51 protein-coding genes, 1 tRNA gene, 1 pseudogene and 2 riboswitches (1 of these 55 cut by a window edge) are annotated in these 55,729 nt (G+C 70.7%); of the genes and pseudogenes, 26 read left to right on the forward strand and 27 right to left on the reverse strand.

Annotated elements, in window-relative coordinates:
- Window positions 1-272: 272 nt before the first annotated feature.
- On the reverse strand, window positions 273-821 hold the full coding sequence (locus ACIHFE_RS31840; RefSeq protein WP_400112167.1) for a MarR family winged helix-turn-helix transcriptional regulator: 549 nt from the start codon (window positions 819-821) through the stop codon (window positions 273-275).
- A 143-nt stretch (window positions 822-964) separates the two neighbouring features.
- Here ACIHFE_RS31840 and ACIHFE_RS31845 point away from each other — a divergent pair, with 143 nt between their 5' ends.
- Window positions 965-2,260 carry an MFS transporter gene (locus tag ACIHFE_RS31845; protein WP_400112169.1) on the forward strand — a complete coding sequence of 432 codons (1,296 nt, stop codon included), beginning with the start codon at window positions 965-967 and terminating at the stop codon, window positions 2,258-2,260.
- An 81-nt stretch (window positions 2,261-2,341) separates the two neighbouring features.
- On the opposite strand, the gene ACIHFE_RS31850 is transcribed toward ACIHFE_RS31845, so the two are convergent.
- On the reverse strand, window positions 2,342-4,045 hold the full coding sequence (locus ACIHFE_RS31850) for a SpoIIE family protein phosphatase (protein ID WP_400112171.1): 1,704 nt from the start codon (window positions 4,043-4,045) through the stop codon (window positions 2,342-2,344).
- Window positions 4,046-4,311: 266 nt separating this feature from the next.
- Window positions 4,312-5,607 carry an NAD(P)/FAD-dependent oxidoreductase gene (locus ACIHFE_RS31855; protein WP_400112280.1) on the reverse strand — a complete coding sequence of 432 codons (1,296 nt, stop codon included), beginning with the start codon at window positions 5,605-5,607 and terminating at the stop codon, window positions 4,312-4,314.
- A 439-nt stretch (window positions 5,608-6,046) separates the two neighbouring features.
- Here ACIHFE_RS31855 and ACIHFE_RS31860 point away from each other — a divergent pair, with 439 nt between their 5' ends.
- Both ACIHFE_RS31860 and ACIHFE_RS31865 read left to right on the forward strand, forming a co-directional pair.
- Complete coding sequence (locus ACIHFE_RS31860; RefSeq protein ID WP_400112173.1) at window positions 6,047-6,808, forward strand: TetR/AcrR family transcriptional regulator; 762 nt, start codon at window positions 6,047-6,049, stop codon at window positions 6,806-6,808.
- 279 nt (window positions 6,809-7,087) lie between these two features.
- Entirely contained in the window at window positions 7,088-9,442 is a 2,355-nt protein-coding gene (locus ACIHFE_RS31865; RefSeq protein ID WP_400112174.1) for a sigma-70 family RNA polymerase sigma factor, read from the forward strand.
- Between the two features lie 280 nt (window positions 9,443-9,722).
- Here ACIHFE_RS31865 and ACIHFE_RS31870 read toward each other — a convergent pair whose 3' ends face one another.
- Window positions 9,723-11,876 (reverse strand): asparagine synthase-related protein, encoded by a 2,154-nt coding sequence (locus ACIHFE_RS31870; RefSeq protein ID WP_400112176.1) that lies wholly within the window; start codon window positions 11,874-11,876, stop codon window positions 9,723-9,725.
- 784 nt (window positions 11,877-12,660) lie between these two features.
- Here ACIHFE_RS31870 and ACIHFE_RS31875 point away from each other — a divergent pair.
- From ACIHFE_RS31875 to ACIHFE_RS31895, 5 genes are all read left to right on the forward strand, one after another.
- The gene (locus tag ACIHFE_RS31875) at window positions 12,661-14,112 is read left to right on the forward strand and encodes an MFS transporter (protein ID WP_400112178.1); all 1,452 of its coding nucleotides are present in this window, start codon (window positions 12,661-12,663) and stop codon (window positions 14,110-14,112) included.
- A 120-nt stretch (window positions 14,113-14,232) separates the two neighbouring features.
- The gene (gene lhgO / locus ACIHFE_RS31880; protein WP_400112180.1) at window positions 14,233-15,441 is read left to right on the forward strand and encodes an L-2-hydroxyglutarate oxidase; all 1,209 of its coding nucleotides are present in this window, start codon (window positions 14,233-14,235) and stop codon (window positions 15,439-15,441) included.
- 128 nt (window positions 15,442-15,569) lie between these two features.
- Window positions 15,570-16,289, forward strand: coding sequence for a tRNA (guanosine(46)-N7)-methyltransferase TrmB (gene trmB / locus ACIHFE_RS31885; RefSeq protein WP_400112282.1), 720 nt, complete (start codon window positions 15,570-15,572; stop codon window positions 16,287-16,289).
- Between the two features lie 110 nt (window positions 16,290-16,399).
- On the forward strand, window positions 16,400-17,791 hold the full coding sequence (locus tag ACIHFE_RS31890) for a PrsW family intramembrane metalloprotease (protein WP_400112182.1): 1,392 nt from the start codon (window positions 16,400-16,402) through the stop codon (window positions 17,789-17,791).
- A 103-nt stretch (window positions 17,792-17,894) separates the two neighbouring features.
- Entirely contained in the window at window positions 17,895-19,223 is a 1,329-nt protein-coding gene (locus ACIHFE_RS31895) for a YDG/SRA domain-containing protein (protein ID WP_400112183.1), read from the forward strand.
- Between the two features lie 124 nt (window positions 19,224-19,347).
- Here the strand turns inward: ACIHFE_RS31895 and ACIHFE_RS31900 are convergent, their stop codons facing one another.
- Together ACIHFE_RS31900 and ACIHFE_RS31905 are read right to left on the reverse strand one after the other, a co-directional pair.
- Window positions 19,348-19,542 (reverse strand): DUF397 domain-containing protein, encoded by a 195-nt coding sequence (locus ACIHFE_RS31900; RefSeq protein ID WP_400112284.1) that lies wholly within the window; start codon window positions 19,540-19,542, stop codon window positions 19,348-19,350.
- A 2-nt stretch (window positions 19,543-19,544) separates the two neighbouring features.
- On the reverse strand, window positions 19,545-20,396 hold the full coding sequence (locus ACIHFE_RS31905; RefSeq protein ID WP_400112185.1) for a helix-turn-helix domain-containing protein: 852 nt from the start codon (window positions 20,394-20,396) through the stop codon (window positions 19,545-19,547).
- A gap of 261 nt (window positions 20,397-20,657) precedes the next feature.
- Here ACIHFE_RS31905 and ACIHFE_RS31910 point away from each other — a divergent pair, with 261 nt between their 5' ends.
- The 3 genes from ACIHFE_RS31910 (at window position 20,658) to ACIHFE_RS31920 (ending at window position 21,989) form a co-directional block, all read left to right on the forward strand.
- Entirely contained in the window at window positions 20,658-21,113 is a 456-nt protein-coding gene (locus ACIHFE_RS31910; RefSeq protein ID WP_400112187.1) for an ATP-binding protein, read from the forward strand.
- Window positions 21,114-21,130: 17 nt separating this feature from the next.
- The gene (locus tag ACIHFE_RS31915) at window positions 21,131-21,580 is read left to right on the forward strand and encodes a nuclear transport factor 2 family protein (protein WP_400112189.1); all 450 of its coding nucleotides are present in this window, start codon (window positions 21,131-21,133) and stop codon (window positions 21,578-21,580) included.
- A 97-nt stretch (window positions 21,581-21,677) separates the two neighbouring features.
- On the forward strand, window positions 21,678-21,989 hold the full coding sequence (locus tag ACIHFE_RS31920) for a hypothetical protein (protein WP_400112191.1): 312 nt from the start codon (window positions 21,678-21,680) through the stop codon (window positions 21,987-21,989).
- Window positions 21,990-22,297: 308 nt separating this feature from the next.
- On the opposite strand, the gene ACIHFE_RS31925 is transcribed toward ACIHFE_RS31920, so the two are convergent.
- The 6 genes from ACIHFE_RS31925 to ACIHFE_RS31950 form a co-directional block, all read right to left on the reverse strand.
- Window positions 22,298-23,260 (reverse strand): aldo/keto reductase, encoded by a 963-nt coding sequence (locus ACIHFE_RS31925; RefSeq protein WP_400112192.1) that lies wholly within the window; start codon window positions 23,258-23,260, stop codon window positions 22,298-22,300.
- Between the two features lie 40 nt (window positions 23,261-23,300).
- Entirely contained in the window at window positions 23,301-24,773 is a 1,473-nt protein-coding gene (locus ACIHFE_RS31930) for an MFS transporter (protein ID WP_400112194.1), read from the reverse strand.
- Window positions 24,774-24,910: 137 nt separating this feature from the next.
- Window positions 24,911-26,089: a peptidoglycan DD-metalloendopeptidase family protein gene (locus ACIHFE_RS31935; RefSeq protein ID WP_400112196.1), complete on the reverse strand. Its 1,179-nt coding sequence runs from the start codon at window positions 26,087-26,089 to the stop codon at window positions 24,911-24,913.
- 11 nt (window positions 26,090-26,100) lie between these two features.
- A riboswitch (cyclic di-AMP (ydaO/yuaA leader) is annotated at window positions 26,101-26,236 on the reverse strand.
- Window positions 26,237-26,441: 205 nt separating this feature from the next.
- Window positions 26,442-27,881 carry a DEAD/DEAH box helicase gene (locus ACIHFE_RS31940; RefSeq protein ID WP_400112198.1) on the reverse strand — a complete coding sequence of 480 codons (1,440 nt, stop codon included), beginning with the start codon at window positions 27,879-27,881 and terminating at the stop codon, window positions 26,442-26,444.
- A 188-nt stretch (window positions 27,882-28,069) separates the two neighbouring features.
- A complete protein-coding gene (locus ACIHFE_RS31945) occupies window positions 28,070-28,273 on the reverse strand; it encodes a cold-shock protein (protein ID WP_400112201.1) in 204 nt (67 codons plus the stop codon).
- A gap of 167 nt (window positions 28,274-28,440) precedes the next feature.
- Window positions 28,441-29,232, reverse strand: a complete 792-nt coding sequence (locus tag ACIHFE_RS31950) for a DUF6227 family protein (RefSeq protein ID WP_400112203.1) — start codon at window positions 29,230-29,232, stop codon at window positions 28,441-28,443.
- 222 nt (window positions 29,233-29,454) lie between these two features.
- A riboswitch (M-box (ykoK) riboswitch) is annotated at window positions 29,455-29,628 on the forward strand.
- Window positions 29,629-29,918: 290 nt separating this feature from the next.
- Here ACIHFE_RS31950 and ACIHFE_RS31955 point away from each other — a divergent pair.
- The 5 genes from ACIHFE_RS31955 (at window position 29,919) to ACIHFE_RS31975 (ending at window position 32,992) form a co-directional block, all read left to right on the forward strand.
- A complete protein-coding gene (locus ACIHFE_RS31955; RefSeq protein ID WP_400112205.1) occupies window positions 29,919-31,565 on the forward strand; it encodes an NRAMP family divalent metal transporter in 1,647 nt (548 codons plus the stop codon).
- Between the two features lie 77 nt (window positions 31,566-31,642).
- A complete protein-coding gene (locus ACIHFE_RS31960; RefSeq protein ID WP_400112207.1) occupies window positions 31,643-31,894 on the forward strand; it encodes a hypothetical protein in 252 nt (83 codons plus the stop codon).
- Between the two features lie 114 nt (window positions 31,895-32,008).
- A complete protein-coding gene (locus ACIHFE_RS31965; RefSeq protein ID WP_400112209.1) occupies window positions 32,009-32,266 on the forward strand; it encodes a hypothetical protein in 258 nt (85 codons plus the stop codon).
- A 40-nt stretch (window positions 32,267-32,306) separates the two neighbouring features.
- Complete coding sequence (locus tag ACIHFE_RS31970) at window positions 32,307-32,660, forward strand: winged helix-turn-helix domain-containing protein (RefSeq protein ID WP_400112211.1); 354 nt, start codon at window positions 32,307-32,309, stop codon at window positions 32,658-32,660.
- Window positions 32,660-32,992, forward strand: a complete 333-nt coding sequence (locus tag ACIHFE_RS31975) for a hypothetical protein (protein WP_400112213.1) — start codon at window positions 32,660-32,662, stop codon at window positions 32,990-32,992. Before ACIHFE_RS31970 ends, ACIHFE_RS31975 begins: the two co-directional genes overlap by 1 nt.
- On the opposite strand, the gene ACIHFE_RS31980 is transcribed toward ACIHFE_RS31975, so the two are convergent.
- The 4 genes from ACIHFE_RS31980 to ACIHFE_RS31995 all read right to left on the reverse strand — a co-directional run bounded on the left by ACIHFE_RS31980 (window position 32,973) and on the right by ACIHFE_RS31995 (window position 35,458).
- Window positions 32,973-33,404 (reverse strand): hypothetical protein, encoded by a 432-nt coding sequence (locus ACIHFE_RS31980; protein ID WP_400112215.1) that lies wholly within the window; start codon window positions 33,402-33,404, stop codon window positions 32,973-32,975. The genes ACIHFE_RS31975 and ACIHFE_RS31980 overlap by 20 nt on opposite strands.
- Window positions 33,405-33,884: 480 nt before the next feature.
- Window positions 33,885-34,133, reverse strand: a complete 249-nt coding sequence (locus ACIHFE_RS31985; protein WP_390781371.1) for a hypothetical protein — start codon at window positions 34,131-34,133, stop codon at window positions 33,885-33,887.
- A gap of 211 nt (window positions 34,134-34,344) precedes the next feature.
- A complete protein-coding gene (locus ACIHFE_RS31990; RefSeq protein ID WP_400112217.1) occupies window positions 34,345-34,629 on the reverse strand; it encodes a hypothetical protein in 285 nt (94 codons plus the stop codon).
- A gap of 268 nt (window positions 34,630-34,897) precedes the next feature.
- Complete coding sequence (locus ACIHFE_RS31995; protein ID WP_400112219.1) at window positions 34,898-35,458, reverse strand: DUF5994 family protein; 561 nt, start codon at window positions 35,456-35,458, stop codon at window positions 34,898-34,900.
- Window positions 35,459-35,762: 304 nt separating this feature from the next.
- Here ACIHFE_RS31995 and ACIHFE_RS32000 point away from each other — a divergent pair, with 304 nt between their 5' ends.
- The gene (locus ACIHFE_RS32000) at window positions 35,763-36,239 is read left to right on the forward strand and encodes a DUF5994 family protein (RefSeq protein ID WP_004947874.1); all 477 of its coding nucleotides are present in this window, start codon (window positions 35,763-35,765) and stop codon (window positions 36,237-36,239) included.
- A 21-nt stretch (window positions 36,240-36,260) separates the two neighbouring features.
- Here ACIHFE_RS32000 and ACIHFE_RS32005 read toward each other — a convergent pair whose 3' ends face one another.
- From ACIHFE_RS32005 to ACIHFE_RS32015, 3 genes are all read right to left on the reverse strand, one after another.
- Window positions 36,261-36,683 (reverse strand): YjbQ family protein, encoded by a 423-nt coding sequence (locus ACIHFE_RS32005; protein ID WP_400112221.1) that lies wholly within the window; start codon window positions 36,681-36,683, stop codon window positions 36,261-36,263.
- A gap of 396 nt (window positions 36,684-37,079) precedes the next feature.
- Window positions 37,080-37,376: a hypothetical protein gene (locus ACIHFE_RS32010; protein WP_190108330.1), complete on the reverse strand. Its 297-nt coding sequence runs from the start codon at window positions 37,374-37,376 to the stop codon at window positions 37,080-37,082.
- A gap of 283 nt (window positions 37,377-37,659) precedes the next feature.
- Window positions 37,660-39,141, reverse strand: a complete 1,482-nt coding sequence (locus ACIHFE_RS32015) for a UDP-glucose dehydrogenase family protein (protein ID WP_400112223.1) — start codon at window positions 39,139-39,141, stop codon at window positions 37,660-37,662.
- Here ACIHFE_RS32015 and ACIHFE_RS32020 point away from each other — a divergent pair.
- Window positions 39,070-40,380, forward strand: a complete 1,311-nt coding sequence (locus ACIHFE_RS32020; RefSeq protein WP_400112225.1) for a UDP-glucose dehydrogenase family protein — start codon at window positions 39,070-39,072, stop codon at window positions 40,378-40,380. The genes ACIHFE_RS32015 and ACIHFE_RS32020 overlap by 72 nt on opposite strands.
- Window positions 40,381-40,426: 46 nt before the next feature.
- Here the strand turns inward: ACIHFE_RS32020 and ACIHFE_RS32025 are convergent, their stop codons facing one another.
- Window positions 40,427-41,257 (reverse strand): class I SAM-dependent methyltransferase, encoded by an 831-nt coding sequence (locus ACIHFE_RS32025; RefSeq protein ID WP_400112227.1) that lies wholly within the window; start codon window positions 41,255-41,257, stop codon window positions 40,427-40,429.
- Window positions 41,258-41,336: 79 nt separating this feature from the next.
- Window positions 41,337-41,537: a hypothetical protein gene (locus ACIHFE_RS32030; protein ID WP_361528436.1), complete on the reverse strand. Its 201-nt coding sequence runs from the start codon at window positions 41,535-41,537 to the stop codon at window positions 41,337-41,339.
- Between the two features lie 206 nt (window positions 41,538-41,743).
- On the opposite strand from ACIHFE_RS32030, the gene ACIHFE_RS32035 reads away from it, so the two are divergent.
- The gene (locus ACIHFE_RS32035; protein WP_351512411.1) at window positions 41,744-42,466 is read left to right on the forward strand and encodes a GntR family transcriptional regulator; all 723 of its coding nucleotides are present in this window, start codon (window positions 41,744-41,746) and stop codon (window positions 42,464-42,466) included.
- Between the two features lie 2,154 nt (window positions 42,467-44,620).
- Window positions 44,621-45,115, forward strand: a pseudogene (gene xerC / locus ACIHFE_RS32040) (tyrosine recombinase XerC); the annotation flags it as partial.
- Between the two features lie 257 nt (window positions 45,116-45,372).
- Here the strand turns inward: xerC and ACIHFE_RS32045 are convergent.
- Together ACIHFE_RS32045 and ACIHFE_RS32050 are read right to left on the reverse strand one after the other, a co-directional pair.
- Window positions 45,373-45,445: transfer RNA gene (locus tag ACIHFE_RS32045), tRNA-Lys, on the reverse strand.
- A gap of 29 nt (window positions 45,446-45,474) precedes the next feature.
- Window positions 45,475-46,560 carry a MupA/Atu3671 family FMN-dependent luciferase-like monooxygenase gene (locus ACIHFE_RS32050; protein ID WP_400112229.1) on the reverse strand — a complete coding sequence of 362 codons (1,086 nt, stop codon included), beginning with the start codon at window positions 46,558-46,560 and terminating at the stop codon, window positions 45,475-45,477.
- 358 nt (window positions 46,561-46,918) lie between these two features.
- Here ACIHFE_RS32050 and ACIHFE_RS32055 point away from each other — a divergent pair, with 358 nt between their 5' ends.
- The 5 genes from ACIHFE_RS32055 (at window position 46,919) to ACIHFE_RS32075 (ending at window position 51,774) form a co-directional block, all read left to right on the forward strand.
- Window positions 46,919-47,950 (forward strand): methyltransferase, encoded by a 1,032-nt coding sequence (locus tag ACIHFE_RS32055; protein ID WP_400112231.1) that lies wholly within the window; start codon window positions 46,919-46,921, stop codon window positions 47,948-47,950.
- Window positions 47,951-48,028: 78 nt separating this feature from the next.
- On the forward strand, window positions 48,029-49,174 hold the full coding sequence (locus ACIHFE_RS32060) for a nucleotide disphospho-sugar-binding domain-containing protein (protein ID WP_400112233.1): 1,146 nt from the start codon (window positions 48,029-48,031) through the stop codon (window positions 49,172-49,174).
- Window positions 49,175-49,186: 12 nt separating this feature from the next.
- The gene (locus ACIHFE_RS32065) at window positions 49,187-50,350 is read left to right on the forward strand and encodes a nucleotide disphospho-sugar-binding domain-containing protein (RefSeq protein ID WP_400112235.1); all 1,164 of its coding nucleotides are present in this window, start codon (window positions 49,187-49,189) and stop codon (window positions 50,348-50,350) included.
- Between the two features lie 11 nt (window positions 50,351-50,361).
- Window positions 50,362-51,123 carry an NAD-dependent epimerase/dehydratase family protein gene (locus ACIHFE_RS32070; RefSeq protein WP_400112237.1) on the forward strand — a complete coding sequence of 254 codons (762 nt, stop codon included), beginning with the start codon at window positions 50,362-50,364 and terminating at the stop codon, window positions 51,121-51,123.
- Between the two features lie 45 nt (window positions 51,124-51,168).
- A complete protein-coding gene (locus ACIHFE_RS32075; protein ID WP_400112239.1) occupies window positions 51,169-51,774 on the forward strand; it encodes an antibiotic biosynthesis monooxygenase family protein in 606 nt (201 codons plus the stop codon).
- Window positions 51,775-51,845: 71 nt separating this feature from the next.
- Here the strand turns inward: ACIHFE_RS32075 and ACIHFE_RS32080 are convergent, their stop codons facing one another.
- Genes ACIHFE_RS32080 through fabG form a run of 3 tightly spaced genes read right to left on the reverse strand, consistent with a single transcriptional unit; the run spans window position 51,846 to window position 54,216 of the window.
- Window positions 51,846-52,433, reverse strand: coding sequence for an antibiotic biosynthesis monooxygenase family protein (locus ACIHFE_RS32080; RefSeq protein WP_400112240.1), 588 nt, complete (start codon window positions 52,431-52,433; stop codon window positions 51,846-51,848).
- Between the two features lie 38 nt (window positions 52,434-52,471).
- The gene (locus ACIHFE_RS32085; protein WP_400112242.1) at window positions 52,472-53,410 is read right to left on the reverse strand and encodes an aromatase/cyclase; all 939 of its coding nucleotides are present in this window, start codon (window positions 53,408-53,410) and stop codon (window positions 52,472-52,474) included.
- A 14-nt stretch (window positions 53,411-53,424) separates the two neighbouring features.
- A complete protein-coding gene (gene fabG, locus ACIHFE_RS32090; RefSeq protein ID WP_400112243.1) occupies window positions 53,425-54,216 on the reverse strand; it encodes a 3-oxoacyl-ACP reductase FabG in 792 nt (263 codons plus the stop codon).
- 201 nt (window positions 54,217-54,417) lie between these two features.
- Here fabG and ACIHFE_RS32095 point away from each other — a divergent pair, with 201 nt between their 5' ends.
- Entirely contained in the window at window positions 54,418-54,843 is a 426-nt protein-coding gene (locus tag ACIHFE_RS32095; protein WP_400112245.1) for a nuclear transport factor 2 family protein, read from the forward strand.
- 190 nt (window positions 54,844-55,033) lie between these two features.
- On the opposite strand, the gene ACIHFE_RS32100 is transcribed toward ACIHFE_RS32095, so the two are convergent.
- Window positions 55,034-55,729, reverse strand: partial view of an FAD-dependent monooxygenase gene (locus ACIHFE_RS32100; RefSeq protein WP_400112247.1) — the final stretch only. Its footprint extends 900 nt past the window's final position; only the last 696 of its 1,596 coding nucleotides appear in the window; the start codon falls outside the window, past its right edge; its stop codon occupies window positions 55,034-55,036.

Genomic DNA, 55,729 nt, shown 5'->3' on the forward strand with positions numbered 1-55,729 from the left:
ATCCGATTTCTCGTTTCCGGCCCCCTGTCGGAGCGGGGTTTCTCGCCTTTCCGCTTTCGCGTCCCGGCGTGATCACTACTTTAGCGGATTTCCCCCGCGACTCCTAATCGGAGTCCGTTCCGGAATTCGGGCACGCCGAAATCCATCCCGTTCAAGGGCCGTGCAGTAGAGATTGCCGCCGGTTGCGGCGAGAGATGCCGCCTTAGAACCCTGGGGGCTCCGTGGCAGCTCGGAGAACATTACGGATCGGCGGAACCGGTGTCAACCCCGGTTCAGTCAAGGTCACTCAGGCGTCCGCCGGCGTCCGGCTGGGTGGTCTCCACCCGGCGCAGCAGGCGGGTCAGCAGCTCGCCGAGCTTGCCTCGGTCCTCGGCGGATAGGTCCTGAAGGAGCTCCTCCTCGAAGACGGTGGCCATGCGCATCGCGTCCATCCACTTGTGGCGGCCGCCCTCGGTGAGTCCGACGATCACCCGGACCCGGTTGCTCTCGTCCCGTTCGCGGGTGACCAGGCCCTCGGCGACCATCCGGTCAATGCGATGGGTCATGGCGGCGGGGGTGAGGCCGAGCCGCTTGGCGAGGTCGCCGGGGCCCATGCGGTAGGGGTCGCCGGCCAGGACGAGTGCCTTGAGGACCTCCCACTCGGCATTGCTCATGCCCAGCTCCGAGGTCTGCCTGCCGTAGGCGACGTTCATGCGCCGGTTGAGGCGGCTGAGGGCCGAGACGACCTTCTCGACCTGTGGGTCGAGGTCCTGGAACTCGCGCTGGTACGCGGCGATCTGCTCTTCGAGGCTCGGCTCGGCGGAGCCCGGGGTGTCAGCCATGGGCCGCAGTATGGCATGCCCGTTGACGCTAAAGCCCTTTGATGTGTACTCTTTAGCTTCGAAGTTTAGAGTTGAAGTCTTTGAGCCTGGACTGTTGCGCTCCCGCGCCTGTCCAGGCTCTCTCCTGACCTAGGAAGGTGAGTGTGACCACCGCGATGGGCGCAGCACTGCGCCGGATCCAGCTGGGCAACGCGTTGAGCGCGTTCGGCAACGGCTTCACCGTCCCGTTCCTGTTCGTCTATGTGTCGCAGGTGCGGGGTCTCGGGGCGAGTACGGCCGGCATTGTGCTCGCGACCTTTGCCATGGCGGCGCTTCTTGTGCTGCCGTTCATCGGTCGGGTCATCGACCGACGGGGTCCGCTGCCTGTCGCCGTCGCGGGTACGGTCTCCGCCGCTGTCGGATCGATGGGGCTGGGCCTGGCCGACAGCCAGGAGCTGGTGGTGGCGGCCGCCGCCGCGCTGGGTGCCGGTATAGCGGTCATCCAGCCCTCGCTGGCCACCATGATCGTCTGGTGCTCCACCACGGCCACCCGCTCGCGGGCCTTCGCCATGCAGTTCTTCCTCAACAACCTGGGGCTGGGCGTCGGCGGTCTGCTCGGCGGGCAGCTGGTGGACACCTCCAACGCGGGCAGCTTTGTCCGGCTGTTCGCCATCGAAGCCGTGATGTTCCTGGTCCTGGGCGCCACCGTGGCCACCGTCCGGCTGCCCCGGGTGCCCAAGGTGGAGGATGCGATACCCACCGACGAGTCCGCCAAGGGCGGCTGGCGGGCGCTGGTGGCCGACCGGGCCATGGTGCAGCTGCTGGTGCTGGGCTTTGTCATGTTCTTCGCCTGCTACGGCCAGTTCGAATCGGGCCTGGCCGCCTTCGCGGTGGAGGTCACCCGGATCTCGCCCGCCACCTTGGGCATGGCTCTGGCAGCCAACACCGCGGCCATCGTGCTGGCCCAGTTCCTCATGCTCAAGCTGGTGGAACGGCGTCGCCGCAGCCGGGTGATCGCGGTGGTCGGGCTGATATGGACGGTGGCCTGGCTGGCCGCCGGAGTCTCCGGGCTGATACCGGGGGCGCACACCTTGGCAACCACCCTGCTGATCTCCACCTATGCGCTGTTCGGCCTCGGCGAGTCGATGCTGTCGCCGACCATGGCTCCGCTGGTGGCCGACCTGGCACCGCCCCGGCTGGTCGGTCAGTACAACTCGGCATTCGCCCTGGTCAAGCAGCTGGCACTGGCGGCGGGCCCGGCGGCGGGCGGGATGATGGCCGGCGCCGGGATGTACACGGCGTACATCGTGCTGCTGGTCGTCTGCTCGCTGGGCATCACCGTGCTGGCGCTACGGCTGGGCCGCCGGCTCACCCCCGCGCAGGAGAACCCGTTGCGGCACACGGTCGTCCAGCGAAGGGTTCCCGCCGACCGCGACGACCGCGATCTGGTGGCCGCCTAGGCGCCCAGAAAGGGAACGGAGGTGCCCCGGCAGCCAACCGGAGGCACCTCTCGTATCCAAGGGCATCGCCCCGGCCGTGGGTCAGAGGTGCGACGCCGTGGCCGGGAGGGCGAATTCGCACCAGACCGCCTTGCCCCCGCCCGGGGTACGCCGCGAACCCCAGGATGAGGCGATGGTGGCAATGATCGAGATGCCCCGCCCGGCCTCGTCCGCCGGTTCGGCGCGGCGCCGCCGGGGCAGATGGTCGTCCCCGTCGGTGACCTCGATGATCAGCCGCCGGTCGGTGCGCCGTAGTCGCAGCCGCATCGGCGGGGTGCCATGCTGCAGCGAGTTGGCCACCAGCTCGCTCGCCGCCAGGACACCCAGATCGCGCAGGTCGGCGGGGAACCGCCAGCTGGCCAGCACTCCCGAGGCGAAAGCCCGGGCCCTGGGTGCGGCCTCCACCCCGCCGAGCAATTCCAGCGCGGCATTGTGGAAGAGCTCCGCGTCATGCCCGGTACGGGCAGGGTGCTGGAGGACCAGGACGGCGACATCGTCATCGTGTTCATCGGTGATGCCCAGGGTGCGGATCAGCCGGTCGCACATCACCTGGGGCGAGCCGGTGGCCCCGGCGAAGGCCCGCTCCAGGGCGGCCACGCCCTCGTCGATGTCCTGGTTGCGCCGCTCCACCAGCCCGTCGGTGTAGAGGACGGCACTGGAACCGGGCCCCAGCGGCACCGTGCCCGAGGTGTGCAGCCAGCCGCCGGTGCCCAGCGGCGGCCCGGTGGGTTCGGCGGCCCGGTGGACGACGCCGTCCGGGTCGCGGACCAGGATCGGCAGATGGCCGGCCGAGGCATAGACCAGCCGCCCCTCGTTGGGGTCGTGCACGGCGTAGACACAGGTGGCGATCTGGGTGGCGTCGATCTCGGCGGCCAGCCCGTCCAGCAGTTGCAGCACCTCGTGCGGTGGCAGGTCCAGCCGGGCGTACGCCCGTACCGCCGTGCGCAGCTGGCCCATCACCGCGGCCGCGCGCACCCCGCGCCCCATCACATCGCCGATGACCAGCGCGGTGCGCCCGGCGCCCAGGGTGATCACGTCGTACCAGTCGCCGCCGACCGCGGTGTCCTTGCCGCCCGGCTGGTAGGTGGCGGCGACCCGGAGGTCGTCGGGCTGTTCCAGCTCCTGGGGCAGCAGGCTGCGCTGCAGGGTGACGGCGGCCTCGCGCTGGCGGCGCTCGCTGGCGCGCAGCCGCTCGGCGGCCTCCACCTGGTCGGTGACGTCGGAGGCGAAGACCAGCACGCCGGGCTGGTGGCGCGGCCCGTCCTCGCCCTCGCCCACCACGACCTGGATCGGTGAGCAGGTGAAGGTGTAGTAACCGTGCCGGACGGCCGGCTCGGCGGTGGTGACCCGGCGCGACTTGACCGTGCGCGGCCGGCCGCTGCGCAGCACCTGGTCCATCAGCGGCAGCAGCCCGAGCTCCTCCAGCTCGGGCACGGCCTCCCGGGCGGGCGTGCCGAGGGTGCGCGGGCCGAACAGCGCGGCATAGGCGTCGTTGACGTAGGCGAGGCGGTGGTCAGCGCCGTGGACCACCGCGACCAGGGCCGGGACCTGGCCCAGGATGTCGTGCACACAGAGCCCGCCGAGGGCGGGGACGGCGATGCCGGGCTGCGGGGCGGTCTCGGCGCGGGCCGCCGGGACGGAGCCGCCGCCGGCCGGGGCCGCCGCGGCGGTCGTACGGTCGGCGGCCCGCGCCGCTGCTCGGCGCTGTGTTCCGGGGAGCCGGGCGCTCCAGCGGGTGAAGTTCACTGAGGATTACCTCGCGGAGTCGTTCCGGATCAGCTCGGCGACATGCGGTGGCGCGGCCGTGCGCCCGGTACGGGGCCACGGTCGGCGGTGCGGGGGCCGGGCCCCGGGGAAGTGCGGCACGCGTCCAAACCCTCATGATCGTTACTCTTCGGAAGTACGAACCCACCCATGGTCACACGACCAGTGTGGCCGACCGGACTGACATCCGTCAGACGACGGGACCTCCTGCGGGAGTTCCCCGCTCCGACGCCGGTCCACCGAGTGGGTCAACTGGCCTCCGGATGGCGGCCAGTGCCCGCGGCGAGTTCGAATTCGGCGCGCGGGTTCTCCAGCGAGCCGAGCGAGACGATCTCACGTTTGAACAGGCCGGCCAGCGTCCACTCGGCCAGCACCCGGGCCTTGCGGTTGAAGGTGGGGACGCGGCTGAGGTGGTAGGCGCGGTGCAGGAACCAGGCGGGGTAGCCCTTGAACTTGCGGCCGTAGATGTGTGCCACGCCCTTGTGCAGGCCCAGCGAGGCGACCGAGCCCACATATCTGTGCCGGTACTCGGTCAGCGGCCGGCCGTGCAGCGTGGCGAGGACGTTGCCGGCCAGCACCTTCGCCTGGCGCACGGCGTGCTGGGCGTTGGGCGCGCACTCGGCGCCCTCCCGGTCGGCGGTCAGGTCGGGTACGGAGGCGGCGTCGCCGGCTGACCAGGCGTGCTCCACCTCGTCGACGCGCAGGTCGGGCCGGCACCTCAAGCGGCCGCGCTCATTGCGCGGCAGGTCGGTGGCGGCCAGCACCGGGTGCGGTTTGACGCCCGCGGTCCACACCAGCGTGCGGGTGGGGTGGCGGGAGCCGTCGCTGAGCGCCGCCACCCGGTTCTCACAGGACTCCAGCCGGGTGTCCAGGCGTACGTCGATATTGCGTCCGCGCAGCTCGCGGACGGTGTAGACGCCCATTTCCTCGCCGACCTCGGGGAGGATCCGGCCGGTGGCCTCGACCAGGAGGAACTTCAGGTCGTCCGGCTCGATGTTGTGGTAATAGCGGGCGGCGTAGCGGGCCATGTCCTCCAGCTCGGCCAGCGCCTCCACGCCCGCGTAGCCACCGCCCACGAAGACAAAGGTCAGGGCGGCGGCCCGGACCTCCGGGTCGCGGGTGGAGGAGGCGATGTCCAGCTGCTCCAGGACGTGGTTGCGCAGGCCGATGGCCTCTTCCACGGTCTTGAAGCCAATGCCGTGTTCGGCGAGCCCGGGCACCGGCAGGGTGCGGGAGACGGAGCCGGGGGCGAGCACCAGTTCGTCGTAGTGGATGTCGATGGGGCCGGTGCCCTGTTCCTTGGTGGCCAGGGTGGTGATGGTCGCGGTCCGTTTGGCGTGGTCGATGCCGATGGCCTCGCCGACCAGGACCTGGCACTTGTCCAGGGTGCGGCGCAGCGGCACCACCACATGGCGCGGTGAGATGGAGCCGGCCGCGGCCTCGGGCAGGAACGGCTGGTAGGTCATATACGGGTCGGGGCTGAGCACCAGGATCTCGGCCTCGTCGGCTCTGAGCTTCCGCTGCAGATGCAGCGCGGTGTACATCCCCACATAACCGCCGCCGACGATCAGAATGCGCGCCGGTTGCTTCTCCGCCGATTCCTTGGCCAAGGGTGCCCCTTCGGATCGTCGTCCCGCGTGTCCCGCGGCGGCACGGCTCTCTTCCATGAGGCAACGCCGACCGGGGTTTGTCCACAGGGCCGTCGAAATGTATGACAGGCAGCGGAGCTGATCCGTCCCCGGTTCCGGTGTCCTGCCGCGGAAAACCGACGCAGGTCAGAGAGGGTGTGCCGGGGTGGTGAAGTGGTGCGCGATCAACAGTCCGCGGGCGCGTACTCCGATTGGGGATGGCCGGTGCGGAACAACCCTCTTCTTTCTTGACCTGGGCTCAACTATGTTCGTACTTCGTCGGGGTACGGAGAGGGCGTGCCCGGCAGTCAGGGCGGGGAGTCTCCGGGGGGAGACGTCATAACCGGGGGAACACATGCACATTCAGGGCTCTCATTGGTCGACCGCTGTCGCGCCGTCGGACGGTAGCGGCGGTCGCAGCACGCCACTGCGTGTGGACGCTCAGCGCAACCTCGAACACGTACTGCGAGCGGCTCGCGAGGTCTTCGGCGAGCTGGGGTACGGGGCGCCGATGGAGGATGTGGCGCGTCGGGCCCGGGTGGGCGTGGGGACGGTCTACCGACGGTTCCCCAGCAAGGACGTGCTGGTCAGGCGGATAGCCGAGGAGGAGACGGCCCGGCTGACCGAGCAGGCGCGCACCGCGCTCGGTCAGGAGGACGAGCCCTGGTCGGCGCTTGCCCGGTTCCTGCGCACCTCGGTGGCGTCGGGTGCCGGGCGGCTGCTGCCGCCCCAGGTGCTGCGGGTCGGAGTGGATGCCGAGAACGGCCGTCCGCAGGACGCCCAGCCCCGGCAGCAGTCCCAGCCTCGGGTGCCGCAGCAGCGCCAGCCCGGGGACGCCGGGGGCCAGTTGCACGAGCTGCGGCTGGTGGAGCAGCGCCCGGTGGTCACCGAGGAGCGTGAGGGCTCGGGTGCGGCGGCGCTGCTGGAGGTCGTCGGACGGCTGGTGGAGCGGGCCCGGGCGGCCGGGGAGCTGCGGCCCGATGTGACGGTGGCCGATGTGCTGCTGGTGATAGCCACCGCCGCGCCGTCGTTGCCGGATGCCGCCCAACAGGCGGCGGCGTCCTCCCGGTTGCTGGACATCCTGCTGGAGGGTCTGCGCTCGCGGCCGGTCGGGTAGGTGGTTACCGGGCCGCCTCCGCGCCGGGTGCACTCGCAGACGAGAGCTGAGTGCGGGGCGGCCGCCCCTATCGGGTGAATTTCGGCGACCTCCGTCAATGCGACGCCAACTCCGGTACGGCCGTAAGGGGTTGCCGTCGGTCCGCTGCCTGGCGTTCCGATGTGCGAACTCAACCCAGATGAGTGGTTGCCGTTCAAGCATCTGTTTTTGCCGCGCGCACCCGTGCGACGCTGGCCCGGTATTCGGGTGTCTGTCCGGCGTTGTACGGGAGCCTGAGCCATGGGAGTTGACGAGCGGGACGAACCGCAGCGGCACAAGGAGGCGGATCGCGCGCCGGCACGTCAGGTGCCGGGCATTCCCGCCCAGGGCGGACCGGCCGCCCCCGGCCCCGCCGCGTCCGGCGAGGACGGTACCGATGACGGGGCGAATGTGCCGCAGCAACGGAAGGGGGCGCGGCGGGGAGCGCACGCCCGTACGGACGGGAGCGCTCGTGCGGGTGGGGACGTCAAGGCGGCGGGGAACCCCCAGGCAGAGGGGAGCTCAGGAGCGGAGGAGAGCTCTCCGGTGAATCAGAACGGGGATACGGCCGATCCGGCCGACGACGGGACGGCCGAGGCCGAACCTCCGCCGTCCGACGCTGAGTTGGTGGCCAGGATCCGTGAGGGCCAGGACTCCCCGGAGCAGGGTCCGGCCAACGCGGCCTACGCGGAGCTGTACCGCAGACACGCGGCGGCGGTCCGTGGCTACGCCCGTACCTGCTGCCGCGATCTGCACACCGCCGACGACCTGACCAATGAGGTCTTCGCCCGCACCCTGCAGGCGGTGCGCCGGGGCAAGGGCCCGGACACGGCGGTGCGCGCCTATCTGCTGACCACGGTGCGGCATGTGGCGGCGGCCTGGACCCGCACCGCCCGGCGGGAGCAACTGGTCGAGGACTTCGCCGAGTTCGCCGCCTCGGCGGAGGCCGCCGCCGCGGTCGAGGTGGGGGCGGCCTTCGAGCCGGGCGCGGATGTCCGGGCCATGCAACAGGCGGAGGCGTCGCTGGCGGTGCGGGCCTTCCACAGCCTGCCCGAGCGCTGGCAGATGGTGCTCTGGCACACCACGGTGGAGAACGAGTCGCCGGGCCAGGTGGCGCCGTTGCTCGGCCTGACCGCCAACGCCACGGCGGTGCTGGCGCACCGGGCCCGGGAGGGTCTGAAGCAGGCCTACCTCCAGGCGCATGTCAGCAGCGCACAGGTGGCGGGCGGCGGATGCGCGCAGTACGCGGACCGGCTGGGCGCCTATGCACGGGGCGGCCTGCGCATGCGTGCCGAGCGGGGCATGCGCAAGCACCTGGAGAGCTGTGCGCGGTGCCGTACCGCCGCTCTGGAACTGGCCGATGTCAACGCACAGTTGCGGGCGCTGCTTCCGGTGGCGGTCATCGGCTGGTTTACCGCCGGGGCGTCCGTGAAGGTGGTGGCCAGTGCGGTCGGTGTGACCGGAGGGGCGGCGGGGGCCGCGGCCGCCTCCGGCGCGGGTACCGGCTCGGGCGGGGCGGCCACGGCTGCGGGTACGGCTGCGGGTACAGGTACGGGTGCGGTCTCAGGCTCCGCCACGGCCGCGGGATCCGGGGCGGGCGCGGCGGGCGCCGGCTCCACAGCGGGCACCGGGGCGGGCTCCGCCACGGCCGCCGGGTCCGGCACGGGGGCGGCCTCCGGCACCGCCGGCGCCGGAGCGGGCAGTTCAGCCGGCTCCGGTACGGGGAGTGCCGCCGCAGGTGAGGGCATCAGTGTGCCCGCCAAGGTCGGCATCGCCGCCGGGGCGATGCTCGCCGCAGGAGCGGTGATCGCCTACGCGCTGACCGGCGACCCCTCGGCATCACCACCGAGGAAGGTGCAGGCCAATAGCTCGGTGGCACCGGCCGTGCCAACACCCACCCCCACACCGGAACCCTCCGCACCACCGGCCCCCGCTCCCCCGCCGGAGCCCACCGCGCCCCCGGCCCCGGAGCGGTCCGCCGCACCACCACCCGACGCGCCCCGGCAGCGGGCCGCCGCGCCCAGGCCCGCGCCCACCCCGCCGCCCAGCCATCACGCCGCGCCCCCCGTGGCGCCGGCCGTCCACCCGCACCGGCCCAAGCCGGCGGCACCCACCAGGCCGCCGGCCGCCAAGCCGGCCCATCCGGCCAAGCCGGCCCCACGGCCCGTCCGGCCCCCGCACCGGCCGTCCGTCTACCAGCTCACCCAGCTGGAGCTGGAGGGCATCGGCGAGGTCGAGGAGCCCGAGACCGGCCTGGAGGAGGGCTATTCCGCCTGGCCCAGCCACCAGTTCCAGACCCGGCAGGCCTCCTACCGGCACGGGGTGACCGCCACCGGCTCATCCGAGGTGAGCATCGACCTGCACCGCCCATGCGCCTCCTTCGACGCCTTGGTGGGCGTCGACGAGGAGTCGCTGGGCGACGGCGCGGTGCGGTTCGTGGTCTACGGGGACGGCATCCGGCTGTGGAGTTCGGGTCTGGTGCGGGCCGGGCATCCGGCACTGCCGGTGCATGTGTCGCTGCACGGGCACCGGAAGCTGCGGCTGGTCGCGGAGCCCAAGGAGCCGTTCGAGGGGGTGGCACTGGTCGACTGGGCGCGGGCGCGCATCAGTTGCTGACGGATTTGCTGACCGCCGTGCGGCCCCGTCCCGCCCAGGGCCGCGCGGCCGGCCCGCTGCTGTTCGTGGCCCGCCGGCCGCCGGTCCGACGGGCCTCACCGGTCCGCCCACCCGGCAACCGCCCCGCCGGGCCGGCCCCGCGGCCTCCAACCGATGGCCGGCCAAGTGCGAGTGCTTCTCGTGAGGCGGCCAATGCCGCCCCCCACGCCCCGGTTGCGTTTCAGGTGCGGGCCGGCCGTGGCTGGTCACGCAGTTCCGCGCGCCCCTCACGGGGCGCCCCTCACCCCCCGGAAACCCCCCGCAACCCGGCCCGGCCCGATACCCCGCCCGCGACCGCGCGCTGGTGGGGGGTGACGCCCGTCCAGCAGGTGCCGCGCCGGGCCAGCAGGCGGCGCAGCCAGGTCTCCATGGCGATCAGTTCGGCCAGGCCGTCCAGCGGCAGCGGCGCGCCCTCGGCGGCCGCGTGCAGTGCGCTTCGCACCACCTGGGCCTCGATCAGTCCCGCGTCGGCCAGCAGCGGCGTCTGGAACAGGCCGGCCAGCGGGTCGGCGAAGGCCCGCAGCCCGGCCCGCAGGGCCGCCTGGTGGGAGGCGTGCGAGGTGGCTCCCCAGCCGGGCGGCAGATCGCGGATGCCCGAACCGGCCAGTACGGCGCGCAACACCGAGGCACGCGCCCCGGGTTGTACCCGAAGCGCCTCGGGGAGTGCCCGGCAGGCCCGTACCACCTGGTTGTCCAGAAAGGGGGCATGCAGCCGCTGCCCGCGCACCTCGGCCGCCTGTTCAAGGATCCGCAGATCGGCGCCCTGGCGGGCCAGTGCGGCCGCCGCCCGCTGCTCCCCGGGCCGCTGCGGCAGGCCGTTGGGCCGTACCGCCGCCGCCTGCAGCCGGGCCGACACCTCGGCCAGCGCCTCCCCGGTGAGCCAGCGCGCGGCCGGTCCCGGGCGGCACCAGGTCAGCGCCGCCAGTGAGGCATCCACCGCGCCGGGCAGCCCGGCCCCCTGCTCCCGGTCCGCGAAGCCGGGCGCCAACAGCCGTGCGGCGGCGGCCTCCAGGCCCTCCCGGTACGAGGTACGGGCCAGCCGCCGGGCTGCCCGGTAGACGGTGAAGGGGACGAAGAAGGGGCGGCCCGCTGGTCCGTCGGCCCGTGCCAGGGCGGACACCGGGCGCAGCAGATGCCGTCGTCTGCGGTCCAGCAACAGGTCGGCCAGCCGGGCCGGATGGGCGTCCAGCACCTGCCGGGCACCATGCCCGGTGAAGTGGTCGGCGCTGCCCGTCACCAGGCGCCGGCGGTGCCGTTCGGCGACGGCCAGCGAGGGCGCGGGTTCATCGGTCAGCGGTCCGGTCTCCAAGTCGGCGTAGGGCAGGGCCTCTTCGCCGGCTGCCACCACCAGGTGCCGCATCCGGGGACCGGCGGCCAGGGCACGGGCGCGTTCCAGTTCCAGGGCGCCGGCCCGTCCGCTGTCGGTGGCCGGGTCGTTGCCGGCCAGGTCGTTGAAGGTGACCGCCAGCAGGCGCTCGCCCGCACCGTGCCCGTAGGGGGTGCCCGGTATCCCCGGCAGTCCGGCGGCCAGCAGGGCCAGGGTGCCCGAGGCGCTGCCACCGGAGAGGTCGGCGCCCAGGCCGGGTGCCGGGCCGCCGCGGGCGGCGCGCCGGAAGGCCGGGCCCATGCCGGGCACCGGGCCGGGATCCAGCACTCCGGAGCCGTGCGCCGAGAGGTGGCGGGGGGCGGCGAGCCGGGTGCGTACCGCCTCCACCAGGGCATCCCGGACACCCTCCACGGCTTGTTCCGGGTCGAGTTGGGGTGCGGCCACGGCGAGCGAGGCAAGGGGTTCGTACCCGGAGATGTCCCGGGCTCCGTCGCGCACCACCAGCGCGTGCCCCGGCGGAACCCGCCGTACGCCCACGTAAGGGGTGCCATCGCCCAGCGCCTCGGGGGAATCCGGGCAGGCCAGCAGTGCCGCCAGATGCCCTATGTCCAGCTGGGCCTCGACCAGGTCGGCCAGCGGCAGCGCGGCGGTGGCATAGGCGGTGCCGCCGGCCCAGGCCGCGTGAAAGACCGGTCGGGCGCCGGCCAGGTCCCCGGCGATGGTGATGCGCCGGCCGATCTGGGCGACAGCGGTGTAACTGCCAGGCCAGGCCGTCAGATGGCGCAGCGCCCCGCCGCGCGCCGCCAGCAGTCCGGTGCGCAGCTGGTCGTCGGTGGCGCCGCAACGGCCCAGCACCGCGATGCGGGTGACCGTGGTGGCTCCGGCGCGGCCCGGCTGGTCGGCCCAGACCAGGCGTACCTCGTCGGGCCGCCAGTCGCCCACCGCCCACAGCGGATCCGGGTCGCCCCACAGGAGTTGGGCGCCCACCGGCTGGACGGTGGGGCCGGTGGCCTCCGGCTCGGCACGGTGCGCGGTCCCGGCGCGGCTCCACCCCACCAACCAGCGCATCGTCGCCTCCACAGGCTGTGGACAACCAGCAATCAGCAGCCATCATGCACAGTGGGACGAACGTCGCGGCGGGGCGCGGGCGACGGACTGGCCGCCGCCTTGCGCCCAACTTCCCCTGGACCGGGGAGAAGTGCCGTTTCGCCGGGTCCCCGCACAGCGCTCCATGCTGCCATGAGCGCCGCCGGATGTGACCATTCCGTATGGGTCCATGGCCGCGTCGCGGCGAAAGGATCCGGCCATGTGTGCGTCGGGACTGCCGGGCGGCGGGCCGCGTCATGGGCGCGCCACCGGCCACCATCGACCGCCGTCGGCCATCACCGGCCACCACCGGCCTCCGTCGTGGGCCACCGCAAGCCTCCACGGGCCGCCACGGGCCTCACCGGGCCGCCACTGGCCGCCACCGGGCGAACTCCCCCGGGCGGACGGGGCGTTCGCGCGGCGGTGGGGCCACTGCGCAGCCCGGGAGGCACCGCACGGCACCCCCCGGGCCGTACCGCCGCCCGCGGGGAATGAGGCGACGGCTCCCCCAGCCCACTGGATCCAGGCAGCGGGCCAACCCACGCACCACCATGGAAGCGCCACCGCGAGGGCGGGGACAGAGCGCACGGCGGGCGCACGCGCACACACAACCGGAGCACGTGCCCCTCGGTGCACGCAGATGCGGACCGCAATCTCGCCATCCGGGACAACGCCCCTTAACGGTCGGGATGTGGGGAACTACGCTGGGTTTACGGATGCCCCGCGCTTATGCCGGGGCGGGCGTCGCCGTAGTCGAGGGGTGCGCATGTCCAGGGAGCCACGCGGGCCGAACGAGAAGCTGGGCACGGTCCTCGCTCTCGCGGGAATCAGCAACGCCGGACTGGCGCGCCGGGTCAACGACCTCGGTGCGCAGCGCGGATTGACCCTTCGCTATGACAAGACCTCGGTGGCGCGCTGGGTTTCCAAGGGCATGGTCCCGCAGGGCGCGGCGCCGCATCTGATCGCCGCAGCGATAGCCGGGAAGCTGGGCCGGCCGGTGCCGCTGCACGAGATCGGGCTGGCCGACGCCGATCCGGCGCCCGAGGTGGGGCTGGCCTTCCCGCGCGATGTCGGACAGGCGGTGCGCTCGGCCACCGAGCTCTACCGGCTGGATTCCGCCGGGCGGCGCGGGGGCGGTGGCATCTGGCAGAGCCTGGCCGGTTCCTTCTCCGTCAGTGCCTACTCCACTCCCGCCTCGCGCTGGCTGATAACGCCCGCCGACTCCTCGGTGGCCCGTGAGCCCCAACAGGCCGCCCGGGAGCGGGAGTCGGGCACGGTGCTGGACTGCGGGGCGCCGCAGCGGGTGGGGCACAGCGATGTGGCCAAACTGCGCGAGGCGGCCGAGGACGCCCGCCGCTGGGACTCCAAGTACGGGGGCGGCGACTGGCGTTCGTCCATGGTCCCCGAATGCCTGCGGGTGGACGCCGCGCCGCTGCTGCTGGGTGCGTACAGCGACGAGGTGGGGCGCGCCCTGTTCGGCGCCACCGCCGAACTCACCCGGCTGGCCGGGTGGATGGCCTTTGACACCGGCCAGCAGGAGGCCGCCCAGCGCTACTACATCCAGGCGCTGCGGCTGGCCCGGGCGGCCGCGGACGTACCGCTGGGCGGGTATGTGCTGGCCTCGATGAGCCTGCAGGCCACCTACCGGGGCTGCGCCGACGACGGGGTGGACCTCGCCCAGGCCGCCCTGGAGCGCAACCGGGGGCTGGCCACCGCCCGCGCCATGAGCTTCTTCCGGCTGGTGGAGGCCCGGGCCCAGGCCAAGGCCGGTGACCAGAGCGCCTGCGGGGCCGCGCTCAAGGCCGCCGAGGGCTGGCTGGAGCGGGCCCGGGCGGGCGATCCGGACCCGTCCTGGCTGGACTTCTACACCCAGGAGCGGTTCGCCGCGGACGCCGCCGAGTGCTACCGCGACCTGGGCATGCCCCGGCAGGTGCAGCGCTTCACCGAGCAGGCGCTGGCCCGTCCGACCGAGGAATTCGTGCGCTCGCACGGCCTGCGGCTGGTGGTCTCGGCGGTGGCCGAGCTGGAATCCGGCAACCTGGACGCGGCCTGCGCGGCCGGCGTACGGGCGGTGGAAGTGGCCGGGCGCATCTCCTCGGCCCGTACCACGGAGTACGTACGGGACCTGCTGCACCGCCTGGAGCCCTATGGCAATGAACCCCGGGTGGTGGAGCTGCGCGAGCGGGCCCGGCCGTTATTGATGGCCTCCACCGCGTAGGCCCCGCCCCGGGCTCTGTTGTTTCCCCTGGTCCGACCAGGTTTCGGGCCGCTGTCAGTGGCGCACGTCATGATAGGAGCCTAGGAGCCATGGTGCGGGGAGCGCGGGGAGGTGGGCGGCATGGTGGCGTACGACTGCGATGTGCTGGTGATCGGCGGCGGGATCGTGGGCCTGTCGACGGCCTATGCGATCACGCGTGCCGCGCCGGGCACCAGCGTGGTGGTGCTGGAGAAGGAGCGGGGGCCGGCCCGCCATCAGAGCGGGCGCAACAGCGGGGTGATCCACAGCGGGATCTACTACCAGCCCGGTTCCTACAAGGCCCGGTTCGCGGTGCGGGGGGCCGCGGAGATGGTCAAGTTCTGTGCCGAGCACGGCCTTCGGCACGAGGTCACCGGCAAGCTGATCGTCGCCACCGAGCCCGCCGAGCTGCCCCGGCTGCACGCCCTGGTCCAGCGCGGCCGGCAGAACGGCATCCCGGTAAGGGAGTTGGGGCGGGCACAGATAGCCGAGTTCGAGCCGCGGGTGCGCGGCCTGGCCGCCATCCATGTCGGCACCACCGGCATCGCCGACTTCGCCAAGGTGGCTGCCCGGCTGGCCGAGCTGGCCGAGGACGCGGGGGCCTCGGTGCGGTACGGGGCCGAGGTGCGCCGCATCGGCCGGCGCGGCGAGACGGTCGCGGTGCGCACCGCCGAGGGCTCGGTGCTGCGCGCCCGGGCGCTGGTCAACTGCGCCGGGCTGCACAGTGACCGGGTGGCCCGGCTGGCGGGCGTGGACCCGGGCATCCGGATCATCCCCTTCCGCGGCGAGTTCTACGAGTTGGCCCCGGGCCGTACGCACCTGGTGCGCGGCCTGGTCTATCCCGTCCCCGATCCGGCCTTCCCCTTCCTGGGCGTCCATCTCACCCGGGGCGTCGACGGGCAGGTGCACATCGGCCCCAACGCGGTGCCCGCCCTGGCCCGGGAGGGCTACCGCCGGCGCACCATACGCCCCGCCGATCTCGCCACCACCCTGGGTTACCCGGGCACCTGGCAGCTGGCCCGTCGGCACTGGCGCTATGGCGCGGGCGAGATCCACCGCTCGCTCTCCAAGCGGGCCTTCACCGAGGCCGTCCGCCGGCTGCTGCCCGAGGTCACTCCGGAGGACCTGATACCCGCCCCGTCCGGGGTGCGGGCCCAGGCGGTGCTGCCGGACGGGACGCTGGCCGACGACTTCCACTTCGCCCGCTCCCCGCGGATGGTGCATGTCCTCAACGCACCCTCGCCGGCGGCCACCGCCTCGCTGCCCATCGGGCGGGAGGTGGCCCGCCGGATCCTGGCCGAGCTGCGCTGACCGTCCGGGCCGCCCCTGTCATGTACGGATCGGGCCTCGTCCTCCCCCGCCCGTACTATGGAAGAACTGTGCCCGAGAACCATGCCCCCACCGCCCCGACCGCCCCGGCCCGCGCCCGGCGGGAGCCGATGTTCCCCGACGGCCCGGCCCCGGACCCGGCCGGCTCGCACCATGAGCGCCGCATCCGTTCCTTCCAGCCGCGCCGCAGCCGGGTGACCACCGGCCAGGGCGAGGCACTGCGCCGCCTGTGGCCCACCTGGGGCCTGGACATCGACGGCCTGCACCGCCTGGACCTGGGCGAGCTCTTCGGCGACCCGGCCATGCCCGTCGTCCTGGAGATCGGCTTCGGCATGGGCGAGGCCACCGCCGAGATGGCCGCCGCCGACCCGGCCACCGGCATCCTGGCCTGCGATGTCCACACCCCCGGCCAGGGCAACCTGCTCGCCCTCGCCGAGCGCAAGGGCCTCTCCAACGTCCGGGTGGCCAATGGCGACGCGATCATCCTGCTCCGCGAGATGCTCGCCCCCGACACCCTTGCCGGACTGCGCGTCTACTTCCCGGACCCCTGGCCCAAGAAGCGGCACCACAAGCGCCGGCTGATCCAGCCGGAGTTCCTGGACCTGGCCGCCACCCGGCTCGCCCCCGGTGCGGTGCTGCACTGCGCCACCGACTGGGAGCCGTACGCCGAGCAGATGCTGGAGGTGCTCAGCGCCCACCCGCGCTTCGAGAACACCCAGCCCGACGGCGGCTTCGCCCCGCGCCCGGACTTCCGTCCGCTCACCCGCTTCGAGGGCCAAGGCCTGGACAAGGGGCACCTCGTCCGCGACCTGCTGTTCCGCCGCGCCTGACCACTGCCGCCGGTCACCGCCGCCGACTGCTGTCGGCTGCTGCCGCTGCCGGCGGCGGCCGGGCGCAAAACCGCCCCCTGCTCCGCACCCCCCTGCCTTAGGGTCATCGGGTGCATGAGTCCCCGCAACCGCCCAGCCAGCAGCCGATATCCGCGCCCGTGCCCGCGCCGCCCGGCGGCTTCCCGGCCCCCGACCGCTGGCACTACAAGCCACGCCGCGCCCTGTGGGACAACAAGGCGGTCCGCGCGGGCACGCTCATCCTGCTCCTGGCCCTCTGCGGCCTGCTCATCCTGGCCCTGGTCCGCGAACAGACCGGCACCCAGGGCTTCCTGGTGGGACTCGGCCTGGCCATCCTCCCCGTCCCCCTCCTGATAGCCGCCTTCCGCTGGATGGACCGGGTGGAACCCAAGCCCTGGCGCAACCTGGTCTTCGCCTTCGCCTGGGGCGCCTGCGCGGCCACCCTGGTCGCCCTGCTCGCCAACGGCTACGCCACCAAGTGGCTGCTCAACACCATCGATGTGGCCCACCGCGGGGACATCAACACCTGGGGCGCCACCTTTGTCGCCCCCGTCGTGGAGGAGAGCGCCAAGGCCGCCGCCATCCTGCTGCTCTACCTCTACCGCCGCCGCGACTTCAACGGGATCATCGACGGCGTGGTGGTCGCCGGCATCACCGCCACCGGCTTCGCCTTCACCGAGAACATCCTCTACCTGGGCAACGCCTACGCCTCGGACCGCTCCTTCGGTGCCTCCGGCTTCTCCACCACCGCCGGCACCTTTGTCGTCCGCGTGCTGATGTCCCCCTTCGCCCACCCCCTCTTCACCTCCATGACGGGCCTGGGCTTCGGCATAGCCGCCTCCCTCCCACCGGCCCGCCGCCTGCTGCGTGCCCTGGTCCCCTTCGCCGGCCTGCTGACCGCCATGGTCCTGCACGGCGTCTGGAACGGCTCCGCCTCCCTGGGCGGCCTGGGCTTCCTGGCCGTCTACGCCCTCTTCATGGTCCCCGTCTTCGGCACCCTGACCTGGCTGACCATCTACTCCCGGCAGACCGAACTGCGCACCATCCGCGCCCACTTGCCCGAGTACCAGGCCGCCGGCTGGCTCACCCCACCGGAGCCGGTCGCCCTCTCCTCCATGCGCGCCCGCGCCCTCGCCCGCGACACCGCCAAACGCACCGGCGGCCCCGCCGCGGCCCGCACCGTCGCCGAGTACATCTCTTTCGCCACCTCGCTGGCCTTCCTGCGGCAGCGCGCGTACCGCGGCGTCATCTCCCCCGACTTCGAAGCGCGCGAGCGCGAGTTGCTTCACCACTTGTGGCAGCGCAAGCAGGTGGCCCAGCCGGCTTTGGCCCAGGCATCGGCTTCGGTGCCGCGGGCGTTTGCGGGGCGGGCGGCGCCTATGCCGTATGGCATGCCGCCGGGGGCAACCCCCTACGGCCCGGGCGCTCAACCTGGGTGGGCGCCGCCGGGGGCGGGGGCGCCTTGGGCGGGGCGGCAGCGGTAAAGAGGGGTGTGCCGCCGTGGGAACTTGCGGCGGCCTGCCCGGAGTTCAGGCTCATGCACTGTTCAGCAACTCGGCCAACCAGTTACGACCGCGAGGAAGCAACATGCCTGATGTCGAGCAGCTCCTGACCCGCCTGCTGCACAGCTTGGAAACGCTGTCCGTAGGCGAGACCACAACGAGCGCCGGGCAGTACCAAGCCGCCCTGGTGTTGCGGGCCATTGCGCGAGCGGCTGCTGGTCGAGAACGTCTCATCACATGGCAAGACGCCGAAAACGAGGTGCACAGCGCATTCCCTGAGTACGCGCACACGACTCACCATCCGTTCGGTGACCTGCCCCAGTCACCCCTCTGGGAACTGCGCGAGTCCGACTCGGCCTCCCCACTTGGCGGCCTTGAGGCCGACCTGCACGACCTCCTTGCCAGAGATCAACACGCCTGCAATCAGGCCGTGAAGACGACACTGGAGACTTACTTCCCGGCGAAGCCCTGGGAGGAGGTCTTGGTCCCTGCCCAGCTGATGCAGCAGGAATACGACGGCTTCGAGCACCCGCCGTACGTCTCGCCCGGGATGCACTTTGGCAACCGTCGAGCGCTGTACGCAGCCAATGTGCACCGCCAACTTCAAGCTGGGATTTGGGGTAAAGCCGACGAAGAAGCGAAGTCCATCGTCGTTTCAGGCGGTTATGAGGATGACGCCGACAAAGGTGACGAAATCATCTACACCGGCCAAGGCGGGCAAGACCAAAACGCAAAGAAGCAGATCCATGACCAGGACCTCACCAAAGGCAATGCCGCACTCATCAACAGTCTGACGACGGGACGCCCGGTCCGCGTCATCCGAGGCGCCGGGGGCGACTCTCCATACTCTCCATCCCACGGCTATCGGTATGACGGACTGTTCCGAGTCGAGGATGCTTGGAACCAGCGCGGGGCATCAGGGTTCCGCGTCTACAGGTACCGGCTGCGCAAGCTGGGCACCGATGCGAACGCGGCGACCAGCATTCCAGCAGTTACTGACCGCAGCCGTAGCGGTTCCGCCACTGATCCTGGAACCGAAAATCCCGGCCGCAAGGAAACCGTTGTTCAGCGCATCGTCCGCAGCACGGCCGCAGCCAACAAGGTGAAGAGGCTGCACGACCACACCTGCCAGATCTGCGGCATCCGCATCGAGACCCCCACTGGGGCTTACTCAGAAGCGGCGCACATCCGCGGTCTGGGCCGACCCCACAACGGTCCGGACAAGACCGAGAACCTGCTCTGCCTGTGTCCCAACCACCATGTGGAATTCGATCTCGGAATGATCACCATCGATGGTGACGGAAAAGTCATAGAGCATGGCTCAACGCAGCACGGCTACACGCTTCGCCGCCTTCCTGAACACGCCATAGACGAAGACTACTTCCGCTACCACCGAGAGACCCACGAACGCTAGAAGTCCATCCCACCGGCAAGACCCAGAGCTGCACCAGCTGTACTGTTGGCCACCTGGGTCTCGCTTATAACGGAATCCTGGCTGCGCTGAGGGCGTCGCGGGCCTCCACCACTGTGGGCATCGGTTAAGAGAACCCGTTTCGCCGTTTTATACGCAGAGCGAGTGCCAGAAACTGCCTGCTGCTTATCTTGATCACTATTTTTGGGTCGGCGCTCTCCCGTATGGCCAAATCCCCAGCCTCACCGCCAACTTCGATGCAGCTATTGTCCTCCCCTCCACCTGAGTGGGAAGACTTCTGCCAGCTTATGGATCTGCCCATAATCACGTTTCTCGCACCACCTGGTCAAGGAACCTATGCGAATCACCAACACTGAGAGCCATGCTCGCCAAGGTGTCGAACATCTTGCGGTACATCGCCAAGAGCGCCTTCGCGTCCACGAATTGACCACCAAAGGAGCCATCGAGCTGAACCGTGTCCAGTTCAGGTAGCGGCCCCTCGGCATACAGCATCGACTGGGCTCGCCCCAACATGTCGTCCCTGTCGAAGGGAATGATCCGTAGCGTCACCGCCGACCACTCCGCCACCTCGGCCAGAAACTCAAGTTGTACGCGCTGGACCTTGCGGCTGCCATATCGCATACGGAGGGCGGCCTCATGCACCACCACGGTGGTTGGCGGCGGTGATTCCTTGTCGTAGACGGCTCGGCGCCTGATGCGATGCTCGACGCGGGCATCGAGGTCACTTAGCAGGAGGCCCGCAACCGATCCGCTGAACACCACCCGCGCATAGTCCTCGGTCTGGAAAATGCCTGGCACATGGGTGATTTGGAACAAGCGGAGCCCTTGTGCGTGGTGTTCAAGCTCTGACACGTCAAGGAAGCCCGGTGTGAGAATGCCTCGGTAGGCAGCCCACCACCCGCGACCGCGCTCCTCGGCCATCTTGCACAGTTCATCAACCAAGGACTCGTTGCTGGCTTTGTAATGAGCAGCAAGGCTGCGCACCCGTTCAGTGCTGACACCCCACCGTCCGGCCTCGATATGGCTGATCTGCGCTGACCCGCCACCAAGGAAGCCTCCCGCCTCACGGGTGGACATCCCACAAGCCTCGCGTAACTTCCTTAGTTCGGCGCCGAGTCGCACCTGTCGTGCAGTTGGGCTGATCCTTGGCGGCATGACCGTGGCCCTCCGTTTCGTGTCGCTGGAGGAGTGTCCCGCGCAAGCCGCGCCACAGTCCACCGAGCGTCACCCATTAGTGGCACAGAGTTGTACCGGAACAGAGTTGTGCCCTACGGTCCCATCAACCACCGCGCCGCACCCGTCGGGAAGACCCGAAGTGCAGCCAGCTGACGATGAGTTGATCATCGCGGCAGCTGGCCAGGCCACGGACGGCGGCAGTATGCGCGGCACCCCAACAGCGCATTTGGAGACCGTCCGATGAGCGCAGCCACCTTGCCCGCCACCACCCAAGCGCACACCTGGCCCTACCAGTTGCTCGCACCCGCCATCCCCTCCACCGTCCGCGTCGCCCGCGAGTTCGTCACTGCCGTGCTGATCGCCACCGACCACGCGGCGCTGGTGGACGACGCGCGCGTCTGCGTATCGGACGTGGTCACCAACGTCGTTCAGCACGCGGGCGTGGCCGGCCTGTCCGTACAGGTGGACGATCACTGCGATCACGTATTGATCGCCGTACGCGACGACAACCCCACCCGGCACCCCTACCTGCGCATCGCCGGTGATGACGACGAGAGCGGGCGCGGGCTGGCGCTGTTGCAGAGCCTGGCCGACGCGTCCGGGCTGAGCCTGGTCTGGGACGGGCTGGAGGTTGTCGGCAAGAGCTTGTGGTTTGTGCTGCGCTACGGGGAGGGGCTTGACCTCAACCAAAGTTGAGGCAGGACGCTGTGGGCATGGACCTCCAGAAGATTTCCGACCGCCTGGACATCGAGCGGCTGATCAACGACTACCTCCGCTCGCTCGACGAGAAGTCGTATGACGGAGACGACCGTTGGGCGCATGCCTACTTCACCGAGGATGCGTACAGCAGGACCCCCATCGGTGAGTACCGGGGCGTGGGCGCCCAACTCACCTCTACGCGGCAGGGCATGGCGCCCTTCGAACGGACCGTGCACTTCGGGTCGAATGTCATCGTCGAGCTGGACGGCGACCGGGCCGAGGTGCGGTGGAATCAGTTGAGTACGCACAAGTTGCGGGAGGGGGAGGGCGACCGGCTGTTCTTCTCCGGGGGGTACGTCGAGGGCGAGATGGTGCGTACGGGAGAGGGCTGGCGGTTGCGACGGATGGTGTTGGAGATTGGGTGGACGCAGGGGACGCCGCCGCTGCCCGTTCCGCTGAGTTGAGGGCGCAGCGATCTGCCTCGGGGTCGCGGGGTGGTGCCTGAGGGGCGGGGTTAGCCTCGGGAGGGATTGATCGGTTTCTGATGCGGAGGTTGGCGCGATGACGGCACTGGCGAAGGTTCCGGCGGCGGTAACGGCCGCAGGTGGGCTGGTCGGCGGGTATGGGGTGGCCCGGTGGACCGGGAAGCGGCCGTTGGGCGGGGTGGCGCTGGCGGCCGCCGGGGCGGTGGCCGCGCGGCAGTGGACGGCGAAGGCGGGCGCCGGGACGGCGGCGGCGTTGACCGGGCTGTATGTGGCGGCGTTCGCGGGGTCGCATCCGCTGGCGAAGAAGGTGGGGGCCTGGCCGTCGGTGTTCGCGGTGGCGGGGACGGTGGCGCTGGCGTCCTGGGCGGTGGAGCGCCGGGCCGCCTAGGGTTCGCCTGATGACCCTTGGCCTTCGGCGCCCCTCGGGGCGGCCCGTAAGGGGCGCGGGCGGCCACCGACGACCCGTACCTGAGAGGTGAGGGGAGGCGTGGACGCCGCCTCACCGGAGGTACGAGGCACCCGCGCCCGGTGATGGCACGGCCCCAAAGCCGTCCGGCACGGCCGGACCAACGGCTGGGAACACACTCTGGCAGAGCCGGAGTATCGAAACGAGGGGCGCCCCGGCCCGCGCCCCTCCTCGTACGCGCGGCCCGGCACCGACCGGCGAGGTCACAGCCCTCGGGACTCGGAAAGGCGTTACGCCGAAGCCTCCGTCAGCCGCTTGAGCTCGGTATCGCTCAACCGCAGGTCGGCGACGGCCAGTAGGGGCGGCAGCTGGTCCACCGTGCGGGCGCTGGCCAGTGGAGAGGCGATCGTCGGCTGGGCGGTGAGCCAGGCGAGGGCCACGGTGGCGACGGCGGCGTCATGGGCGGCGGCCACCTCGTCCAGGGCGGTCAGGACGCGGCGGCCGCGCTCGGAGACCAGGTATCGGCCCGCGCCTTCGGCCCGTGCGCTGTCGACGGACGCGCCCGGGCGGTACTTGCCGGTGAGAAAGCCGGAGGCCAGGGCCCAGTAGGGGACGGCGGCCAGGCCGTGCCGGGCGGCGACCTCCGCCAGTGGTCCCTCGTAGGTGTCGCGGGAGACCAGGCTGTAGTGGGGCTGGATGGCTACGTACTTGGCCACACCCGCCGCGTCCGAGAACTCCAGGGCCTCGGCGAGGCGTTGGGCGGAGATGTTGGAGGCGGCGATCTCGCGGATCTTTCCTTCCCTAACCAACTTGTCCAGAACGGACAGGAATTCGGCGACCGGGACGGTCTCGTCGTCGTAGTGGGTGTAGTAGAGGTCGATGTAGTCGGTGCGCAGGCGGCGCAGGGAGGCTTCGAGGCCGGCGCGGATGGTGGTGGCGGACAGGCCGGCCTTGTCCGGGAAGCCGCCACCGACCTTGGTGCCGATGACCATCCGGTCCCGGTTGCGCCGGGCGGCGAGCCAGTCGCCGATCAGGGTCTCCGACTCGCCGCCGGAGTTGCCCGGTACCCAGGCGGAGTAGATGTCGGCGGTGTCGACGAAGTTGCCGCCCGCCTCGGCGTAGGCGTCCAGCACGGCGAAGGACTGCTCCCGGTCGGCGGTCCAGCCGAAGACATTGCCGCCGAGGGCGAGCGGGTGGACGGACAGGCTGCCGATGTGGCGCGGATGATGCGGATGGTCATGGGTGTCGGTCATGGCTCCCATGGTTCGCCCCGGGCGGGAGATCCGCCATCGTTCAGTCCGCCGGGGCCGGGGCAGGGGCGGGCATCGGTTCCTTATGGACGGACAGCGGGGTGGCGATGTCCTCCAGGGAGCGGCCCTCGGCCGGTACCGCCAGGAAGGCCGCGACCAGCCCGGCCAGGCACATCAGGGTGGCGCCGATCTGGAAGGCCAGTACGGTGTCGCCGATCACCCCGCTGCTGGTGAGGTCGGAGAAGAGCAGTGGTCCGCTGATGCCGCCGGCTGCCGTGCCCACCGCATAGAAGAAGGCGATGGCCATGGCCCGGGTCTCGGTGGGGAAGACCTCGGAGACGGTCAGATAGGCACTGCTGGCCCCGGCCGAGGCGAAGAACAGCACCACGGCCCAGCAGGCGGTGAGCTTTACAGCGCTGAGATAGCCCGCGCCGAACAGCCAGGCGGTGACGAACAGCAGGGCTCCGGAGAGGACAAAGGTGGAGGAGATCATGATGCGCCGGCCCACCGTGTCGAACAGCTTCCCGAGCAGCAGCGGGCCCAGGAAGTTGCCGACCGCTATGACCGCGAAGAAGTAGCCGGTGCGCGAGGTGGAGACGCCGAAGAACTTGGTGAGGATCGCCCCGAAGCCGAAGGTGATGGCGTTGTAGAGGAACGCCTGGCCGATAAAGAGGGCCAGGCCCAGGATGGCGCGCCGCCGGTAGTCGGTGAAGACGGTGCGGGCGATGTCCCGGAAGCTGGTGCTCTTGCGCTGGCGGATGGTGATCCGGCCCCGGGCCGGCGGCAGGGTGATGCCCTTCTCCGCCTCGATGCGCCGCTCGATCAGGCCGACCAGTTCCTCCGCCTCCTCGGCCCGGCCATGGATGAACAGCCAGCGCGGGCTCTCCGGCACCTGGCGGCGCACCAGCAGGATGACGAGGCCGAGGACCACGCCAAGGCCGAAGGTCAGCCGCCAGCCCACGTCCTTGGGCAGCAGGCTGACATTGAGCAGGATTATCGACAGCAGTGATCCGGCGATGGCGCCGATCCAGAAGCTGCCATTGATGATGAGGTCCACCCGGCCCCGGTAGCGGGCCGGGATCAGCTCGTCCACCGCGGAGTTGATCGCGGCGTACTCCCCGCCGATGCCGAAGCCGGTGATGAAGCGGAAGAGGAAGAACCACCAGGAGGAATAGGAGAGCGCGGTCAGGGCCGTCGCCCCTAGGTAGACGGCGAGGGTGACCATGAACAGCTTTTTGCGGCCGAAGCGGTCGGTGAGGCGGCCGAAGAAAAGGGCCCCGCCGCAGGCGCCCGCCACATAGAGCGCCGCGGCGAGACCCGTCACCTGGGCCGCGCTGATCGACAACCCGCTGCCCTGCTCGGAGAGCCGGCCGGCGATGTTGCCGACGACGGTGACCTCAAGGCCGTCCAGGATCCAGACCGTGCCCAGTCCGATGACCACGGTCCAATGCCAGCGGGACCACGGCAGCCGGTCCAGGCGCGCGGGCACGGAGGTGGTGATGGTCGCGGTCGTCACACAATCTGAGTTCCCGATCGCACTCGGAACATTCGCGGCAATTTGCCGGGCGGATGCATCGGCGGGACCGGGCGGCGCGCGCCGGACGGCCAAGCGGGAGCACGCGCGGGGGCGTGCTCCCCGGCCGGGGAGTCGCCCTAGGGGTGCAGGCCGTGGGCGCGCAGCCAGGGCAGGGGATCCACCGGGTGGCCGCCGCCCGGCCGGACCTCCAGGTGCAGATGCGGACCGGTGGCGTTGCCGGTCGCGCCCACCCGGCCGATCACGGTGCCGGTGGTCACCTTGCCGGAGGTGACCACCATGGACGACAGATGGCAGAACCACAGCTCGGTGCCGTCGTGCAGGCGCAGCACTATGCGGTAGCCATACGCGCCGGCCCAGCCGGCGTGGGTGACGGTGCCGCCGCTGACGGCCCTGACCGGGCTGCCGGTCGGCGCGGCGAAGTCCTGGCCGGTGTGGTGGTGCGCCCAGCGGTGGCCGGACTCCCCGAAGCCGGCGGTGAGGGTGTAGGAGGTCAGGGGAAGGACGTAGGTGGCGCGGTGGTGCCGCGAACTGCCCTTCGGCGCATGGTGTTTGGGGGCGTGGTGGGCCGGGTGACCGGCGGGGCCGGCCTGCTCGGCGTCCGCGGCGGCCTGGCGGGCGGCCTCCGCGGCCTGCTCCGCCGGGGTCCGGTGGGGGTGTCCGGCGGCCTGCTCGCGGTGGTGTGCGGCGGCCTGCTCATGGCTGGGTGCGGCGGCCTGCCCGGGCGCCCGCCGGGCCTGTTCCTGGGCCGTCTCCCGGACTGCCCGGGCCGCCTCCTGGGCGGACTTGGCGGCCTGCTCGGCCTTCTGCGCCGCGATCTCGGCGGCGGCGGCCATCCGCTCGGCGTCCGCCGCGGCCCGTTCCTTTGCCTCCGGCCCGGCGCTGTCATCGGCGGATGCCTGCTGGAATCCCACCTGCTGCAGGATCCGGGCGCGCAGCGCCTCACCGGCGTCATGGGCGTCCTGGGCGGCCCGGGCGGCGTCCTCGGGGGTGAGTTCCGGGGTGTCCTGGGGTGCGGTTTCGGCCAGGCCGGGTGCGTTGGCCTCGGAGGGCTCGGGCACATCCGGCATGGATATCGCCGCCGAGGGACGCTCCTGGGCATCGGCCACTCCGCCGGCGCCCACCGCCGCGATCACTCCGACGCCCAGCACCGCACCGCCGCGGACCATGGTGCCGCCCCGCTGTCTGGCGACGCGGTGCCGGCCCCGGGCGGCCGGGCCGCCGGCTTCCGCCGCGTCCTCCCCCCAGGAGGCCGGCTCGGATGAACTGCCTTCGGTGACGGGGCCGTTGGACGCCACGGGGGCGCACTCCTTTCCTTCCCTCTCGCCTACCGGGTTAGCTGACGGGTTCGGAGCAGGAAGGTCTCCTACGGGCCGGGACGGCCCGATGCACCCCAAGGGTTGGTGGTTCCCCGGTTCCCCTGCGGGATTCGGCGACGAACGAGAACGCCGTGCGGGCCGCCTCTTACGACGGTTGAGGACCGCACTGCGTTATCGAACGTTAATAGACGCGGAGGGTGGTTTCCAAGCCGAAAGCGTGAATCCGCCGGGGACTTGGCAATTGCTTGGAACCGTTCCGGTTGGTTGTGCATCAGCCCCGCATCGGGCGCGCGCCGGCCTCACATCAGGCGCGCGCCGGGTGCTGGTCCGCTCAGGCCGTCGGCCGGCGGCGGGGGCGCGAGGACCGCCCGCCGGAACGGCGTCCGCCGGGCCGGGAGCGGGTGGCGGAACCGGTGGATCCGGCGGCACCGGAGGGAGCCGGCGAGGCCGGCCGCGGCGGCGCGATGACCACCGGCACCCCGCTGGGCTCCCGGGCACCGGTGATGCGCGCCAGCGCCTCGTCCTCCGGCCGCACCCGGGCCACCTGGGGCGTGATCTTGGCGGTGGCCATCATCCGGGTCATCTCCCGCCGCTGCTCGGGGAGGACCAGGGTGACGACCGTGCCGGACTCACCGGCCCGGGCGGTCCGGCCGCCCCGGTGCAGATAGTCCTTGTGGTCCATCGGCGGATCGATATTGACAACCAGGTCCAGGCCGTCGATGTGGATGCCACGCGCCGCCACATTGGTGGCGATCAGCGCGGTGACCTGCTCGGTACGGAACTGCTCCAGGGTGCGGTTGCGCTGCGGCTGGCTCTTGCCGCCGTGCAGCGCGGCGGCCCGTACACCCTGCGACAACAGCCGCTTGACCAGCCGGTCGGCGCCCCGCTTGGTGTCCACGAACATGATCACGCGACCCTCGCGGGCGGCGATCCGGGTGACCGCGTCCTTCTTGGAGCTCTCGTCCATGAGGTGCAGCAGATGGTGGTCCATGGTGACCACCGCGCCCACCGAGGCGTCCACCGAGTGGGTCACCGGGTCGGTGAGGAAGCGGCGCACCAGCCGGTCGACATTGCGGTCCAGGGTGGCCGAGAACAGCATCCGCTGTCCGCCCGGGGCGACCTGCTCCAGCAGCTTGCTGACCTGCGGCAGGAAGCCCATGTCGGCCATCTGGTCGGCCTCGTCCAGCACGGTGATGGCCACCTCGCCCAGCGCGCAGTCGCCGCGCTGGATCAGGTCGGCCAGCCGGCCGGGGGTGGCGACCAGCACCTCGGCGCCCTTGGCCAGGGCGTTGGCCTGGCGGCCGATGGACATGCCGCCGACCACGGTGGTCATCCGCAGCCGCACCGCCTCGGCGTAGGGCGTCAGGGAGTCGGTGACCTGCTGGGCCAGCTCCCGGGTGGGCACCAGGACCAGGGCCAGCGGACGCCGCGGCTGGGCGCGCCGGCCCGCGGTACGGGCCAGCAGGGCCAGCCCGAAGGCGAGCGTCTTGCCGGAGCCGGTCCGGCCGCGGCCCAGGACGTCCCGGCCGGCCAGCGAGTTGGGCAGGGTGGCCGCCTGGATGGGGAAGGGCTCGGTGACGCCCTGGCGGGTCAGGGTGTCCAGCAGGGCCCCGGGCAGCTCGAGTTCGGCGAAGGAGCCAACCGGCGGCAGCGCGGGCGTGGTGGCCTCGGGCGTGGTGAACTCACCCTGGGGCGCGGGGCGTCGGCGGGCGGCGGTGGCGGCCGGACGGGCGCCGGTGGCTGTGCGGGCGGGACGGGCGGAGCGAGTCATTCGGGGACCTTCCCTCAACGGGGGCGGCACGCCCGGTGATTGAGGCTCCGTCGATCGGTTCGAGCCTGGGCGCGCGGTGCGGCTTGAAGAATGCGGCGTAAAGAATGCGACGTGAACAATGGGGCACGCACCGCGCGGTGCGTGCCCCATTGCGATGCGGCCAACCGGCCGCGGAAAAGCGAGGGTCGTCAGATGCCGACGATGTTCTCCGCCTGCAGGCCCTTCTGGCCCTGGGTGACGTCGAAGGAAACCTTCTGGCCCTCGAGCAGCTCACGGAAGCCGCTGGAGGCGATGTTCGAGTAGTGGGCGAAGACGTCCGGGCCGCCGCCGTCCTGCTCGATGAAGCCGAAGCCCTTTTCCGAGTTGAACCACTTCACGGTGCCAGTAGCCATGTCTATCTCCTCAATGGGATGGGCCCCACACCGGAAAAGACCGGCAGAAACAAAAATGCGCCTCAGTTCAGAACCGAGGCGCACACGAGTTCATGGGTACCACAATTGCAACTTGCATGAGCCTAACACAGGCCCGTCGTGCGGTCCAGAGGTGGTCCGGAATCACCCTATAACTCGACTCCCAGGGCCCGGGCGTGCCGGTCGGCCGCCACCTCGGCCTCCGCCTCGTCCAGGTAGACCTCGCACACCAGGCGACCGTCGGCGGTCATATTGTGCTCCAGCTCCCAGAGGCTGACCTCGCCGCCGCCCTCCAGCAGAAAGGCGTGCTCATAGAAGCGGCACCAGGTGGTGTCCCGGCCCGGCCCGCGCCGCCGGGGCTTGGTGACCAGGGCGATGTGGTGACCCAGGGCACCCTGGAGGATCTCGCCGATCACCTCCCCGGGCCCGTCGGTGTTCTCCGCCCGGCGCAGCAGCCGCCGGGCGTGGTCCGGGGACGCCTCGGAGACATACTCCCGGCGCGGCCGGGTGGGGCCCATGGCCAGCAGCAGCTCCTCGGCCAGCCAGGCGGGCAGCTCCTCATCCTCGCTGCCGGGGCCGATGCCGCCGCCGATGCGCTGGTGCACCCGCCGCTCGGCCTCGTCCAGCGCGTCCTCGTCGGTGTAGAGCTCGAAGTTCTGCGGGGCGGGGCCGGTGTCGTGCTCCAGCTCGTACAGCAGCAGGCTGCTGCCGTCGGCGAGCAGGAAGATATGCCGGTAGGTATTGCACCGCAGCGGGCGCGGCCGGTCGTTGCGCTGGCGGTAGGAGCGCAGTTCGGTCTGGTGCATCAGCGCCGTACGCAGCCGGGTGAGCGCCGGCTCATCGATCTCGAACCCGTTCTGCGCCCGTTTCAACAGCTCCGCGACCTGTGCGGCGGGCGTCGGGTCGCCCACCTCGCCCCCGCCCATGCGCATCTGCTCCATGCCTCTCGACCTCCCCGCCTTCGCCGCACCCTCCCCGCGCACTTACCGTAGCGGCGCGAACACCAAGCGGGGGCCGGGTTTCCGGCAACTGGCCGGAAGGCTCCACAGGGCGAACCGGGGAACGAACCGCGAGTGGACCCGAGAGCAGACCGTCAAGGTTGAGTCAAGTAGTTGCATCATCATGCAAGTAAGGGTCTATGCTGCTCCTGTTGTGAAAAGCAGGAGGCACCTCGTTCGGTGAGGCGTCTGCACGGACACAGGCCACTGACCCCACGACGTCGAGAGACGCCCAGGTTCAGGACAGGTCTCCCCGGCCTAAGGGGTGACCCCAAGTGGCTTCCCCGAGAAGGGGATTACGCCGTGGAGTGCCAAAGCTCTGACGAGTAGGGGTGAACCGGTCGGCAGGACCGGTCCGCTCCTTGCCGTGTCGTTCGGCGCCCGCGTGCGCCCCGGCCGGGAGGAGGCGAGAGACATGGACTGCAGTTGCAGTAGTCCGGGCCACAGTCGGCCCCGTATCCGTATGTCCTCGTTGACCTCCGGTACGCGGTAACCACCTTTCCTGCGCGTCCTTCACCAGTCCCCACCCGTGCGGTCATCGCCGCCCCGGGCGCTTGTGCTGCGCGCACGCAGGAAGGATCGCTGCTGCGTGCCCGCAACCTCCCCTACGGGGGACCCGGGAGGCTGTCATGACCGACACCATCACCACCCCGCAGACCACCGCCGCACCGCGCGCCGCGGTCCTGGACGACGCCCACCTCGGCGACATCCGGGGCGCGCTCGGCACCATCAAGCTGGATGACACCGCGCCCCGCAAGGGACTGTCCGCCAAGCTCAAGACGCTGCTCGCGATCGTCGGCCCCGGCCTGATCGTGATGGTCGGCGACAACGACGCCGGCGCTTTCGACACCTATGGCAACGCCGGCCAGAACTATGGCACCAGCCTGCTGTGGACGCTGCTGCTGCTGGTCCCCGTCCTCTATGTCAACCAGGAGATGGTGCTGCGGCTGGGCGCCGTCACCGGAGTCGGGCACGCCCGGCTGATCCTGGAGCGCTTCGGCAAGTTCTGGGGCGCCTTCTCCGTCATCGACCTGTTCCTGCTCAACGCCCTGACGATCGTCACCGAGTTCATCGGTGTCACCCTCGCCGTGGGCTATCTGGGACTGCCCAAGACACTGAGCGTCCTGGTGGCCGCGGCGGTGGTGATCGCGGCCGCGACCACCGGCTCGTTCCGGCGCTTCGAGCGCACCGCCATCCTGCTGTGTGTGGGCTCGCTGCTGCTGATCCCCATCTACTTCATGATCCACCCCAGCACCGGCACCATGGCCCACGACATGGTGGTGCCCGGCATGCCGCACGGCGCCAAGCTCTCCGATGTGATGCTGCTGATCATCGCAATCGTGGGCACCACGGTGGCGCCCTGGCAGCTGTTCTTCCAGCAGTCCTACGTCATCGACAAGCGCATCACCCCGCGCTTTATGAAGTACGAGAAGGCCGACCTCTGGCTGGGCATCGTGATCGTGGTGCTGGGCGCCGCCGCGATGATCGGCTTCACCGCCGCGACCTTCGCGGGCACCAAGGAATTCGGCAACTTCGACGACGCGGCAGGCATCGCCCGGGGCCTGGAGGCCCACGCCGGGAAGCTGGCCGGCGTACTGTTCGCCATCGCCCTGCTGGACGCCTCCATCATCGGCGCCTCGGCCGTCTCCCTGTCCACCGCCTACGCACTCGGTGACGTACTGGGCCTCAAGCACTCCCTGCACCGCGGGGTGCGCGGCGCCAAGGGCTTCTACGCCATCTTCGCCGGCGTCATCCTGCTCGCCGCCGTCATCGTGATCATCCCCGGCTCCCCGCTGGGCCTGATCACCACCGGAGTGCAGACCCTCGCCGGAGTGCTGCTGCCCTCCGCCACCGTCTTCCTGCTGCTGCTCTGCAACGACAAGGCCGTCCTGGGCCCCTGGGCCAACGGCCGCTGGACCAACGCCTTCACCTCATTCGTCGTCGGCGTCCTGGTCACCCTGTCCATCATCCTGACCGCCTCGGTGGCCTTCCCCGACATCACCTCCGGCGCGATCCTGGACATCATGGCCATCTGCGGCGTCGCCGGCATCCTCGCCATCGGCTACGCCGAGGTACGCCGCCGCCGCAAGGGCTGGGCACCGGCCGCGCCCATCGACCGTACGGGCAAGGAGAACTGGCGGATGCCGCCGCTGGAGGAACTGCCGGCACCGGTGATGTCCAGCGGGCGCAAGGTCGGCATGGGTGCGCTGCGGGTGTACCTGGTGATCGCCATGGTCCTGGTGATCATCCACGTCGTCCAGCTCGCTCAGGGCTGAGCGGGGCGCTTTTCCAGGGGTCGTTGTTGGCCGGCCGCGCCCCTGATGGGGCGCCCCGCACCGGAAGGAGGCTTCTTATGCATGCCCCGCACACCTGCCCCCGCGTACGGCTCGCCCTGCACGACGGCCCCGAACGCGCCTATCTGCTGCACGACCCGCGGACCTGTCCCACCGCGGCGCCCGGCATGGCGTACGACCGGCGCGTGCACCTCGCCTATGTCCTGGCCGGACAGGGCCACCACGCCCGCTGGCTGGCCCAGTTCGCCGCGCTGCCGCTGGCCGCCGCCCAGCGCATCGCCGAGGCGGCGACGCCCGCGCATCGCGCCTGACCGCCGGCGGTCCGCCCGTGCGGGCCGCGGGCGGAGCCGCACCTCATAGCCGCCCCGCGCCCCCAGGGGCGCCCGGCGTCCTCTTCTCCCGCTTCCGACCGGAGGTGATCCCGCATGTCCGTCTTCACCCTGCACCACCACTCCCTGCGCCACGCCCCGGCGCGTCAACACCGCCCACTGGCCGCCCTGTTCGACCGGATCCGGCAGGTCGCCGCTCGCGTCGCGGACGGCGCCGTGGACAGCCCGGTGCTGCACGCCGCCGCCCCGCTGGAGCCGGGCACTCGCCCGGCCCGGCCGCGGGCCCACTGGCACACCGTCATCGGCGACGACGGCCGACGCCGGCTGGCGGCGGCCTGGCGCCCCGAGCTCTGATCCACCAGCCCCCTTCAGGAGATGATGGAAGGAGTCAGCCATGTCCCTGCACTACCCGCGCTGCGCCCGCCCCGGAGCCGTCCCGCCCCCGGCCGACGAGACCGACGGGATCGTCATCGACCATGGGCGCCGGTCGGTGACCGCCGAGGGGCGCGAACTGACGCTGACCTACGCCGAGTTCGAGATCCTCGCCCGGCTGGCCGCCCGCCCGCTGCAAGTGCTCAGCCGGCACCAGCTGCAGACCGTGGTGCGCCGTGACGGCGCCGCGGGCGGGCGGACCGTGGACGTTCATATCGCCCGGCTGCGGAGCAAGTTGGGGCCCCGGCTGCGCGAGGTCATCCGCACCGTACGGCAGGTCGGCTACGCCTATGACCCGTCCCGGGCGGCGGCCTGATGCGCTTTGTCCCGCTGACCCGTGTCCGGGCCGCCCGGCAGGGCCGCCCGCCCGTGCCCGTCACCCTGCACGCCGAGTGCGCCGCCGAGGCCGAGGCCAAGGTGCGGGCCCTGTGCATCCTCACCCTGACCTCGACCGGCGCCCATCTGCTGGCCTTTGACAGCCATCCACAGGACGACGGCACCGTGCTGCTCCGGGTGACCGTGGCCATGACCATGGACGGCCTCGGCGCCAACCCGCTGGAGCAGCTGGTCGATCAGCTCTCCGGGGAGTCCGGCGTACGGGGGCTGCGCTGGCGCGCCGAACCCCGGGTCACCTCACCACGACCGTGACCCGCCAGAGCACCCCCAGGCGCGGGCAGACCTGCCCCGGGTCGGCCACACATCGCTTGACCGAATCGATCCGGGCGGTGCCCGGGGCATTGACCCGGAAATAGCCCATGGCGTCACCGTTCGCGGTGTTCTCACCTATGGTCCGGTTGAGCACCTGTGCATGGTCGCTGACCGGAATGGACCAGGCCCAGGTCCTGCCGTCCACTCTGGCGCCGGTGAGGGACACCCGCACCGTGTCCCCGGGGTGGGCCTGCACGGTCTCCCCGCTGTCCGCGTTGGTGAGCGTGACGTCCCGTACGGTCACCACCGGGTGTCCGTCCCCGGGGGCGGCCGAGGCCGGTACCGCCAGGGCGGCGGCGACCATCGCCAGGCCGGCGGCGAAGGGAAGGGCGAGCGATTTCGTGGCGTTCATGATTCCCACCTTCGGTAGCCAAGTCCTCTGCCGTTCCTCCGCTGGAGGAGGCGGGCACTCGTCTACACCTTCCGGGGCCGCTCGGCATCCCCGGTGCGCCGGATCGCGCCAAGGCCCGGCACGGAGAACGCTCCATGCCGGGCCTTGAACCGGGTAGGCCGTGTGGGACTCGAACCCACAACCAATGGATTAAAAGTCCCGAGGAGATCGTCCAGGAGGACGAGCCGTAATCCAGCTCAGCGACTCCTGCGCAGGTCAGCACGGGTGTGGCGTCCGGCTGAGACAGGCTCGTCCGAGCCTGTCCAAGGGCGTCCGTGCACGCACCGCTCACGCATTGCTCACGCGCTTTGTGAGGGCTGACCTGCGCCTTTGTGCCAGTCGGACCCGCCCGCAACGGAACTGGGAGCCACGTTGCTCCGTCCGTGAAGGAGATGGACAACGACACAGGTCCATGATCGGCAGCGCACGCATGGGAGGCCGCTATTCCGTAGTGCCGCGACAGAGGCCCTCGACGCGGAACCACAGGCCCGGGGCGTAGACCGCATGGATGACGGCTTCCTCTCCTCTTGCGACCCGCAGGATTCTCAGGATGCCGCCGGGAAGTACGTCGTACTGGTAACTGATCTCGGCGTTGCCCTCGACGGTGTCGTCGTAGGAGATATCCGCCGTACGATCGTTCGCGTATTCCTTCGGTGGGCGATTTTCCACCAGTTTGATGAAGACGCTCATGGGCCAACGGTACGGTCCTTTCGTGAGCTTCGCCCTCCGGGATGAGAAGGTCGCGGCGCCCACCGTGTGGGACCCTCCTCATATGCGGGGCAGCCCGGCCGGGTGCGGAGCTTCCTCCACGCGGAGCCCACGCCGATCAGGTCGAGTCGGCGATTCACTGATGCCCTCAGGTCGCTGACCTGGGGGCATGTGCGGGGGCGTGCACGGACTGTCAGGCTTCGTCGCCCTGCGGGTGGTCGGCCGCCACGCTCCGGCTGGTCGCCAGCCAGGATCGCGCGGGCTCGGCGGGACGCATGGTGTCGACGGTGAGGTGGAGCCGGGTACCACCTTCGTGGCCGGCCGGATAGCTGCGTTGCTCGGTGGAATCGAAGCAGCGCCGGAGGACTTCCGCGACGCGGCGGGCGGTCTCGGGGGACGCGGCGGTGATGCGGATGTCGGCGCGCCCTGCCGGCGGCACCGGCTCCGCTGGCATGGGGGTGGTGCGTGCGGACGTCATGGTCACTTCCTCCGGCCGGAGAAGAGGCGGAGTCGCCTGCGGTCCCCGTGCGGTTGCTCGTGGCGGTTTCGGGCGCGAAGAGGCCCGGCGGGGCCGATGGCCGACCGCGGGCGGTTCCGGCTCCCGCTGTCGTGCCACGGCAGGGCACCGCCGCAGCGGAAGTCCGCGATCCTTTCGTCGTGCTGGGCGTTGAGCCGGTGGATCAGGAGAGCTCCCACCGCGATCACGATGAGGACCACGGCCGGAGTGACAGTGGTCTCCACGGTCCTCACATCCCTTGGGCGGAGCGCGGAGGCCCGGTCGGGTGCCCAGCTGGTGGCGGCGCGGTCCCGCCCTCTGTCTCCCACTCCTCTTCGCGGTCCCGTGACTGCGTCGCGTCGTCGGCCGCTCGTTCGTCCTCCATCAGCCGGCTCGCGGTGAGGAGGCTTCCGGGGGTGGTCGCGGCGGACATCAGCCGGGCGGCCGCGGCCGGCTCGGTCTCCGGCGGGATGATCAGCAGGTCCAGGCGGTCCGCGGAGTAGGAGAACAGCAGGAGCTTGTGCGGGTCCTGCTCATTGGTGAACCAGCCCACGTGCACCGTGTGCCCCTTGGCGGGAACCTTGCGCGGGATCACGGGCCAGAAGGCCGGATTCACCGTGACGCGGGTGACCCGCCCCCAGGAGTGGTCCAGCCTCTCCGCCAGTGCGGGGAGCTCACGGGCCAGGTCGCGAGAGCGGGGCCACCAGGCACCGTCCAGCAGGCCCGACGCCGTCCCCGGCGTCAGGGACAGGCGAGCGGGCGGCGAAGGGGCACGCTCATCAGCGGTCGTAGAGCCGGTGGTCACGATCATGATGCGGACCTGTCCCCGGGCTCGTCGTCGACTGCCCGGCGTTGTGACTCGCCGGGAACGACACCCGCGTGGAGGCCGGTGTACGAAGTGTTCCCGGTTTTTTCACCCTACTCCGGTAGGCGACCTGCAGACCTTGCGCGACCAGGCAATTTTCGGGAGCGCAGGCGTGCGCGGGTCGAGTGGGCGAGCCCGCCGCCGACCTGCGGAGTACGGTGGGACTACTGCGAGCGGCTCGCCCGGTGACTGCGACGTACCCCGGACGACGAACGAAGACGCCGAACCCTCGGAGACAGGCGAGCAGGCCATGGCCGATTCCGACACCCCACGCCTCCCCGGACTTCTGCCGGACGCGATCCACCACGCCGTGAAACCCGGGACGGCCCTCCTGCGGCTGGAGACGACACGGGAGCGCGGGGGAATCCTGGACGGCGCGTGGTGGCCGCGCTCCCGTGACATCGGTGCCGAGCTTCCCGGCCTGATCACCGCCCTGACCGAGCATGTCGGCCCCATCACGCGCGTCGGCCTGGACGCGAGCGCCTGGGAAGAGCTCCCGACCCGGCTGATCATCGAGGACCGGGTCGTGCGCATCGATTCCTTCCCGGTCGGTGACGACACGGTCCTCATCACCCGGGGCGAGAACGACCACTTCGCCCTGCTGGTGGTCCCACCCGACGCCACGCCCGACGCTGCACGCGTCGCGATGGCCAGAGCCGTACGGGCCGACAACGTCACCCGGGCCGAACAGATCCTCATCGACACCGGCAGCACCCCGCGGACCTGAACGTCGAGGCGACGGCTCGGGTCAGCCGAGGAAGGACAGCCGGACCTGGCGGTCGGGGCCGCCCTGGTCGGTGGTCACCACAACGACGGCCTGCGAGGTCCCCAGCTCCAGCTCACCACCGATCACGGGCAGTGTGGCGTGCGGCGGCACCAGAGCCGGGAGCATGTGATCACGGCCGGGGCCCGAACCGCCGTGACGGTCCCGCCAACGGTCGTCCGCGGGAAGAACCTCGCGGAGGGCCGCCAACAGGTCGTTGTCGCTACCCGCGCCGGTCTCGATGACCGCCAGACCAGACGTCGCGTGCGGGGTGAAGACGTTCAGCAGCCCATCTCGCCCGTGAGCGACCTCCCGGAGGAACGCGGTGCACGCGTTCGTCAGGTCGTGCATGGTCTCGGCGGAGCCTGTTGTCACGTCGACAATGCGGGTGGTGAAGGTGCCGGTCATGGTTCACCAGTACCCGCTGTTCGGGAGCAGCGTTGACGGCTGGACGGGTTGTTCCGCGGGGACTCCGGCCGCCCGAACAGCCCCACTGCCCGACAAACCTCAAAAGCAGCCCGATCAGCCCTGTGCGTGACGTGGGACCGGAACGGGTTGCGCGGTGAGGCCAATCCCTCGCAGGTACACCGTGCCGCCAGCTGACGGCTCGTAGCTCTCCAGCTTCTGCGCCTGCCACGGCCCGGAGCGGGCCGCCACAGTTCTGGAGAAGGGTCCTGGGGCGGCCGTGCCCCCTACCGTTGGACGCCCGACGAGTGGTGGGCCGATCCCCGGCGGTCGCTCGATGTACTCGCCGGAGTCCCCGGCGGGCGGACGACGGTCCGCGACCGCTGGGCGGCGGCTGCCTCAGCCCAATGCCCGGAACTGCTGGCTGCTAGGAGGGATGATGTCCAGGCTCGGGGTTGACGCGGCCACCAGCAGGCACGCGGCAGCCGGGGAGAGGCCGGGCCGGATGAGCTCCACCAGCTCGGGGGGCATCAGATCGATCAGTTCGCCGCCGTGCAGCGGTGACGAGGCGAACGTGGTCAGCCCGGCGGCGCGGGCCTGGACGAGCGGGCCCCAGCCGCCGAGGGACTGGCGGATCGGGCGGTCCATGATCAGGCTGACCGTCCAGGACGGCAACGCCCCCTCCACCGCGTACATGGGAACCCTCTCCGCCGACGGGCAGTGCCTGACCTTCTCCGACGTCGACCTGGCCATCCCCACTGGTGGCGCGCACCCGGCCAGGTGTGTCTGCGTGAGCACCGGCGATGACACCCCCTGGGCCCCACCAGCGGGGAGTTCTCCGTCGGCGGCCAGACCTCGCCGTCCACGACCATCGAGGTCATCTGAAGAACGAGCGGCCTCGCGTCTCCTGGTGACCGGGGACGCGAGCCCGGTGAAGGACCGCAACAGGTGGCTGCGCGCCCACGTGCGGGAATGTCGTTCAGCTCGTCAGTGCGTACCCGAGTCCCTGGTAGACCCATCCGGCGTCGGTCCAGCGGCGGGCGTCGAGGGTGCCGCGTGCGTCCACCAGTCGGTACTGGGCTGGCTTGGCGATGAGGAGTTCGGGGTCGGCGTCGGCGTACTGCGGCCAGTGGGTCAGGTGCAGCAGAACGTCAGCGCCGTCCAGAACCCGCTCGAAGTCGTCGACGCATTCCAGCTCGGGGGCTTGGCGGCGGACTGTGGGCAGGGCCCTGGGGTCGTGGATGGCGACCGAGGCCCCAGCGGCGTGAAGGTCAGCGGCCACGGCGAGGGCGGGCGAGTCGCGGACGTCGTCGGTGCCGGGCTTGAAGGCGGCTCCCCACAGGGCGACCCGGCGACCGGCGAGGCTGCCGTCGCACGCCTGACGGGCGAGGGCGACGACACGGCGCCGGCGCCGGATGTTGATGGCGTCGATCTGGTGCAGGAAGCCGACTTCGGGCACCCCGAGTTGCCTGCCACGCGCGATGAGGGCCCGGATGTCCTTGGGGATGCAGGAGCCGCCGAACCCGAGGCCGGAGTCGAGCATCGCGCTGCCGATGCGGGGGTCGTGGGCGAGGGACTCGGCGAGGGTGTGGATGTCAGCGCCGGATGCCTCGCACAGGGCCGCCATCGCGTTGATGAAGGAGACCTTCGTGGCGAGGAAGGCGTTCGCAGCCGACTTGGCCAGTTCCGCAGTAGCCAGGTCCGCGACGACCAGGGGCACCCCGGCCTCGGTCCACGGTGCCCAGACCCTCCGAAGCGTCGCTTCTGCCTGCCCCGCGCACGTGGGGAGGCCGACGATAATCCGGGTGGGGCGGGCGGCGTCTTCGAGCGAGGTGGACTCGCGCAGGAAGTCCGGCGACCACGCCACCGTCACCTGGGCGCCGTCGGGGGCGTGGTCGGCGGCGAGCCGACCCATGCGGGCTGCGGTGCCGACGGGGACGGAGGACTTGCCGACGATCAGACAGCGGCCCGAGGCGCGGGAGGCGAGCGAGGTGATGGCGGACTCGATCGCCGAGAGGTCTGCGCCGAGCCCGCCGTCCTGCTGCGGGGTAGGCACGCACACGAAGTGCACGTCCGCGAACGCGGCGGCCTCCTCGTACGAGCCGGTGAACCTGAGCCGGCCCGAGGCGTGATGCTCGGCGACCGCTTCCCCGAGCCCTCGTTCGTCGAACGGCGCGAGGCCCTGGCTCAGGCGTCCGAGAACTGCGGGTGAGACTTCGACGCCGAGCACCTCGTGCCCGATGGCCGCGAGGGAGCAGGCGTAGGGGGCGCCGAGGCGCCCACAGCCGATCACAGTGACTTTCACGGGCTTGACCTCCGTCTTTGTGTGGCTGTGCTCGTTGGTGGTTGTGTGGCGGGCCACGACATCGCCGAGAGAAAGGCGCTTGCAGTGCGGATGACCGTCATTGGGTGCGGACACCTGGGAGCCACGCACGCCGCCGCTATGGCCGAGATCGGACACGACGTCATCGGGGTCGATATCGACCCGGACAAGATCGAGACCCTCAACTCGGGCCGGGCCTGGTTCCGTGAACCCGAACTCGATGACCTGCTCGCCCGGCACGTCGGCGGGCGACTGCGGTTCACCACCGACATCCGGGCTGCGGCCGAGCACGGTGAGGTGCACTTCATCGGTGTCGGGACGCCGGACCTTCCCGACGGCAGCGGCTACGACCTCTCGCAGGTCTTCGCCGCCGTCGAAGCCCTCGCCCCACACCTGACCGGCCGGTGCCTGATCGTCGGCAAATCCACCGTGTCGGTTGGCACCACGGCGGCCGTCCGGAAGCTGGTGCACCGTCTGGCTCCGGCCGGTGAGGCCGTCGAAGTCGCTTGGTCGCCGGAGTTCTTGCGCGAGAGCCACGCGGTCGCCGACACGCTCCGGCCGGACCGGATCGTGGCCGGTGTCTCCTCCCCCTGGGCGGAGAAAACCATCCGGGAGGCGTTCGCCCCGATCGTGGACGCCGGTTCCCCGCTGATCGTCACGGACCCGGAGACGTGCGAACTCGTCAAGGGGGCCGCCAACGCCTACCTCGCCACCCGCATCTCGTTCATCAACGCGATGGCGAACCTGTGCGAGGCCACCGGGGCGGATGCGGCCGTGGTCGCCCAGGCCATCGGCTACGACACCCGCATCGGACACCGGGCCATGAGCCCCGGTCTCGGATACGGGGGCGGCTGCCTGCCGAAGGACGTGCGGGCCTTCACCGCCCGTGCCGAAGAACTCGGCGTGGGCGACTCGTTCGCGTTCCTGCGGGGCGTGGACGCCATCAACCGCGACCGCCGGTCGCGCACCGTCGAACGGGTACGGGCGGTGGTCGGCGGGGAGCTGACGGGCAAGAGGGTCACCGTGTGGGGAGCGGCGTTCAAGCCGGGAACCGACGACATCCGCGACTCCCCGGCCCTCGATGTCGCCGACCGCTTGCACGATGCCGGAGCGGTCGTGACGGTCTTCGACCCGATGGCCAACGCCAACGCCCGTGCCGGACACCCCGACCTGGCGTATGCGGGGAGCGCCATCGAGGCCGCCCGGGACGCGGCCGCGGTGCTGCTGGCCACCGAGTGGCCACAGTTCGCCGACGCCGACCCCGAAGCCGTCGGCCAGGCCGTGGCCGACCGCGTCCTGATCGACGCGCGCAGCACCATCGACACCGACCGGTGGGCGATGGCCGGCTGGACCGTTCACCGCCTGGGCAAGGGCTGACCGGTGCCGGGTGTCCCGCGCCTCGTGGGCACGGGACACCCCTGCTTCAGCCACGGCGGCCGGTGATCAGCGCGGCTGTCGCCGTGTACTCGAACCGGCCAGACGGCTCGGCCGCGATCAGCACTTCGCGTAACGCGTCCTCGAAGGCGCACCGCTGGTCGCCGAGCACTACCGGGGAGGAGTAGGCGTAGGTCAGCTGGGCGCCGATCAGTTCCTCGGTGCTGTACGACACCAGGTGCTCGGCCCGTGTGACGGTGATCTGGTGGAAGGCCGAGCGCCTCAGCACGCTCTCGTGGTCTCCCTCGGGTACCCGGTAGGACTCACGTGGGCCGGCTGCCGGGGCGGTGCCGACGAACCGGGCTCGCACCTGGCCGATGAGCTCGTGCCACCACGGCCGTGGGGCACCGGCGGCGTGCGAGCACAGCAGGGCGACGAACCCGCCCGGTGCCGTCACCTCGTCCAGTTGCCGCAGGACCTGTTCGCGGTCCATCCAGTGGAAGGCATCGGCGGCCACCGCCCCGGAGACCCCACGTACTCCGGGGAGGCAGGCCACGTTCTCCGCGGTGGCCTGGCGCCAGTCGGTGCCGGACAGCCCGCGTTCCTTCTCCTCCGCGCGGGCGGCGTCCAGCATCTCCGGGCTCGGGTCGAGGGCGATGACGTCGACGCCGCGTACGGCCAGGTCCAAGGAGACGGGGCCGGGGCCGCACCCCAGGTCGAGCATCCGGGGGGCCGCCGTGTGCTCGTGGGCCATGGACGCGATCAGGTCCAGCAGGACCGGCGGGTGCGGGCGCCGGTAGCGGACGTACCAGGACGCCGTGGTGGAGAAGATCTCCGAGGGCTTTCGGTACGGGGTGGGGTGGTCGGTCGTTTCGGTCATGGGAAGTGCACCTTCGATGGTCGGTGGTGTGCTGAGCGGCAAGGGCGCCGACAGCGTGGCCGTCGGCGGGCCGCGGTGGTCACTCCTGCGTGAGGTCCGGGAGCGAGATCCCGGAAGGCAGATGCGGGGCCTTGCCGGCGTGCTCCTGGCAGGCCATCAGGCCCAGGCACGCGACGGTGGCGGCGATGCCGAGGCCGTAGACCCAGGCCGCGATGGTCCCGACGAGATCGACGGGCTTGCGGAGCCGTCGACGGGGGTGGTGCTGTGCGTGGTGGCTCACAGGCGCGAGTCCTTCCAGGCATGCGTGATCGGCCCGACACTGAACGTGCGGCCTAGGCCGTAAGGATGCTCGGCCTAGGCCACTCAATGCAAAACCAAGGAGTGGCCTAGTACACTCAACTGACCTAGGCCACACCACACTTGGGAGCCGCCGCCGTGAACAACGTTCCGGAATCCGCAAACCCGACCGAGGCCCAGCACCCCTACATGCGCCTCGCGGCCGAGTTCCGCCGCCGCATCCTCGACGGCGAACTCCCCGAGGGCACCAAGCTCCCCAACCACCGCACCCTCGCCGCCGAACACGGCGTCGCCGTCGCCACCCTGCAAAAGGCCCTCGGACAGCTCCAGGTCGAGGGCTACATCCGCACCAGCCAGCGCGGCACCTACATCGCCAACGCGCCGAAGGCCGGGTCCTCCGGCTACGACCGCATCACCCGCGTCCTGCGGACCGGCAGCGTCCTGGGCGACGGCGAAAGCGTCATCGTCACCGAAGCCCACCTCGTCGTCCCGCCCCTGTACGTCGCCGACATCTTCGACCTCGACGAAGGCGACCAGGTCGTACGCCGCCAGTGGCACACCGGCCGGGGCCAGCAGCGGCTCATGCTCGCGGTCACCTGGTACCCGGCCGAGTTCGCCGTCCTGGTGCCCGACCTGCTGTCCACCGCCGCGGGCAAGGCCCCGGGCCTGCTGCCGCGCATCATCGAAGCCACCGGCCGGCGCCCCGTCGAAGGCCGTGACGACATGCACGCCCGGGACGCCGAGCCCCGCGAGGCCGATTTCCTCGGTCTGAAGACCGGCACGCCGATACTCGCCGGAGCCCACCGCCTGTGGGACGACCAAGGGATCATCGAGTACGGCGAATGGTGCCTGCCGTACCGCCACGTCATCGGCTACGAGTACCGGTTCGACGCCGCCCCCGACCAGAGGTGAGCGATGGTCCGAGCGCCGGTGATGTGTTGAAGCCGATGCACGGATGAAGGCGCATACAGCGAGGCAGCAGCACGGACGGCATGTGGGTTCGCTCACACCACACGGGTGACGAAGTTGGCCCAGGCCGACGGGTGGCGGGCCGAAAACTGTCGCATATAGGAAAACTGTCAGACGGACCTTTATTTTGCCGTTTGGGAGGGCAGCCCACCGGTTCTGCGGCACTGATTCGGACCCAACAATGTCAGTGGTCCGTGCTATTCGCGCGCGTGCGCGCGCAGTCGCGACCGGTCGCGAAGCGATGCACTGGCTGGGGGGACGTGGGGGGACGCTGCTCTTCCATGTCTCCTCTCCCTTTCTTTCCCCACCTTTTTCAGAACAGAGAAGACAGGGGGATAGAGCGTCCCCGCGTACCCCTCCAACGGAGCCGAGCGGGCCAGAGCCTCCACATTCCCTGCTCCCCCGCCTTCTGGGGCGTCTCGTGCCAGCGGGTGACTGTCCCCTGAGCGTCCCCCTCTTGACCGTGATCGTCCCCCGGGTACACCTGCGCCCCGGGAGCCGTTCGCTTCCCGGGGCGGGGGTCGACCGCTACGCCGCCTACGTCTCAGCGGTGATCGTGTACTTCCTGCCGTTCTTGTTGCTCTTGGAGCGTGTGATGTAGATGCCGCGCTGTCGCAGCGACGGCGCCGCGGTGTTGAGGCACGCGCTCAGCGATGCTGCTGTGCGCGGGAAGGGTTCTCCTGGGCGCACACGCTCGGAGAGGAAACCGTGCAAGTCGGTCATGGTTCCAGACCAGCCTTCGCGCGGAAACGACGGTCCGAGGGCCCAGGTACACAGCGCGACGATGGCCGGATCGCCGTCGAGGACCGCGTCCACGAGGTCCCTTTGGGCTCCGTCGTACGTGCTGGTGCCCGACCAGCCGGTCACCCTGTCGAGTGCGTACAAGATCTCGTAGAAGTCGGCCATGCGGGGGCGGTGGGTGAGATCGGCAGCGGCCTGGGGCAGCTCGGCCCAGACGAGGGCGGCCAGGTCCAGCATCGCCCCGAGGATCTCGGGGTGCGCCCGCTCGTACCCGCCCCACAGGTCCGTGATGGTCCGCCGCTTGGTGATGGGCCTGAGTTCGAGCGGCATCATGCGCTCGGAGAGGTCCGATTTCAGTGCGCCCATGTCGATGCCGGTGAGCAGGATGGGGCGCTCGAAGGCCAGCACGCTGACGTCGTTGTCGCTGTAGAGCGCGCGGCTGACGTCCGCGCTGCCGGTGACCACCCGGCTCAGGAATTCGGAGAGCTTGAGCGGGATGCTCAAAAGGTTGTCGAACGGCAGGGTCCAGCCGGCCGTTGCCGTGACGCTGAGGTCCCTGTCGTTCGTCGGTGCCTGGCGCAGCGGGGTCCGGGGGCCGTCGAGCAGACCGATGAGCATGCGGCCGGAAGTGGTCTTGCCAGTGCCTTGCTCGCCCGTGAGGTAGGCGATCGGCCGGGGAATGCTCGGCCGCAGGGCGGCGAGCAGCCAAGCGACGGCCAGGGGCAGGGTCTTCTCGGTGAACGGCAGCAGTTCGGCGAAAGCCTCCATACCCGCTCGCCATCCGCCCGTAGGGCTTACTGGGAGAGGCAGTCGGCCCACGAGCTTGGTGCGTCGCCACACAGGACCGGTCGAGGGGTCGGGGTAGGTGAGGGTCCACTCGCCGGGGGCAATGCGGACCGACTGACCGTCGGCCCGGCCGAGGTCGAGCCAGGTCACGTTGGGATCGTCGGGGTCGGGCGCGACGCGCAGCCAGAGCTGGGATTCGGGTGCGTCACAGGCCAGCGCGTCGAGTGCGGCGATGGCGTCAGCCAGGGCGCTCTGCGACGGAGGGTGGTTGTAGGTGGTGAGGTAATCACGGATCAGGTGCTGGCGCAGGCTGCCGGAGGCGCTGTGGGCCTTGGCACGCAGCGGGACGGCGATGGCGGGACCGTTCTCCGGGACGGCGTAGGGTTCGCCGTCGCTTTCGTTGCGGAAGTAGCGGAATCCGTCCTGAACGCGGCCATCGCGCAGCAGCTCATCACCTTCAATCCGGCCGAGCATGTCGAACTGGAGTCCGGGAAGCGACCCAAGGCGCTGCTGTGGACCGAGGAGCGGGTGCAGCGGTGGCTTGAGACCGGCGAGAAGCCGAGCCCCGTCATGGTGTGGACGCCAATCCAGGTTGGCGCCTTCCTGGACGAAGCCGAGAAGGACCGGCTGTACGCCTTCTTCCACCTGGTCGCCCACCGCGGGCTGCGGCGCGGCGAGGGCGTGGGCCAGGACTGGGAGAACGTGGACCTGGACGGCGCCAGCCTGACGGTGGCCAAGGAACTCGTACAGGACGGCTGGACGCCCTACGAGTCCGATCCGAAGACGGACGGCAGCGCGGGCACGATCGCCCTCTCCAGCGGCGTTGTGGCCGTTCTGAGGGCCCATCGGGTACGGCAGAACAAAGAGCGTCTCAAGTGGGGCGCAGCGTGGGTCAACACGGGCAAGGTCTTCACCGAGGAGGACGGCTCCTGGCTGCATCCCGAGAAGGTGTCCGAGGCGTTCCGGCGCATCTCCAAGGCGGCCGGACTGCCACCGATCAACCTTCGTGATCTGCGCCACGTCGCCGCGACTCTGATCCATGGAGGTGGCGGAGACATCCACACCATCAAGGAGACCTTGCGGCAGTCCTCCATCAAGCTCACCTCGGATACGTACACGAGCCTGCTCCCCGAGGTCGATCGGGAGGTGGCCGAGGCTGCCGAGCGGCTGGTCCCCCGGGCACGCCCGGCAACGGCTGGAGACACCGCCGCTCACGCATCGCTCACGCAGAAGGCGGAAAATACGCCTTCGCCCCGGCTGGAGAAACCCAGCCGGGGCGAAAAGATGCAGGTCACAGGTGGTGCTGTGACCTCATCGGGCGGTAGGCCGTGTGGGACTCGAACCCACAACCAATGGATTAAAAGTCCACTGCTCTGCCAATTGAGCTAACGGCCCGCCCCCGCAGCATAGCCCGCGACGGCCGGTCAGCTCCGGTCGGCCGCCGCCATGCGGTGGACCTCCGCCAGCGGGGTCAGCGCGGCCACCACACGCTCCGGCTCACCCACGAAGTCGATCAGGCAGGCGATCTCGTCCACGCCCGCCGCACGTACCCGGCGGACCACCTCGGCGCAGTGCGCCACCGAGCCGATCAGCGAACGGCCGTCCAGGTAGCGGTTGACGCCCAGCTCGGCCAGCCGGGCCCGGGCGTGTTCGGCGGACATGAAGTCGCTGCCCTGCTTGCTGCCGCTCATCAGGCCGCCGGAGCTGACCGCCTTGGCCTCCAGGTCGATGGCGGTGAGCAGATAGCGCTTGAGCCAGGGGGTGGCGTAGGAGCGGGCCTCCTCGTCGGTGTCGGCGACGAAGGTGTGCATCATCAGCGTGACCTTGCCGGGGCCGGACCAGCCGGCCAGCTTGCGGGCCTCGCGATAGACGGCGATCTTGGCGGCCAGCGCCTCGGGGTCCTGGTTCTCCAGGTGGGTGAGGAGGTTGGTGCCCAGCTCACCGGCCTGGCGGAAGGTCTCCTCGCTGCGCGAGGCGGTGATCCAGATGTCCAGCTCGGGCTGCACCGGGCGGGGAAAGACATCCAACTCCACTTCGGTGCCCTTGGAGTTGGTGTCCCGCCACTTGCCGTTGGCCCACACCTCGCGGATCAGGTGAATGTCCTTCACCATGCGCTCGCGGCGGGTCTCGAACTCGTCCTTGGCCAGTACGAAGTCATTGACGTTCCAGCCGGAGCCCACCGAGATCCCCACCCGGCCGCCGGAGATGCCGTCGACCATGGCGAAGTCCTCCACCACCCGGGCGGTGGGGTGCAGCGGAGTGATCACGCTGCCGGCGCGGACCTGGACATGCTCGGTCACCGCGGCGATGGCGGCGCAGGAGACGGCCGGGTTGGGGAACGCCCCGCCGAACCGGTGGAAGTGCCGCTCCGGCGTGGAGACAAAGGAGAAACCCAGCCGGTCGGCTTCGCGCGCACTGTCCAGCATCAGCCGGTAGGTGGCGGCCGACTGGTCGCCCACCGCCGCGAAGAAGAAGAGTCCGAAATCGATGTCGTCCTGGTTTTCCCGCATGCGGTCAGGGTGATCCAGGGCATTCGAGGCGGCCTGGAGGGGCGGCCTAGCGGGCGGCCGGCCCGGCCGGTCCGGCCCGGGCACGACATTTATACCGTCGAAGCCCGCATATATGTCCCTTGTCCCGGCCCCACCGCCCCGGACAACATGGCTACTGCCGACAGGGCGACGAACGAATGGGAGTACGGACATGATGTGGGCCGGCTTGGGAATCGGTGCCATCCTCTTCTGCATCGGCTACTACCGGAATGTGATCCGCAAGAAGAACCAGTAAGCGGATAACGGGCCTTGAGGGATCCTCTAACCGGCGTGGTGACCATGACCGGACGTGGATCGACCGAACGGGAAGGCCCCCGAAGTGACAGCGGACTTGGAAGCCATCGCGGAAGCCGTGGCCATTGGCCGGCTCAGCAACGCCTACGCCCAGTCCAGGCTCCTTCACAGTGCTGTGGAGCTGGGCGTCTTCGATCTCCTCGCCAAGGGACCGGCGAGTGAGGCGCAGATCAGGGAAGTGCTCGGATTGCACCCCCGTCTCTCCGAGCACTTCCTTGACTCGCTGGTCGCGCTTGACCTGCTGAGCAAGGCGGACGACGGCACCTACGCCAACTCCCCCGCGGCCCAGCGTCTGTTGGTGCCCGGTGCGGATGGCTATATGGGCGACCTCTGCCGGGTCGCCTCCCAGCGGCACTACCCCATGTGGGGCAAGCTCACCGAGGCGCTCAAGGACGGTGAGCCCAAGGCCGGCCGCACGCTGGGGCCCGACCCGTTCAAGAAGCTGTACGAGAACCCGGAGATGGCCAAGAAGTTCCTGGCCCACATGGACTCGGCCCACGCCATGGTCGGCCCCCAGCTCGCCGGGCTGCTGGACTGGAGCCAGTACACCTCCTTCGTGGACGTCGGCGGCGCCCGCGGCAACCTGGCCGCGCAGATCGTGCGCGAGCACGCGCACCTGACCGGCGGTGTCTTCGAACTGCCCGCGGTTGAGCCGGTGTTCGACGAGCACATGGAGAACCTGGGCACCAAGGACCGGGTGCGCTTCCACGGCGGTGACTTCTTCGCCGACCCGATGCCCGAGACCGATGTGCTGATCTTCGGGCATGTGCTGCACGACTGGCCGGCGGACCAGGCCCAGGAGCTGGTGGAGCGGGCGTTCCCGGTGATCCGTCCCGGTGGCGCGCTGGTGATCTACGACCAGATGCTGGACCCGGCCAAGCCGGACCTGCACTCCCTGCTGGGCAGCCTGAATGTGGCACTGACCACGGGCGGCACCGAGTACACGGTCGACGAGTACCGCACCTGGGTGGAGAAGGCGGGCTTCAGGGTGGCCGGCTTCCACAACATCGTCACCATCGGCAATGACGTGGTGCTGGTCGCGGTCAAGGACCGCTGACCCGGCCGGTCCGGCCGCGGTCGCCAACTCTCCCTCCCCAGCTATCTATCGAGTCTGCGAGACCCTATGCGCGTTCTTGTGACGGCTATCCCCCACCCCTCGCACATCACGCATGTGATCCCGCTCGCCTGGGCGATGCGTGCCGCCGGGCACGAGGTGATCGTCGCGGGCCAGCCGGACCTGGCTTCGACCGTGGAGTCCGCCGGGCTGGGCTTTGCGCGGGTGGGCGAGGCGTACCACACCGACGACCTGGTGCTGCGCCAACTGAAGGGGGACAAGCGACTGGTGGAGCTGGCCGGCCTGCCCACCCCGCAGTCGTTGATGATGTCCGCCCGGATGTGGCAGATCCACGCCCGCTATCTGCTCTCCCGCTACCTGGAGTTCGCCCAGTGGTGGAAGCCGGACCTGGTGATCTCCGATCGGATGGAGTTCGCCGGCCCGATGGTGGCCGCGGCGCTGGGCGTTCCCTCGGTGCACCACCGGCTGGGCCCGGACACCTGCACCGACCGGGCCCATGCCTCGGCGCCGGAGTACTTCGAGGCGGCCTGCCGCCGGATGGGCCTGGACGGTTATGCCGGCCCCACGGTGGTCGTCGACCCGTGTCCGCCGGAGCTGCAGATGCCCGGGGTGGTCTCGGACCACCTGGTGCGGCATGTGCCGTTCAACGGCAGTGGCAAGGCGCCCGATTGGGCCCGCCGCCGCAACCGTCCGCGCCGGGTGTGCGTCAGCCTGGGCAACCGGACGCTGCTGTTCAACGGTGTGCCGCTGCAGAAGCATGTGATCGAGGCCTTCCAGGGGATGGACGACGTGGAGGTGATAGTCACCGCCGCAGCCGAGTTCCACGAGGCGATCGGCGAACTGCCGGAGAACGTCCGGCTGGTGGACACCACTCCGCTCAACCTGTTCCTGGACAGCTGCGACCTGCTGGTCAGCCATGGCGGCCCGGGCACCGCACTGACCGCCTGCGGTCTGGGCGTGCCCCAGCTGGTGCTGCCGCAGTGGATCGGCCACCCCGAGATGGGTACCCGGCTGGCCGCCTATGGCGCCGGTCTGACCATCGAGGACGCGGCGGAGCAGGACGACCCGGCGGTGGTGCGCGAGGCGGTGCGCACCCTGCTGGAGGAGGAACGCTTCCACAAGGCGGCCCGGGACCTGGCGGACTCCATGGCGGCCCAGCAGTCGCCGGCCGAGCTGGTCCCGGTGCTTGAGCAACTCACCCGATAACGGAGCCCGCACGTGCGCGTACTGATGATGAGCAGTCCGACGGCCTCGCATTTCGCGGCGATGTCGGCGCTCGGCCAGGCACTGCGGTCGGCCGGGCACGAGGTGCTGGGTCTGGGCCGTCCGGACATGGCGGCCGGTCCGCTGGCCGCCGGTCTGGGCGTGGTGACCCGCGGCCGGGAGATCGACATCAACGCCCGGATCAGCGCCTATCTGCCGGAGGGCATCCGGCCGGCCCAGGCCTTCGGCCGCGCCATGTTCGGCCGGATCGAGACCGGTTGGGACGCCTGGATCATCGACGACCGGGAAGTACTGCCGGAGTACCTGGAGTTCGCCCGTGAGTGGCGGCCGGACCTGGTGGTCTCGGAGGAGGTCGACTTCGCCGGGGCGGTGGTGGCCGGGGCGCTGGGCGTGCCACTGGTCCGGCACCGGTGGGGGGTGGACCCGCTCAGCGGTCCGCTGACCCGGCTGGCCGCCAAGCTGCTGGGGCCGATGTGCCGGGAGCTGGGCCTGCCGGGCCTGCCGGAGCCGGATCTGATCCTGGACCCCTGCCCGCCCGGGCTCCAGCTGCCCGAGGCGGCGCCGGGCCGGCCGATGCGCTACGTACCGTTCAACGGTGCCGGTGTGCTTCCCTCATGGGCGCGGCGCACCGGGGGGCGGCGGCGGGTCTGCGTCAGCCTGGGCAACCAGACGCTGCGGCTCAACGGCGCCGGGCTGTTCCGGCAGGTGATCGCCGCCTGTGGCCGGCTGCCGGAGACGGAGGTGCTGGTCACCATTGGGCAGCGGGACCGGAAGCTGGTCGGTGAGGCGCCGGCCAACGTCCGGTATGTGGACCCCACTCCGCTGACCCTCTTCCTGGCCGACTGCGACCTGCTGGTCCACCACGGCGGTGCGGGCACCTCGATGACCGCCACCGCCCTGGGGGTTCCCCAGCTGGTGCTGCCGCAGATCGGCGACCAATTCCACCACGCGGAACGGTTGGCGGCGGTCGGGACGGCGCTGGCGCTGGACGACCCCCGGGACCAGGACGATCCGGACCAGGTGCGGCAGGCCGTGCTGGAGCTGCTCGGCGACGACCGGTACCCCAAGGCCGCGAGCGTCCTCAGGGACGCGGCCGCCGGGATGCCGTCCCCCGTCGCGCTGGTACCCGAACTCGTAGAACTCGCCGCACACAGCTGAGGGGAACCAAGTTGGAGATCATCGGACGGGGTTTCCTCGCCGGGCACCTGCGGCCGCTGGCCGACGTCCACCCGGACGTCGTACTGCTGGCCGCGGGGGTGTCGGCGGCCGGGGACACCTCACAGGCCGACTTCACCCGCGAGGTGGACCTGGTCTACCAGGCCGTACAGCGCTGTGAGCAGAGCGGTGAGCGGCTGGTCTTCTTCTCCACCGCCGCCACCGGCATGTACTCCCTGCCGCAGAGCGGTGCCGGCCGGGAGGACGGGCCGGTCAGACCGTCCACCCCCTATGGGCGGCACAAGCTCGCGCTGGAGGCGGCCATCGCCAGCTCCCGCGCCGACTACCTGATCCTGCGCCTGGCGCATGTGGTCGGCCCGTTGCAGCCGCCCCACCAACTGCTGCCCTCGCTGGTGCGGCAGGTGGCCGGCGGGAGCGTACGGATCCACCGCGGCGCCCAGCGGGACGTCATCGATGTGGTGGACGTGGTGCAGATCGTCGACGGGCTGCTGGGCAGCGGCATCACCCGCGAGGTGGTGAACGTCGCCTCCGGCAGCGCGGTGCCGGTGGAGGACATCGTCGGCCGCATCGAGTCCTGCCTGGGCGTACGGGCCGAACACCACTTCACCGACGGCTCCGGCGCCCAGCCGGTCTCCACCGAGAAGCTGGCCCGACTGGTGCCCTCGGTCGGCCGGATGGGCTTCGGTCCCGACTACTACCGAGACGTGCTCGACCAATATGTGCCGGCCTACGCACCGGCTCAGCTTCAGCACTGACCTCCCCGGCATTTCACGGAAAGACAGAAAGGCAGCACCCCGGCCATGACCCAGAACGCGACCGGCCTGACCGTATCGATCGCCCGCTTCACCATCCGGCCCGACCTCGGCGGTGACAACGAGGAGTTCGAGGAGGTCTTCCCCGACCATGTGAAGGTCTTCAACGAGGCCGAGGGCGCCCTGCGGCTGAGCTTCGCCGCCGCCACCGCGCAGGACGGCCAGTACCTGATCACCTCCTGGTGGCAGGACGAGGACGCGCGGCGCAACCTGATGGGCGACCCGGCCCTGTTCCGCAACGTGGGCATCCGCTACTTCTCCATAGCCCGCCACGAGAAGGTCAACGGCAGCACCGTGGACGGCGGCTTCGCCGAGGCGGCCGCCGGCGTCCTGGGCCTGACCCGGTTCGCCGTCGAGGGCGACGCCGAGGCGGCGCTGACGGAGACCACCGCCGCGGTGGCCGCGCTGCGCTCCACCGACGGCCTGCTGGCCGACCAGCTGGTGCGGGTGCGCGCCGAGGACGAGGACGACCAGGACGCCCTCTACCTGCTGACCTGGTGGCGGGACGCCGAGTCCTTCCGCGCCGCGGCCGGTGCGCCGGCGCTGGCCGGGGCCGAGGAGTTCACCGTGGTCCGCGAGGAGGCCACGGCCTGACCCGGCCGCGGCGAACGGCGAACGGCTGAAGGGCCCGGCGGATGCCGGGCCCTTCAGCCGTTTGTGGGGGGTCAGTTGGCGGGAGCGGCGTTACGCGCCACATGCACCGCGCGCTCGGCGCGGACCTCACCGAGCTTGGCCACCGCGGCGTACTGCTCGCCGGCCGTGGCCTTGGCGTAGGCGTCCTCCGAGGGCCACCAGGTGGTGGCGGTGAAGGCGCCCGGACGCATCAGCGCACGGCTGAGGTCGAGCCGCGTGAAGCCGCCGGCCGCCTCGGCGTACGCCCGGTAGGCGGCCTCGAACTCCGCGGCCTCGGCCTCGGTGGTCCAGTGCTCGACCACGATCACCTCACCCTCGGTGTGGCCCTCGTTGACGGTGACGGCGTTCATCGAGGGGTCGGCGACGACCTCCACCAGCTGGTGGAACTCCTTGGCGTGCGCCTGGAAGGTCTCGCTGGCCAGGACGGCCTGGAAGACGCCCGGCTCACGCCACCAGCCGAGGTTGACATAGACCTCGGGGCGCTCGGCCAGCCGGACCGCCTGGTGGCCGATGAAGCCCTCCTGGGCGCGCATCCACTCGACGTGCTCCAGGAAGCGGCCCTCGAACTCGGCCGCCTGCTCGGGGTTCTTGAGGGTGAAGGTGTTGATGACGGTGAACATGTCCTGCCTTCCGGTGAGTTGTTCGGCGGGCTCGGCGGTCAGCTGTGGCGCTGCTCGGCGTAGCGCTGGGCGTGGCCCAGCGTGGCGCGGGAGTTGGTGCTCAGCGCGCTGTGCACAAACTCGCGGGCCTCGGTGACCCCGGCCTCCGGGCCGAGAATCTTGGTGATGTTGGCGGTGTTGAGGGTGACGGTGTGCTGCGAGGTGGCCAGCACCCCGTCGCCGTCCTCCACAAACCGCCAGTAGCCGGTGTGCAGCACCATCAGCGCGGGCAGGGTGATCTGCTTGTAGACGATCTTCTCGTGCGGGAAGCAGACCCGGATCGACTTGGTGGTGTGCTGGGAACCGTCCTTGGCGACGGTGTCCATCTCCAGCGTCTGCAGGCCCGGGGTGTCCTCGGTCAGCTCCACCCGGCCCACATGCGGCAGCCGCTCGGTCCACAGCTGGGCCTCGTTGATGAAGTCATAGACATCCTTGGCCGAACCGGCGATGCGGATGGTGTCCTCGAAGGAGAAGGTCAACTCCTCGGCGCCGGTGGCGCGCTCGATGTTCTCCTTGAGGGAGGCCAGTTCGGAGCGGCTGTTGCGGTCCACGGCCTGATCGATCCAGGCCAGCTTCTCCGGATCGTCGTCGATGGCCCGGTAGTCATGCAGCAGCCGGATCCGCGACTCGGCGTCCGACAGCGGCTCGATGATCCAGGTGCCGCCCATCGACGCCACCGGCGGAGCCGACACCTCCTGCCGGAAAGTGATCCGCAGCCCCTGAGGGTCCAGCGTTCGCCGCGAAGTCCAGTTCTTGGCCGACCCATTGGCCGTCGCCCAGATCCGGATGCGCTCCTGGCCCTCCCCCAGCGGCTCCTGCTCCACATACACACTCGGCGGGAAGATCAGCGGCCAGTTCTCCACCTCGGCGATCAGGCGGTACACCTCGGCGGCCGGCGCCGCCACCGTGATCTCGTGCTCAACCTCACGAATAGTCATGTCTCTTGAGTCCCTTAGAAGTTGCCCAGACCGCCGCAGACATTGAGCGCCTGGGAGGTAATGGAAGCGGCGGTGTCCGAGGCCAGGTAACCGACCAGACCGGCCACCTCCTCGGGCGTGGAGTAACGGCCCAGCGGGATCTTCGCCTGGAACTTCTCCAGAATCGCGTCCTCGGACGTCTCATACGCGGCCGCGTAACCGGCCCGCACCCGCTGCGCCATCGGCGTCTCCACATAACCCGGGCACACCGCGTTCACCGTGATCCCGGTCGGCGCCAGCTCATTGCCCAGCGCCTTGGTGAAACCGACCACCCCATGCTTGGACGCCGAGTACGGAGCACCCAGCACCACACCCTGCTTACCCGCCGTGGACGCGATATTGATGATCCGGCCCCAGCCGCGCTCGCGGATGCCGCCCTCGCGCAGCACGGCGCGGGTCAGCCGGAAGACGCTGGTGAGGTTGGTGGCGATGACGTCGTCCCACAGCTCGTCGGCGATGTCGGCGGTGACGCCACCACCACTGCGGCCCGCGTTGTTGACCAGCACATCGATCCGGCCGTGCCGCTCCACGACGGTGCGGACCAGGTCCAGCACGCCCTGCGCGTCGGTCACATCGGCGACCGCGCCATCGGCCTCCAGGCCCTCCGCGCGCAGCTCCTTGACCCGGAGCTCCACGGACTCGGCGTTCCGTGCGCAGATGAAGACCTTCATCCCGGCCCGGCCGAGCGCCCGGGCCGAGGCCAGGCCGATGCCGCTGGTGCCGCCGGTGATCAGGGCGACCTTCTGCTGGGTGGCGGTGTCAGTCATGCTCGGTGTGCTCCCCTCGGAAACTTCTCTCCGGGCCGAGCATGTCCGGGCGTTGTCGGGGCCGCTTTGAAGTCGGTTCGAGGGGGCCTTGATCCGGGGCGGGACCGGCCGGTGCTTCCACCCGCGCTCGACAGCGGTGCGAACGGACCACCGCACCATCGGTTGCGAAAGGCGAGTTCAGAGCCGAGAGAGGACCCGATCGTGACCGCAGTCGACGCTGCCACGCTCTACTACCAGGTGCAGCAGTTCTACGCCCAGCAGATGCAGCTCCTCGACGACGGCAAGGTCGCGGAGTGGGCCGCCACCTTCACCGAGGACGGCGTGTTCGCCGCCAACGCCCACCCGGAGCCGGTCACCGGCCGGACCGCCATCGAGGCGGCGGCCCGCAAGGCCACCGAGGAGTACGCGGCCAAGCAGATCCAGCGGCGCCACTGGCTGGGCATGGTCTCGGTGGAGTCCGGCGACCAGGACGCGGTCGTTGCCCGCTGCTACGCGCTGGTGATCGAGACCCCGCGGGGCGGCCAGGCCGCGATCCGGGTCAGCACCGTGTGTGCGGACAAACTGGTCCGCGACGGTGACAACTGGCTGGTCCAGGACCGCCAGGTCACCCGCGACGACCTCGCCTGATCCCGGCCTCCCCAGACCGACTGCCCCCGTCCAGCGCCCCCGCGGGACGGGGGCAGTCGTATGTGCCGGGTACGCCCCCCTTGGGCACGCCCCCGGACGCGCCCCGAAGGGGCGCCCTCAGGGGTGCGGGTGCTGCGCGACCAGCCACGCAGCACCCGCACCCGAAAGACAACTCAGCCGGCCGAGACGGTCACCTGGCCCAGCCGAAGGACACGGCACCCTTCAACGCGTCAGCGGAAACCGCCTCGCCGCGCGCGGCGACATAACCGTCCGGCCGGATCAGCAGCCAACCCTGCGCACCCACGCCCAGAGCCCGCCGCAGCCCCGCATCCGGGTCGGGCAGATCGTCGCCGGCCACCCGCACCGACACCCACGCCACAGACGCCCGCACCGCGTCAGCCGCGTCGGAGCCCCCACCCGCGGACGGGAAGACCAGCAGCGTCCAGCGAGGATCCCGCAGCGCCGAGACCAACTCCGCGCAGCCGGGCGAGTGTTCGACCTCGGCGGCGCCGAACCGGGCGGCCCGGTCGCCGGGCCGGGGCAGCTGCCCGTCCGGGGCACCGGCCGCCGGGACGGTCAGCGGGCTGTCGGGATAGGACAGCTTCAGACCCGACATCGCCGCCATGATCTTGCGCTCGATGCGGCTCTTCAGCGGCGGCACATTGCGCACCACCCCGAACGCCACCGGCAGCATGATCTCCTGGAGCGCGCCCTTCAGCGCGACCAGCGCGGTGGCGGTCCGGGTGGCGCCCAGCAGCACCTTGCCCACCGGCACCCGCTCCGCGCTGTAGCTGTCCAGCAGCGACTCGGCGGCCTGGCCGTGCACCACCATGGCCAGCTTCCAGGCCAGGTTGAAGGCGTCCTGGACACCGGTGTTCATGCCCTG

The organism is Streptomyces sp. NPDC052396, assembly GCF_044593195.1.
Lineage (GTDB): Bacteria > Actinomycetota > Actinomycetes > Streptomycetales > Streptomycetaceae > Streptomyces.

Bases quoted from the DNA above. Each gene is read 5' to 3' on its own strand.
- ACIHFE_RS31980 (WP_400112215.1), bottom strand. From the start codon at position 33,404: ATGAACGCCACGAAATCGCTCGCCCTTCCCTTCGCCGCCGGCCTGGCG.
- ACIHFE_RS31855 (WP_400112280.1), bottom strand. From the start codon at position 5,607: ATGTACACCGCGCTGCATCTGCAGCGGAAGCTCAGAGCCGACGAGGCC.
- ACIHFE_RS31900 (WP_400112284.1), bottom strand. From the start codon at position 19,542: ATGGGCAGATCCATAAGCTGGCAGAAGTCTTCCCACTCAGGTGGAGGG.
- ACIHFE_RS31860 (WP_400112173.1), top strand. From the start codon at position 6,047: ATGCACATTCAGGGCTCTCATTGGTCGACCGCTGTCGCGCCGTCGGAC.
- ACIHFE_RS31985 (WP_390781371.1), bottom strand. From the start codon at position 34,133: ATGAGCGTCTTCATCAAACTGGTGGAAAATCGCCCACCGAAGGAATAC.
- ACIHFE_RS32010 (WP_190108330.1), bottom strand. From the start codon at position 37,376: ATGTACGCGGTGGAGGGGGCGTTGCCGTCCTGGACGGTCAGCCTGATC.
- ACIHFE_RS31925 (WP_400112192.1), bottom strand. From the start codon at position 23,260: ATGACCGACACCCATGACCATCCGCATCATCCGCGCCACATCGGCAGC.
- ACIHFE_RS31870 (WP_400112176.1), bottom strand. From the start codon at position 11,876: ATGCGCTGGTTGGTGGGGTGGAGCCGCGCCGGGACCGCGCACCGTGCC.
- ACIHFE_RS31965 (WP_400112209.1), top strand. From the start codon at position 32,009: ATGTCCGTCTTCACCCTGCACCACCACTCCCTGCGCCACGCCCCGGCG.
- ACIHFE_RS32080 (WP_400112240.1), bottom strand. From the start codon at position 52,433: ATGTTCACCGTCATCAACACCTTCACCCTCAAGAACCCCGAGCAGGCG.
- ACIHFE_RS31995 (WP_400112219.1), bottom strand. From the start codon at position 35,458: ATGATCGTGACCACCGGCTCTACGACCGCTGATGAGCGTGCCCCTTCG.
- ACIHFE_RS31915 (WP_400112189.1), top strand. From the start codon at position 21,131: ATGGACCTCCAGAAGATTTCCGACCGCCTGGACATCGAGCGGCTGATC.
- ACIHFE_RS31875 (WP_400112178.1), top strand. From the start codon at position 12,661: ATGTCCAGGGAGCCACGCGGGCCGAACGAGAAGCTGGGCACGGTCCTC.
- trmB (WP_400112282.1), top strand. From the start codon at position 15,570: ATGTTCCCCGACGGCCCGGCCCCGGACCCGGCCGGCTCGCACCATGAG.
- ACIHFE_RS31865 (WP_400112174.1), top strand. From the start codon at position 7,088: ATGGGAGTTGACGAGCGGGACGAACCGCAGCGGCACAAGGAGGCGGAT.
- ACIHFE_RS32035 (WP_351512411.1), top strand. From the start codon at position 41,744: ATGCGCCTCGCGGCCGAGTTCCGCCGCCGCATCCTCGACGGCGAACTC.
- ACIHFE_RS32000 (WP_004947874.1), top strand. From the start codon at position 35,763: ATGGCCGATTCCGACACCCCACGCCTCCCCGGACTTCTGCCGGACGCG.
- ACIHFE_RS32085 (WP_400112242.1), bottom strand. From the start codon at position 53,410: ATGACTATTCGTGAGGTTGAGCACGAGATCACGGTGGCGGCGCCGGCC.
- lhgO (WP_400112180.1), top strand. From the start codon at position 14,233: ATGGTGGCGTACGACTGCGATGTGCTGGTGATCGGCGGCGGGATCGTG.
- ACIHFE_RS31895 (WP_400112183.1), top strand. From the start codon at position 17,895: ATGCCTGATGTCGAGCAGCTCCTGACCCGCCTGCTGCACAGCTTGGAA.
- ACIHFE_RS31840 (WP_400112167.1), bottom strand. From the start codon at position 821: ATGGCTGACACCCCGGGCTCCGCCGAGCCGAGCCTCGAAGAGCAGATC.
- ACIHFE_RS31910 (WP_400112187.1), top strand. From the start codon at position 20,658: ATGAGCGCAGCCACCTTGCCCGCCACCACCCAAGCGCACACCTGGCCC.
- ACIHFE_RS31920 (WP_400112191.1), top strand. From the start codon at position 21,678: ATGACGGCACTGGCGAAGGTTCCGGCGGCGGTAACGGCCGCAGGTGGG.
- ACIHFE_RS31955 (WP_400112205.1), top strand. From the start codon at position 29,919: ATGACCGACACCATCACCACCCCGCAGACCACCGCCGCACCGCGCGCC.
- ACIHFE_RS32075 (WP_400112239.1), top strand. From the start codon at position 51,169: ATGACCCAGAACGCGACCGGCCTGACCGTATCGATCGCCCGCTTCACC.
- ACIHFE_RS32025 (WP_400112227.1), bottom strand. From the start codon at position 41,257: ATGACCGAAACGACCGACCACCCCACCCCGTACCGAAAGCCCTCGGAG.
- ACIHFE_RS32005 (WP_400112221.1), bottom strand. From the start codon at position 36,683: ATGACCGGCACCTTCACCACCCGCATTGTCGACGTGACAACAGGCTCC.
- ACIHFE_RS31905 (WP_400112185.1), bottom strand. From the start codon at position 20,396: ATGCCGCCAAGGATCAGCCCAACTGCACGACAGGTGCGACTCGGCGCC.
- ACIHFE_RS31940 (WP_400112198.1), bottom strand. From the start codon at position 27,881: ATGACTCGCTCCGCCCGTCCCGCCCGCACAGCCACCGGCGCCCGTCCG.
- ACIHFE_RS31960 (WP_400112207.1), top strand. From the start codon at position 31,643: ATGCATGCCCCGCACACCTGCCCCCGCGTACGGCTCGCCCTGCACGAC.
- ACIHFE_RS31990 (WP_400112217.1), bottom strand. From the start codon at position 34,629: ATGACGTCCGCACGCACCACCCCCATGCCAGCGGAGCCGGTGCCGCCG.
- ACIHFE_RS31970 (WP_400112211.1), top strand. From the start codon at position 32,307: ATGTCCCTGCACTACCCGCGCTGCGCCCGCCCCGGAGCCGTCCCGCCC.
- fabG (WP_400112243.1), bottom strand. From the start codon at position 54,216: ATGACTGACACCGCCACCCAGCAGAAGGTCGCCCTGATCACCGGCGGC.
- ACIHFE_RS31975 (WP_400112213.1), top strand. From the start codon at position 32,660: ATGCGCTTTGTCCCGCTGACCCGTGTCCGGGCCGCCCGGCAGGGCCGC.
- ACIHFE_RS31950 (WP_400112203.1), bottom strand. From the start codon at position 29,232: ATGGAGCAGATGCGCATGGGCGGGGGCGAGGTGGGCGACCCGACGCCC.
- ACIHFE_RS32050 (WP_400112229.1), bottom strand. From the start codon at position 46,560: ATGCGGGAAAACCAGGACGACATCGATTTCGGACTCTTCTTCTTCGCG.
- ACIHFE_RS31945 (WP_400112201.1), bottom strand. From the start codon at position 28,273: ATGGCTACTGGCACCGTGAAGTGGTTCAACTCGGAAAAGGGCTTCGGC.